The sequence below is a fragment of the Kitasatospora sp. NPDC023385 genome (genome assembly GCF_055664045.1).
In genome coordinates this window covers 112,864-168,751 of record NZ_JBVOOL010000011.1, presented here as the reverse complement: position 1 = coordinate 168,751, position 55,888 = coordinate 112,864, and the positions used below count along the sequence as shown (strand labels likewise).

Sequence of the window (55,888 nt, the reverse complement as noted above, 5' to 3'; positions counted from 1 at the left end):
GGTGCCCGGCGATCAGCGTGTCCAGCTGGTCGGGGCCCATCCCGAGGTTGGCGGAGAAGCCCGGCTTGAGCTCCAGCTTGATCACCAGCGGCCCGGCGGCTGGGTGTGCGGCGAGCCAGACTCGGACGTCGTCCAGGCAGTTCTCCAGGTTCTTGTTGGTGCCGCCGCTGTACAGCTGGGCGGGGGTGCTCGCCGCCGTGCAGTTGTTGGCGTTGCCGAGCGGGTTGGAGTGGCTGACCTTCCACTCCTCGGTCACGATGTCCGGCCAGAGGTCCAGCTCGATCATGCCGGTGCCGGTGTCCAGCCCCTGGGCGAGGTACGGGAAGGCGGCCGGGTCGTAGGTGTTGTGCAGGCCGACGGTGGTGGCCGAGCCGAACGGCAGGTCGCCCGTCCCGCTCGGGGCGGCGTCCGCCGGGACGGTCGCGAGCAGCGCCGCCGTGCCGGCGAGCAGGCCGGCGGTGAGGAATCCGGTCAGGGCGCGGCGTATCTTCATGGGAACCCCCCGAGGGTCGGAACGTGGCGGCCGCCCGGCTCCGGGCAACCTGACGAAGCATCGCCGCCCAGGGCGTGCTCCGTGTGAAGAAGGCACGACAATAGCGTGACAGTTGCACTGCTTCTCCACCGTTCCCTGCCTCTCCCTGTTCCCTGCCTCTCCCCGTCCTCCCTTGCCCCCCGCCGCCACGCCAGCGCCGATGACGGAGCGTCAGAGTGTCAGTGCCGCGGGTTAGCGTGGCCCGCGAAAGGGGTGCGGTCCGGCCGCACCGAGGCGCCGAACGGCGGAGGAAGCCCATGTCCCTGGTCCGGGTCCACAATTTCTCGATCTCCCTCGACGGCTACGGCACCGGCGAGGGGCAGAGCCTCGACGCGCCGTTCGGCCACGCCGCCGACCGGCTGCACCGCTGGTTCTTCGCCACCCGGACGTTCCGGCGGATGCACGGCGAGGACGGCGGGGACACCGGCGTGGACGACGCGATGGCCCGCACCTGGGGCGACGGCATCGGGGCCGAGATCATGGGCCGCAACAAGTTCGGCCCGCAGCGCGGCCCCTGGCAGGACGAGCAGTGGAAGGGCTGGTGGGGGTCGAACCCGCCGTTCCACACCCCGGTGTTCGTGCTCACCCACCACCCGCGCCCGGCCGTGCAGATGGAGGGCGGCACGACCTTCCACTTCCTCGACGCGGCCCCCGAGGAGGCGTTGCGCAGGGCCCGGGAGGCGGCCGGCGGCCAGGACGTACGGATCGGCGGCGGCCCGAGCACCGTCCGGGCCTTCCTGGCGGCCGACCTGATCGACCACCTGCACGTGGTCGTCGTGCCGATCGTCCTCGGCCGGGGTGAGCCGCTCTGGGCGGGGCTCGAAGGGCTGGAGCAGCGCTTCCACACGGAGGTGGTGACCAGCCCGAGCGGCGTCACGCACCTCACCTTCACCCGGCGGTAGGGCGTCCCGGTACCGGACAGGCGTCCCGGTGCCGGACGGACGGCGGCGGCCTCCTCGCGGGTGCGAGGAGGCCGCCGCTTCACACCGCCGCCGGATCAGACCCGGTCGGCCGCGATCAGCACGTACTGGAACGAGCCGTCCTTGTAGGACTCGATGAACGCCTCCTCGATGCCGGTGACCAGCGAGGTGGTGTTCCGCAGCTCCCAGTAGGGCAGGGTGTCCGGGGTCAGGTCGATGACGGCCTGCGGCACCAGGCGGTTGTCAGCCATCGCCCGCAGGTACTCGCGGCGGGAGTGGATGTTGCACTCGAAGTGGGCGTTGATCTGCGAGACCCACTTCGAGGGCTGGCCGTACCGCGGGTTCCAGCAGCCGGTGATGGTCACGTACCGGCCGCCGACGCTCAGCACCCGGGAGTGCTCGGCGAACAGGTCCTGCAGGTCGACGTACATGCTGGACTCGTTGTTCCAGGAGCCCGCGACCGAACCGGTCTCCACGGGCATGTCCAGCATGTTGGCGACCCGGGAGCGGACGAACGCGCCGATGCCGAGCTCGGCGGCGCGCTTGTTGCCGAACTCGGCCTGCTGGGTGGAGAGGGTCATGCCCTCGACCCGGCAGCCGAAGCGCTGGTGGGCCATCACCATCGAGCCGCCGCGACCGCAGCCGGCGTCGACCAGGGTGCCGTCGGACGGGATGTCGCCGAGGTGGTCGAGCAGCACGTCGGCCTGGGCGGACTCCAGGCGGTGCAGCTCGGCGATGACCTTCTTCTCGCGCTCGCTGTCGGTCGGGTCGCCGATGGCGGCCTGGTCGATCTCGCCGATGCCGTAGTGGTGGTGGTAGAGGCCGTCGACGTCGCCCAGGCGAAGGTTGACCGGGCGAGCCTCGTGGTCCCAGTACCGTGCGATGTCGCCCTGGTAGGGAGTCGCCGGGCCGGGGATGGCGTTGCCGGAGGTGGTGAGGTCGTCGGTCAGGGACATGGTTCAACTCCAAAGTTCTTACGAAGGGTTACCGTGAGCGGGTGTCGCAGCCGAGGGCGGGTGTCCTCGCCGGGAGCGGGTGTCGCAGCCGAGGGCGGGTGTCCTCGCCGGGGACGGGTGTCGCCGCCGGGGGCGGTCACCAGAAGTCGGGCAGGGTGTAGCGGTAGGTGTTGGTCTGGTGCCAGTAGTGGTTGCCGTCGACCCACGCGGCCACGCCGCGCAGGAACCGTACGAGCGTCGGCACCGGGCAGGCCACGGCCAGCGCGGCCGCCTCCGCCTCGAAGGCGTGCATCAGGTCGTTGTGGACCCCGACCGCCTTCAGGTAGCCCTCCTTGCGCGAGACGCCCTCGCGTTCGGAGATCACCACGGGCAGGTTCAGGTGCAGTCCGGGGCTGGACAGCTCCTTGGTGTACGAGTACAGGTCGTTGACGATCGTGGTGGCGTTGCCGGCCAGTGCGATCACCCGCTGCATCGCGGGCAGCGCGTGCAGCTCGACGGGCAGCTCGTAACCGCCGACGGTGTCGGTGATCGTCGGGCAGGGTCGGAAGTTGTTGAACTGGCGCATGGCCAGGTACTCCCAGACCTCCGGCACGTGGTCCACCTCGTCCCAGGCGGCCTCGGCCAGGTACCCCAGGTGCAGCCGCGCCATGTCGTGCCGGAAGCGGTCGGCCTGCGAGGGCGTGGCGGCGCGGGTGAAGTACTGCATCGCCGAGTGGTACGCCCGGCGCGGCGGGTCCTCGGACAGCGAGGCCTCCCAGTCCGGTTGGTACTCCGGAGTGGTGTGCAGCGGGTCGAGCGCGGTGTGCGCGAGCAGCAGGCGGCTGCCCAGGCCGACCGGCGATCCGCCGAGGTCCTCGCAGTAGTAGTCGTCCACCGCGTTCTCGGCCACCATCAGGCGGGCCGCGAGCATCAGGTGGTCGAGGCTCGGCGCGTCGGGGTGGCAGGCCACCATGTAGCGCCCGGTGGAGAATCCGTCGAAGTCCTTCTCCCACTCCGGCGGGTAGAGCTCGATCTCGTCGATCGCCCAGGCCTTGATCTTCAGGCTGAGCGCCTCCACCCGGGCCGGGTCGGGCTCGGCGATCGGGTGGTGGTACAGACCGGGGATGGGGTCGCCGGTCCTGGGCTTGCCGCTGCTCGGCGCCTCGGCCGCCGGAGCCACCCCGAGCACGCCCGCGCCGGGCAGCACGGGTGGCGCGGATGGCGCGTGGACCAGATGCGGTTGAACGGGCGGCGCCTGGACGGGATTCGCTTGGACGGGCGGCGCCTGGACGTCGGGGACCAGGGCCTCGGGCGCCGGGGCCTGCGGCCTCAACTGCAGCCCGGCGGTGCCCAGTCCGGTGGGCCCGCCCAGGATCCGCTCGACCGCCGAGGAGCTCACGGGCCCGCCGCCGGGGCGGCCGCTGGTCCGGGTGGTGAGTCCGGACTGACACGCAGGGGCATGAAGCCTCCTCTGAGAAGGATCGGACGATATGACGGCTCGTCATCGTGGCCGCCGGGAAGGGGAGTCGGGGCGTCGTGGCCCCGCCTCGCTCGTCCCAACCGTAGGCGCGCAGGGCGGTTCCGGAACGCAACGAACGATCTTCTACACCCGATAGGGTGAACGTTCATGCTGACGGCGTTTGGGGGCGTCCCTGTCATGCATCGAACCGCCCTCCAGGGCGCGCTTCTCCGCTCGACGGCCCCGCGCCTCGCGTCAACCCTGCGCACCCGGCCCGTGTCCCGATCCGGCCGCCTCCGCCCGGACCGGTGCACGACCGGCGCCCGGACCGGCGCCCGACCGGTGCACGACCGGCCGCGTAAGGGGGAGAAGAATGGGCTCGGCGCCGAGCGAGGATCGGGGCCAGGAAGGAAGACCAGCGCATGGAGAGCCAGCCCCGCAGCCGCACCGCACTCGTCGAGGACCTCATGGAGCGCTATTCCGACGTCCCCCGGGAGGCGGTGATCAAGGAGGACCTGCTGCGCGGCGGCATGGCCTTCGACGAGTCCGCGCTCAGCGGCGGCGCCGGGGCCGGTGCCGGAGGCGGCGAGGTCAAGCCGAAGTCGTACTTCATCTTCTCCTTCGACCACCGCACCCTGCCCGAGCTGGGCGCCGCCGCGCTCAACCGGCCGCCGGAGGAGATCGTGCTGACCGGCGGCCCGTACGGGCTGCGCCGCACCGTGGTTTCAGTACGGGTGAACCCGGACTCGCCCTACCGGGTCGGCGCCGGGGAGGACGGCACCCTCGGCCTCTACCTGGACGGTGCCCGGATCGCCGACGTCGGTCTGCCCCCGATGCCGGACTACTACCGGCACACGCTGGCCAACGGGAAGTCTGTGATGGAGGTCGCCCCGACCATCCAGTGGGGCTACCTGATCTACCTCACGGTGTTCCGGGTCTGCCAGTACTTCGGCGCCAAGGAGGAGTGCCAGTACTGCGACATCAACCACAACTGGCGCCAGCACAAGGCCGCCGGCCGCCCGTACACCGGGGTCAAGCCGGTCGAGGAGGTGCTGGAGGCACTCGCGCTGATCGACGAGCACGACACCGCCCGCACCTCCCAGGCGTACACCCTCACCGGCGGCGCGATCACCTCGCACATCGGCGGCCGGGACGAGGCCGACTTCTACGGCCAGTACGCCAAGGCCATCGAGGAGCGCTTCCCCGGGCGCTGGATCGGCAAGGTGGTGGCGCAGGCACTGCCCCGCGACGACGTCCAGCGCTTCCACGACTACGGCGTACGGATCTACCATCCCAACTTCGAGGTGTGGGACAGGCGGCTCTTCGAGCTCTACTGCCCGGGCAAGGAACGCTACGTCGGCCGCGACGAGTGGCACCGCCGGATCCTGGACTCCACCGAGGTGTTCGGACCGGAGAACGTGATCCCCAACTTCGTCGCTGGCGTGGAGATGGCCGAGCCCTTCGGCTTCGCCACGGTCGACGAGGCGATCGCCTCCACCGAGGAGGGCCTGCGCTTCTTCATGTCCCACGGCGTGGTCCCGCGCTTCACCACCTGGTGCCCCGAACCCACCACGCCCCTCGGCAAGGCCAACCCGCACGGCGCCCCGCTGGAGTACCACATCCGGCTGCTGCGGACCTACCGCGCCACCCTGGAGGAGTTCGGCCTCTCCTCCCCGCCCGGCTACGGGCCGCCCGGCCCGGGCAAGGCGGTCTTCTCGGTCAGCTCCTTCATGGACTCGCTGCCCGGCTGACGCACCGGGCCCCGACGCCGCCGCCACCGCGGCCGGCGGCGTCGGGGCCCGTCATGCGCTGAGGACGGTGCCGTCTCGCGCCGGTTCGGTCAACGTGCGGGCTGCGGGCGGACGGTGAGGATCTGCTCGGCACGGCCGAGGGGGCCGTGCTCGTCGTGCAGGACGGTGCTGGTGACGCCGTGGCCGGCCGGGCCGAAGCTGACGCGGGTGTCCAGGCCGGTCCAGCGGCCCTCCGGGCGGCGGTGGAAGTGGATCGTCAGATCGGTGTTGGGGAACATCCACTCGGCGGGACTCTGCCGGGCGGCGATGCCGTTGGCGGTGTCCACGAGCGCGATGAAGGAGGCGTGCGGGCTGCTGGGCTCTCCGGCGACCAGCTCGGCCCGGGAGGAGATCCAGGCCGCGGCACGCCCGGGGGCCGTCTCGCGGCGGCGGACGTCGATCGAGGCGATGTAGCCGCCGCCCCACTCGCCGTCCATCGCCCAGGGCTCGAACTCCTCGGGCCCCGGGATCCGCTCGTCGTGGGTGCCGGCGACGGCGGCGGTGTCGAGCTCGGCGAGGAACCAGGCGCGGGCCCGGACGACGGCGCGTTCCCCGACCACCACGGTGGCCTCGACCAGCTCGATGGTGCGCCCGGGCCGGACGGTCTCCACCGTGATCTCGAACTCCTCCAGGGCGATCAGGCCGAGTATGTCGAAGCTGATCCGGGCCAGCGCCAGGCCCTCACCGGGGCGGCCGACCCCCTGGTGGCCGACTCGCTGACGGTCGGCCCGCTGACGGTCGATCGCGTGGACGATGAGGCCGCCCAGCGGGCTGAAGTGCTGCTCGTCGGGGTGCCAGGCGCCCTGGGCCTGCAGGGTGGGCTTGTAGCTGTGCTCGCCGGTGCGCTGGTAGTAGCTGTCGGGCGCGGTGGTGGGGGTGGTCACGTGCGCTTCTCCTCGGGCGGATCGCTGGGCACCGGGTGGGGCACCGCCGTGGTACGGCGGCGCCCCACTTCGGCGTTCAGGATCGTAAGGGGCCGAACCGCCTCCGGGGGGTGACGGGTGACGCATTCCACACCCGCTGCCGCCCCGGCGGTCAGTGCTCGGCGAGCGGGTCGTGGTCGCCCGCGGGGATCCGGCACCCGCCCTACCGGGCGTCGGGGGCTGGGGGCACACTGGCGCAAGCACGACGACGCACCACCGGACGGGGACGCCATGGCAGGCCGCAAGAAGCAGAAGAGACCGCTCGCGAACGGAGTGGTACGGCCGCCGAAACGGGTCCGGCGGCGGCCGGAGCCGCAGCTGTCGCCACGGACGGTCCGCCGGACGGCCTGGCTGGTCGGGCTGCTCACCCCGGTGCTGATGGTCGGTCTGCTGGCGATCGCCACCAACCCGGACTACCAGGCGCTCTGCACGATCCCCGCGTTCCTGGTGCTCTCGGCGGGCGTGATCGGGCTGGGGTTCGTCCGGGCCCGCGGCTGGGTGATCTGGCCGGCCGTCCTGGTCGGCGTGCTGCTGCTGGTGATCCCGACGACCAGCATCCGCGCGCAGATCCTGGCTCATCGCGCGGTCAAGACCGCGGTGGTGGTCACCGCCGCCCACAGCGCCAAGGACAAGAGCGGAAAGGTGAGCTGGACCTGCGACCTCCGCCGCGCCGACGGGCAGCCGCTGCCCCACCCCCAGGTCGGCGGCTTCGGCTGCTCGGGCACGTACGACGTCGGCCAGACCATGAACGTACTGGTCGACCCGGCGGGCTGGGTGCCGCCGGCCTCGCTGGACGACGACCTGTCGTTCCGCGGCGGCGGCGTCTACGCCACCGCCGTGCTCGCCGCCCTGTGGGGCCTGCTGACCCTGGGTGCGGCCCGGCGCACCCTCCGGGAGTCGCAGCGGACGGCGGGCGGGAAGGACGGCGGGAAGGGCGGTCCGAAGGGCGGCAGGTAGCACGGGAAACCCCTGTTCCGGCCCGGGGGCGCGGGCGTAGGGTGCGCCGTGTGAACGAACTGATCTTCCGGGGGAAAGACCTGTTCCGGCCCTCGTGGTCGAATATCCTCCCGCTGCTCCTCGTCGTCGCGGCCCAACTGTTCCTCGGCGTCCGGAGGTTGGGCACCGTGGGCACCGTCTGGCTGGTCCTCGGCACGCTCGTGGCCGGCGCGCTGGCCTTCACCCTGAGCTGGCGGTCCTGGAGCCGGGTCGGCGCCGACGGCGTCACCGTCTGCTGGGGCCTCGGGGCCGGCCGCACCTACCCCTGGCACGACGTCCGGTGGGTCGACGTGCGGGAGACCAAGGCCAACGGCTCGACGTCGTACGCCGCGCGGGTCTTCCTCACCGACGGGCGGCGCCGCTCGCTGCCTGGCCTGCAGACCAGCCCGATCTACCCGGCCGCCGATTTCGAGGTGAACGTCCAGCGGGTGGTGAACTGGTGGGAGTACAGCACGCACCCCACGCAGCGGGTGAAGCCGCCGAAGCAGTTCCGGGACCGGCTGACGCCCACGGTGGTCGGCGTGCTCGCCGTGGTCGTCATCAGCGCCGTGGCCTTCGTCGTCATCGTCCTGTAGTCGCGGGGACCGCCCGGCACCGCGCAGAACCGCCGGCCCCGGCTCCCTGGATGGGAGCCGGGGCCGGCGTGCGTTCAGCCCGGCTGCGGGCAGGTCACCCCTGGCCCGGGTGGCCCGGCCGGCCGCCGTACGGCTGCTGCGGCGGGTAGGGCTGCGCCGGCGGGGCGGGGTACGCCTGCTGCGGCGGGTACGGCATGGGCTGCTGGCCCGGGTACGGCTGCGGCTGCTGCGGGTACGGCTGCGCCTGCGCCTGCGGGGCGGCGTACGGCTGCGCCGGCGGGTAGGCCTGCTGGGGCGGGTAGGGCTGCGCCTGCTGCGGCAGGGGCTGCCCCTGCGGCGGGTAGGGCTGGCCCGGGTGCGGGTAGGGCTGGACCTGCTGCGGCGGGTAGGGCTGGCCGGCCGGCGCGAGCTCGAACGGCTGCGAGGTCGGGTCGATCGACCCGGGCGGGAAGGCCGCGCTGAGCTGGTCCAGCTCGGTCCGCCAGTAGCGGTGGACGTTCAGCCGGGTCGGCTTGGCGCTGGTGGGCAGTTGCAGGTACATCGAGCTCCAGACGGTGGCCCGCTTGACCCGGCTGACCGGGAACGCCTGCCGCGGGAACACCGCGACCACGTCTCCGGGGCGGTTGGTCCAGCGGCTGGCCGAGTTGACCACCACCGAGCTGTTGGTGAGCGTCAGGAAGTAGAACCGACGGGTCAGTGCGACGATCAGGCCGAGCAGCGGCACCTCGTCGAAGACCGCGTTGAGCCACGGGCTCGGACCGGTCTCGACGTGCACGCACGCGATGAAGGTCTCTCCCGGCGGTGCCACCTGCGACAGCTTCTCGACGACCTGCGCCTTCTGTGTGGCCCGGCGTATTGCCATGCTTTCGGTACCTCTTACCCCGTCGTGTCCGCCGACCTTGCTCGGCGGGAAATCGGCTGAGGCTAGCAGCTGGCGATGAGGCCGGTGGGCCCCGAACGGCCTTCGCCGGCAAAGCTTTCGCCATGTTCCACCGGGCCGGTCGGCGCGCTTCCGACGGAGACGAACAGTCATGGATCAGGTCATTACGGGATGTTTCCGGCCAGATCGATTAAAGCCTGCGGCAAATAATGGCGCACCACCTTGCCGATAATGTGATCACATGTGTATGCGCTGTGGCGCTGCTCGCCACAGGGGAGGGAAGACCCGGTCGACCGATCGGGCCCAGTCACACAGGAGTTGCACCATCAACACCGCTATCCGCCGGGCCGCCCGCGGTGCGATGCCCATCGCCGTCACCGCCTCCGTCCTGGCCACCGGTCTCGCCGCCTGCGGCACCGTCGAACAGCTTTCGGCCGCCCAGAAGGTGTCCAAGGCCTTCGACAAGGTCGGTGACGGCAAGTCGGCCGGCTTCAAGCTCTCCATCGACGCCACCCCCGAGCAGATCGTCGCCTTCGCGAAGGCCACCGGGGACAAGGGCACCGACGGCGGCATGAACGAGAAGAACGCCAAGGCGATGTCCGGACTCGCGGTCTCCGTCGCGATCTCCGCCGACAAGCCGCTCAAGGAGGTCGAGGCCTTCAAGAGCGCCGCGGGCAAGGGCGGCAGCAACGACCTGACGCTCGACAAGTCGGTGCGCGTCTCCTACGTGATCTCCGACCGCAACGGCACCGCGCTGCTGGAGTACCGCCAGGTCGACGCCAAGGGCTACCTGCACGTCGACGCCAAGGGCTTCGTGAAGCTGGTCGGCGAGGACCCGTCCCAGGTGGACGGCGTCAGCCGGGACCTGCCCGCCGACATGGGCGCCGTCAAGGACGTACTGGCCGGCAAGTGGGTCGCGCTCGACCTCCAGGAACTCGCCGACGAGGCGAAGAAGAACGAGGGCCGGAAGGCCTCCCCGAGTGCCGCGCCGACCCCTGCCCCGGAGGCCGCCAAGCAGCTGCTCAACTCCCTCAAGGACGTGCTCGGCCGCACCGTCACGTACGAGGACAAGGGCACGAAGGACGGCACCGAGCACATCTGGATGAGCGCCCCGGCCCGTCAGTTGGCGGACGAGCTGTTCAAGGCCGTCAAGCCGGTCGCGGACAAGTTCCCGCAGCAGTTCGGGAAGTTCCCGACCCAGGCTCCGAGCGACGTTCCGGACCGCAAGGTCGGTGTCGACCTCTACCTGAAGAAGGGTGCGCTCGCCTCGGCCACCTTCGACGTCGCCCAGCTGTCGGACAAGGTCGAGCCGGGCGTCAACTTCCCGGTGAAGCTCGCCTTCGACCAGTCGGCCCCGGCCGTCCAGGCCCCGGCCGACGCGACGAAGCTGACCAGCCAGGACCTGACGAAGGCGGTGCTCGGCCTCACCGCCGGCCCCGGCGGCCTCGCCCCCGCGCACGGCGGCGGCGTCCCGCCGGTCACGACCGCGGCGCCGCTCACCGATGCCCAGCTCAAGGAACTCGCCAAGCTCGGCGTGCCGGAGCAGCAGGCCCGCGCCTTCAACTCGCTCGGCATGAGCTTCGAAGACATCAAGGAGATGACGCAGGAGGGCTGATCCCGCCCCCCTGCCCGACTCCGCCACGACCGGCCGGCCGCCTCAGCGGTCGGCCGGTCGTGTTCAGTGAGCCGGTCGCGTTCGGTCAGTAGGTCAGGCCGGGCAGGCCCCTCAGGCGTGGGCGGCGGCGCACTCCGGGTGGCCCCAACTGCCGCCGACCTTGGTGATCTTGTCGCCCTTGGCGTACGGGCGGCTGCACGGGCAGGTGCCCGGGAAACGGGCGGCCAGGGTGCGGGAGCCGCCCGAGGAGGTGCGCTTCGCGGCGCCGACGGCGCCGGAGCCGGTCCGGGTGCTGCGCGCCTTCGGGACGGCGGCCGGGTCGGGCACGGGCAGGTCCGCCGCGGTGCCCGAGGCGTCCTGCTGGGTACGGGCTGCGTCGCTGGCGGCCTTGTCGGCGATGGCGTTCAGCGGGTCGCCGTCGACCTGGTGGGCCGGTACGTAGACGAAAACGACGTCCCGGCCCTCCAGCAGCGCGTCGATCGCCTGGATCAACTCCTGGTTGGCGACCGGCTTCCCGGCCGCCGTCTTCCAGCCGTTGCGCTTCCAGCCCTTCAGCCACTTGGTCACCGAGTCGCGGGTGTAGGTGCTGTCCAGCCGCACCTCCAGCGGCACCGCCGGGTCCGTCGCCGCCAACAACCGCTGCAGCGCCGTCAGTTCGCCGACGTTGTTGGTGCTGTGCCCCAGCGCACCGGACTGCCAGCGCTGCGGCACCCCGGCGGAATCCGCCACCACGTAGGCCCAACCCGCCGGACCGGGGTTGCCCTTGGCTGCTCCGTCACACGCTGCAATGACTCGTTCGACCATGCCCCGATCATGCCTGGTCGGGCGGCCGGGAGCCAAAGTCCCATACGAGGTCGACGGGGTGGGCGAGGCGGAGGGAGGGCGTCGGATGGCGTCAGGCTGCCCAGCGCAGCAGGGCGCCGAGGCCGCCGGGCGGGCCGGGGACGGCGTCCGGGACGAGGAGTGCCTCGGCGCCGGAGGCCGCGGCGGTGCGCAGCAGAGCGTCGGCGGCGGGGGCTTGGGTCGGGTGGGCGACGCCCATGCCGCGCAGGTCGGCGCGGTGGATGCCGATGTGGTCGGGTTCGGGGCCGGTCCAGACCGGGCGCTCGGGGTCGTGGCCGCTCGGTTGGAGGAGCAGCGCGGCGACCTGGTGCTGCCGGGCGGCGCTGACGACGGCGGGGATGCCCTGGGCGGCCGGGCCTGGGGCGGTCCGGGTGCCGGCGGCGTCGGTGCCGTGGCCGCCGGGGCGGCCGACGGCGGTGTGGAAGGCGTCCAGGACTTCGGCCAGGTGGCGGCCGCGGTGGTCGTCCCAGGCTTCGGCGAGGCGCCGGTCGAAGGCGTCGCCGACGGTCCCGTCGGCCCGGCCGCCGCCGTCGAGTTCGACGGTGAGAGCTTGCAGCGGTCGGGGCAGCCGGTCGTGGACGGCCCGGCGTTCGCGGGTGTCGCCGGTGAGGACGAGCAGCCGGGCGCCGCTCTGCGGCCAGACCCGGGCGAGGTGGTCGGCGATGACGGCGGCGGTGCGGTCCCAGGTGTCCTCGACCCGGTGCCGGTAGTGCCATTCGTAGCGGTCGGCGGGTGGGGCGCGGTGGCCGCGGCCCTGCCACTGCGGGCTGTCGATCGTGCCGGCGGGCGCGTGGCGGCCGAGTTCGTAGCGTTCGAGTGCGGCCCCGGTGCGGTCGATGGCGGCGACGAGGCAGGCGGGCGTGCTGTCGTCGACCAGGCCGACCAGGGGGCCGGTGTGCGGCAGCGGCGCCCAGGTGGCGGCGACGTCGGGCGGGGAGACGGCGAGCGGGACGTCCAGGGCCACCTCGCCGTCGGCCGCGAACAGGGCCCGACCGGGCGGGGAACCGGAGGCGGGTTCGTGGGCGAGGTGGTCGCGGACGGCTGCCAGGGTGGCTTCGTCGGCCCCGGCTTCGGCCAGCCGGTGCACGGCGGCGCGGTCGATCAGGGCCCGGCGCCGTACGGCGTCCTCGGTGGCGCGGGAGGTGTCGAGGTAGACGGTGGCCCAGGGGCCGGGCCGGTCGAGCAGTGGGGTGAGGAACGCGAGGTCCATGGTGGCCTCCCGTGGGTCGGTGGGCTTGCCGTGTGCGGTTCGCTGGGGCGTCTACCCGGCTGAGCACCGGGGACACCGGGGACACCGGGGACACCGGGGACACCGGGAGCCCCGGCAAGGGCCACGCGGAGCGGCGGCTGCGACCTACCGGCGCGCTCATTCGGCGGGCAGCCGCAGCTCGCACCAGACCGCCTTGCCCGGCCCGTCCCGGCGCCAGCCCCAGGACCGGCTGAGCCGGTTCACCAGGAACAGCCCGAGGCCCCCCGGTGCGCTCGACTCGTACGGCACCCGGGGCACCGGCGGGCGGGGGCTGGCGTCGGTGACCTCGATCCGCAGCGCCTCGGTACCCCGGACGAGCAGCAGCGCGCCGGGGCCGGCGGTGTGGCGCTGCGCGTTGCCGACGAGTTCCGAGACCAGCAGGACGGCGTCGGACGCCACGCCGCGGTCCGTCACGTCGGCCAGGAAACGGGCGGTGACGGCGCGCGCCTCGCCCGCCGCGCCGGGCCGGTCCGCGAGCGGCAGGCGCAGGGTCTGCGGCACCCGCTGTCCGGCCCGCGCCCCGGCCCCGGCCATGTGATCATTCCTCCTCCGTCGCGTGTCCACGGGTGGTGGTCAGTGTCCGAACCGGTGGCGGATGCGGCCTCCCTGCCGGGTCGGCGCTTCCCGGTCGTTCGGGTCGGCGGCCCGGTCCTCGGGCCGTACGCGCGCCTCATCGGAGAGCGGGGCACCGGACCCGGTCGCGTCGTAGGCCCGCTCGTCGTACGCCCGCTCGTCGTACGTCCGTTGGCCGGGGCCCCCGTCGGGGTGGCCCGGCGCGGCGCGATCCGTCGGCGCGGACCGCCGTACGGGCTCCACCGGCTCGACGGCCTCAGCCTCCCGGTAACCCGCCCGGTGCCGCGCCGGACGTGCCGGTCCGGCCTCGCGGGAGAGCCGTCCGGACCGCCGGAACGGCCGCATCAGGGCGAGTCCGAGGCAGAAGAGCAGCGCGAGGGCCACCCCGGACAGGAAGACGCCCAGACTGTTCAGCGTCACGAGGTCGTGGCCGAGGACCGTCGCCTGGTAGTCGGGTCCGCCGGAGAGGTTGTCCGCGATCAGCAGCCCGACGAACGTACCGGACGCCGCCATCAGCAGTAGTCCTAGCAGCACCATGGGAATCCCTTCCGTCCTGTTCGAGGCCCCCCTGTTCCAGGCCCCCCGACGGGTCGCGCCTACCCGGGCCCGGCGGTCCGTAACGGCCCGTGGTGCTACCCGGTCTGGACGGCGATCAGGCAGGTGTCGTCGCCGGTGTCGGCGGGGCTGAGTTCGAGCAGCCGGTCCAGGTACCGCTCCAGGTCCGGGCCGGGGGCGCCGGCGGCGCGGATCAGCTGGTCCACCGACTCCTCGACCGGACGGTCCCGGCGTTCGACCAGCCCGTCCGTGTAGAGCAGCAGGACGTCCCCGGGGTCGAGCCGGGCGGTGTACTCCTCGTACCGGGCGCCGTCCAGGGCGCCGAGCAGCATGCCGTGCGGCAGCGGCAGCACGTGGGCGCCGTCCGGGCCGAGCCGGATCGGCGGCAGGTGGCCGGCCCGGGCCCAGCACAGCTCACCGCTGACGGGGTCGAGCAGCACGCAGACGGCGGTGGCGGTGACCTGCCCGGGCTCGCGCAGGGCGACGGTGTTGGCCCACCCGAGCAGCCGGGCCGGGCCGGCGCCGGTCACCGCGAGGCCGCGCAGGGCGTGCCGCAGCGCGACCATCCCGGTGGCGGCGCCCACGCCGTGCCCGGCCACGTCGCCGACCGCGAGCAGGACCCGCTTGTCGGGCAGCGGCAGCACGTCGTACCAGTCGCCGCCGACCCGGTCGCGCTGGGCGGCGGGGCGGTAGCGGACGGCGGCGTGCAGGCCGGTGACGCCGACCGGGGGCGGCGCCGCCGGGAGGATGGCCTGCTGGAGCCGCAGCGTCAGCTGCGCGTGTTCGGCGGACTCCTGCTCGCTGTCGGCCAGGCGCTCCCGGGTGGCGCCGAGCGCGACCTCCGTCCAGTGCTGGACGGACACGTCGTGGTAGGCGCCGCGGATCGCGGTCAGCCGTCCGGCGTCGTCCACGACGGGCTCGGCGATCACCCGGGTGAAGCGGTGGGTGCCGTCCGGCCGGTCCAGCCGGACGACCGCGGAGGCGGTGCGGTGGCGGCGCCGGACGGTCTCCAGCAGGCGCCGGATCGCGGGCCGGTCGTCCGGGTGGGTGTGCCGCGCGAGCCGGTTCAGCGGGACCGGCGCCGCGCCCGGCGGTAGCCCGAAGAGCTCGCGCAGCCCGTCGCTCCAGCGGATCAGGCCCTCGGCGGGGCGCTCCTCGAACCCGGCCACCCGGGCGAGGCGCTGGGCCTGGTGCAGCAGCACGGTGCGAACGTCCTCCTCGGCCCGTTCGTCGTCCGGCTGCCAGCACAACAGCAGCCGGCCACCGAGCGGGGCGACGGCGAGCAGCGCGTCCGCGGGGGGCGTGGCGGGCCCGTCGTCCCGCTGGGCGAGCCGCACCCGCGCGGCGGGCGACGGCGCGCCGGTCTCGTAGGCGCGGGCCAGGCGGTCGAGCAGACCGGCGGCGCAGGCCATCGGGTAGGTCTCCACCAGTGAGGCGCCCTCCAGGGCGTCCCGGGGGCGGCCGAGCGGATCCCGGAAGCGGTCGTTGACCCGCCGGATCGTGAAGTCGACGGCCTGGTCGTCCCGGACGACGGGATCGAGGAGGAGGGCGGGAGTGGGCAGCACCGCCAGGAGGCCGGCGGTCTCCTCGGGCACCGACGGGGGCGCCGCCGCGAGCTCCGCCGGGTCTGCTGCCGGATCCGCCACGGGGTTCGAGGGCGGGGCTGGGGACGGGTCCGGGGGCGGGCCGAGCAGGGTCGTGCAGAGGTCGGCGAGCGCGTACAGCCGACGGCGCTGGGGCGGGCCGAGCTCCGGGCCGGGGGCGGGCCAGATCAGCTCCAGCGCGCCGCGGCGCCGCCCGTGGTCCAGCAGCAGGAGGACGGCCCGGGCCGCGCCGGACCCCACCGAGGGGCCGTCGGTCCCGGGCTCGCCGGGCCACAGCTCCACCCCGCCGCCGACCACCCGCTGCGCCGGGGTGGGCACGCCGGGTGGCACCCGGGCCCAGGCGGCGGCCTCGTCGGCGGGCAGCCCGGCATGCGCGGCGAGGGCGAGCGCGCCGCCGGGCAGCCGCTGCCAGACGGCGACGGCTCGGGCGCCGAGCGCCGCACCGGTCTGGTCCAGTACGGCTTCGGCGGCGCGCTGCAGGTCGGACACGGCGGCGAGCGCGGGCGCGACGGGCGGCGCGGCGGCCCCGGACCCGGCAGGCCCGGCGGCCCCGGCGGCGCCGGCCGCCCCGTCCCCGGAGGACCCGACCGCGAACGCCCCCTCGTCCGGTTCCGGCAGCCCCGCGACGTCCGCCGCCAGCACCGCCACCGGCACACCCGCCTCCCGCGCCAGCCGGGCCAGGTACGCGGCGGCCTCGACGGGCCGCAGGCCGAGCCGCTCAGCCAGGATGCCGGTGGCGAGGTCGACGGCGGCTCTGGTCCGCACCTCGGCGTGTGCCCGGGCAACGGCCTCCTGCAGCCGTCGGACGGTCTCGGCCAGGGCCCGGGCCGCGCGGTCGGCGGGCTCCTGCGCGGCGGTCACGGCAGCCCCGGCAACCGGGGCGCGGCCCTCACGAACCGGCTCCCGGTCATGGCAGGCATCGCGGTCATGAGGGGCCCGGCCAGGTCCGCATCCGGCCGGACAGGCGGCCGGTGTCGACGGGCTCGGTGACGTGGTCGTCGGCGCCGACGGCCAGGCTGCGACCACCGTCACCGGGCATGGACGCCGCCAACTCAGCTCTGGAGCACCGGAGTTGTTCGGCGGCGAGCCGCCGGAATCCGCCGAGCAGCTCGTCGGCGCGGGCGTCGGCGAACAGGGTGCCGCCTGCCGGGCCAACCGCCGCGGCGCCGGGTACGGGGTGCTCGCCCATCCGTCCACCGTCCGGGTCGCTCAGACGGCCGGGGTGCGCCGTCCGGCCACCTCGGTTCCGCGGGCGGCGGGTCCGTCGCCCTGCTCCCACTGTGCCACCGCCGCCCCCGGGGCGGCAGGCGGGAGCAGCGCCGCCCGTTCGGTCCGGCAAGTCCGGCAAGTCCGGCAGGTCAGTCCGGCGGGCTCACTCCGGCACGGTCTCGCGGATCAGGAAGGCGTCGGTGGCACCGGTGAGTTCGAGCATGCGCAGGATCAGCGGCCGGGGGCGGGCCAGCTCGATCCGGCTGCCGTCGACCTCGGCCCGCACCTTGGCCCGGAGCAGGGCGCTGAGCCCGGTGGAGTCGCAGAACGCCAGCCCGGCGCAGTCGATCACGATCACTGCGGGCGGGCCCGCGAGCGCCTCCTCGATGGCAGCCTGCAGGTCGATGACCGAGTCCAGGTCCAGTTCGCCGAACAGGGCCAGCGTGGTGCCCAGCCTCCAGGGCCGGGTCTCGACGGTGAGGCCCTCGGTCCGGTCGGCGGCCGAAGCCCCGGGCCTCGGCGGGCGCTTCGTCATGGTGGCGGGTTTCCTCTCGCTCCGTCCGGGGCCTCACGGCGGCGGGAACCCGGTGCTCCCCCACCCGTCGACGCCTCCGCCAGCACGACTTTCCCGTACGGGCAGCCGGAAACGCCCGGTGGAAGGCAAAAGTCGAAGGCAGCGGCGGAGTCTCAGGCGACGACGGGCAACGACGGGCGACGACGGGCGACGACGCGCGAGGAGCCGGGGAACGAGGGAGAGAGGGGAGGAGGCCGCCGTCAGCCCCGGCTGGAGCTCGCCGTCCCGCCGGACCGGCCCCGGTGGCCGTCGGCGGACGCGCGAACCGGCGGAGCCGGGACTTCCAGCCAGACGAGCTTCCCGCCGTCGTCGGGCTGCGAGCCCCAGACGCGGGCGAGCCGGTCCACCACGCGCAGGCCGTGCCCGCCCGGCTGCCCCGGGTCGGCGTACGGGCGCAGCCGCGGCGGCACGGGGCTGGCGTCGGCGACCTCGACCCGCAGCCGGGCGCCGTCCCAGCGCAGCCGCAGCTCGCGCGGCCCGCCGGGGGCGTGCAGGCAGGCGTTGGTGACCAGCTCGGAGACCATCAGCAGGACGTCCTCGACGACCGCCCGCCCGGCCTCGTCCAGCGCCGGGAGCCAGTGCCAGGACAGCAGCGCCTGACGGCTGAACTCGCGGCTGCGCTGCACCGCGCCGGCGCTGCCCGCGAGCATGAGCCGTCTGGTCTGCTCCCGTCCTGGTAGGGCACCGCTCCCGGCACTGTCCACGGCCGCCCTCCTCACGCCGGCTCGGGCGGGGCGGCGGGCCCGAGGGGGCCGGCGGGGCCCTCGGATGCCTTCAGTGCCGAGCCGAGGTCGGGGTGGATCCGCAGCACGGCGTCCGCACCGGTGATCGCCAGCAGTCGCGCCAGGGTGGGGCTCGGGCCCGCCAGTTCCAGCCGCAGTCCGGCGGCCTCCGTGTCCAGGTGGGCGCGGAGCAGGATGTTCAGCCCGGTCGAGTCGCAGAACCGCAGGCCGGCGAGGTCGACGACGATCCGCCGGACGCCGCCTTCCAGCGGTCGGGCGAGTGCGGTGCGCAGACCGTCCGCCGAGTCGTGGTCGAGTTCCCCGGCCACGGTGACGACCCGCACCGGCCCCTCCTCGTCCACCACGACGTGGTCCACCGCGACGTGCAGGGTGTCCGCCCGTTCCCGCGTGGGCTCGCAAGGCTCCTCGGCTGGCCATGGCATGGCTCGCTCCCGGTCCGGTCGGGACGGCGGGGCGCCGTCGTGACCATGATCGCGCGCACCCGGCCGGGTCGCGCGGACGGCCGTATCCGGGCCGACCCGCCCGGGTACGGCCGGAAGCACCGTGCGCCGGTCGTCCATGCCCGACGTCTGCCCCGACTCCGGGGATGGAATCCGCAGGCGCCGGGGACGTTGCGGCCCGGCGCGGCGGGGCCGCCGGGCGGGATCCGGGTGCACAGACCAGAGGGGGCTTCGCCGCCACCGGGGCGGCCTGGCAGGATCCTTCGCCATGACATCCAGCCAGACACCTGCGCCCGGCCCCCGGCACCGGCGCGGCCAGGAGGGGAAGGGCCGGAGGACCCGCTGGACGACCGGCCGGGCCACGCTGCGCCGGGGAACGACTCGTCCCGGAACGACCCGTCCAGGGACGACCGCCGGGGGCCGGACGGACGACTTGCCCTGGCCCCGGCGTCCGCTGCTGACGGCCCTGTGGATCCCGGCCGCCGCCGTCCTGCTGCCGCTCGGCGGGGCGCTCGGCGCCTTCGGGCTGTGGCTGCTGGTGCCCTCGCTGGCGGTGGTCATCACCGGATTCGTCGGCCTGGCCTACGCCCTGTTCAGCCTCTGCCAGACGCGCCCGCTGCGGCTGGTGGCCATGGCGCTGGTGCTGGCCCCGGTGATCGGCGTACCGCTGCTGAGCATGAACACCGCGCAGGCGACGGTGCTCGGCATGCGCGGGGTCACCCACCCGGGCACCGTCACCGGCGTACGGGTCATCCACGGCAAGACGACCACCTACCGCTGCGCCGTGCGCTACGAGGACGCCCCGGGGCACGGCGGCTCGGTGGACTGCGGCGCCTGGGACGCCGTGGGCGAGCGGGTCAGCGTCACCGAGGACCCGGGCGGCCTGGTCGACCCCGAGTTCACCGCGGCCGCCACCAGTGGTCTCTTCGACCTCTCCATGGTCGGCCTCTTCGACGCCGCCCTCATCGTCATCGCCACCTCGGCGGCCGGTCTCGGCGCCGCGCTCCACGTCGCCCGCACCCGCGCTCCGCGCCGCCCGCCCTGGCCCCCGCAGCCCACCCAACCCCCGCAGCCCCCGAATTCGCTTGCCCGGTGAGCCGGGTACGGACGATCCTCTCCGGATGGAACCCCTGGAACCTCTGGAAGCGCCGGAACAGCCAGAACAGCCAGAACAGCCGACGTGCCCCCAAGCCGTCATCGCCCTGGACGGTCTGACCCTGCGCCGCTTCGCCGGGGAGGCGGACCTGCCCGAGCTGTTCACGGTCATCGAGGAGTCGCAGGAGCACCTGCGGCCGTGGATGCCCTGGGTCGCCGAGCACAGCCACGCCACGACCGCCGAGTACCTGGCCACCCGGGCGGAGCGCTGGGCGAGCGGCCGGGACTTCGCCTTCGCGGTGGTGCTGGACGGCGCCATCGTCGGCGCGTGCGGGCTGTACCGGCGCGACGACAGCCCGGACGACGTCCTGGAGATCGGCTACTGGCTCCACCCCGCCGCGACCGGGCGCGGTCTGGCCACCCGGGCCGCCCGGGCGCTGGTCGACCAGGCCTTCCGGCTCCCCCGGGTGCGCCACGTGGAGATCGTCCACGACCCGGCCAACCACGCCAGCGGCGCCGTCCCGGCCCGTCTGGGCTTCACCGAGCACCTGCGCCGCCCCTCCGAGGCGCTCGCCCCGGCGGAGACCGGCGAGGAGCTGGTGTGGCGGCTCACCCGTCCGCAGGCCGCAGGGTCGGGGGACGCCGGACGGTGACCCCGGCGGTCCGCGGTCGTGGGGGAGACGCGCGGACCGCCGGGTGCGCCGGCCGGACGGGACGATCCGGCGGCGCCGGGGAACGGACGCGGCGGAGGCCTCGCCTCCACGCGGAGCGCCCCATCCCGGACTCCGCAGCCCCGCCGTGGACCTCACCCACGGCGTCGTGCGCCCGTTCCCACCCCTCGGAGACCCGACCCGGCCGCGCCGATAACACTTTTCTCCCCTCACGCTGCCGAACGGGTGGCTTGACGAGCAGTCACCTCGCGGCCGAAGCAGCAGGAACGACGGACCGATGCTCGGGCCTGGCCCCACTCCCCCGGCCGACGCCGTACGCCCCCGCGGTGCCCCGTGCGCTCGCCCAACGGCGCGAGGGCCAGCCGACACCCGGTCAGGAAGCTTGTCCCGAACGGTCCGTTTCCTCATACTTCCGCACAGCGCCTGTCAGGGGCAGATCATCCGGCGTGCTTCCGGACAGCACCGGCCGGAGTCCGCCCATCACCTGACCGCGCCTCACGGCCCCCCAACCCCCGGGGCCTCGCACTCCCAGGAGGAGATCGGTGAGGACCAAGCGCAGGACCCCCCGCGCCGGCACCACTCGACGTCGCACCCGCCTGCTCGCCGTCGCCCTCGGCCTGCTGACCGCCACCGCGGTCGGCGTGCCGGGCGCGGCGGCCGCCCCCACCCGCACCGCCGAACCCGAACAGCTCGCGGCCGTCAGCGACGCCGTCCTCAAGGCCGAGGTCAACGGCACCGCCTGGTACGTCGACGAGGCCGCCGGACGCGTCGTGGTGACCGCCGACAGCACCGTGTCCCCGGCCGGGCTCGCCAAGATCATGCGCGCCGCCGGCACCGACTCGGGCACCCTCACCGTCCAACGCGTCCCCGGGGCGTTCACCCCGCTGCTCGCCGCCGGTGACGCCATCTACGGCGGCAAGTACCGCTGCTCGCTCGGCTTCAACGTGGTGGGCGGCTCGACCCACTACTTCCTCACCGCCGGGCACTGCGGCAACGTCGCCCCCGACTGGTACACGGACGCCGCCCACAGCACCCGGATCGGGCCCACCGTCAACTCCACCTTCCCGGGCCACGACTACGCGCTGGTCCGCTACGACAACAGCGCCCTCACCCACCCCGGCGGCTTCACCTCCGCCCCGAACGCCGTCATCGGCGAGTCCGTCAAGCGCACCGGCTCCACCACCGGCACGCACGGCGGCCAGGTCACCGGGCTCAACGCCACGGTGCGCTACACCGACGGCGGCACCGTGCGCGGCCTGATCCAGACCAACGTCTGCGCCGAGCCCGGCGACTCCGGCGGACCGCTCTACGACGGCACCAAGGCACTCGGCCTCACCTCCGGCGGCAGCGGTGACTGCACCTCGGGCGGGACGACCTTCTTCCAGCCGGTGAACGCGGCGCTCGCCGCGTACGGGGTGAGCGTCTACTGAGCCCTCAACCCCTGAACCCCTGAGCCCCTGAGCCCCTGAGCTCTGCCTACTGAGCCCTGGCGCCGTCGCACCGCCGGCCCCGCTGCGCGCAGCAGCGGGGCCGGCGGCCGTCCCGGGCCCGGCGTCAGCCCGCGTACACGTCCTCGACGTACCGGCCGGCCTCGATCAGCCCCTGCAGCCAGGCCTGCGCCCGCTGCTCGTCGGCCCCGGGCGTCCGCTGCCGGTACAGCTCCCGGAACGCGGCCCGGACGCCCGGCGCCATCCGCGCGCCGTCGCCGCACACGTACACCTCGGCGCCCGCCGCGAGCAGGTCCCAGACCTCCGCCGCCTCGGCCGCGAGGCGGTCCTGCACGAAGCGTCGCCCGTCCTGCGGCCGCTCGCTGAAGGCGGGCCGTACCGAGACCGCGCCGGCCCGGTCGGCCGCCTCCAGCTCGGCCCGGTGCAGGTAGTCCGCCGCCGGGTCGTCGCAGCCGAAGTACAGGAGCGCCGGGGCGAGTTCGGCCCCCTCCGCGAGCAGGGCGCGGCGGTCGGCGACGGCGCCGCGGAAGGGCGCGACGCCGGTACCGGCCGCGATCATGACCACCGGGGTGTGGTGCCCGATCCGGAACGCCTCCCGGCAGGGCTGGACCCGGGCCAGGACGGTGTCGCCGACGGCCAGCCGGGCCAGCTGGCCGGAGCCGGTGCCCCGGAAGGTGCCGCGGCCGGAGCGGGCCGGGGCGCTGAGCACGGAGACCATCAGGTCCACCTCGCCCGGCCCGCCGGTGGGCGAGGAGGAGATCGAGTAGTGCCGGGGGCGGATCGGCGGCAGCAGCTCCAGCAGCACCGGCCAGCTCAGGGCGCCCTGCAGGGCCGGGTGGTCCTCGATCAGCTCCAGCAGGGTGCGCGGGTCGTCCTCGGGGAGCGCGCGCAGCGCGGCCTGCTCGGGCGGGCAGGGGTTGTGCGCGGCCAGCGCGGCCCGCTGCTCGGCGCTCGGCCGGTCCTGCAACTCGACGTGGTGGCTGAGCAGTTCGCGGACGGTCAGCGGACGGTCGACGGCCAGGCCGGAGCGCCGGTGGGCCACGATGTTGAGCACCGTCTCCGGATCGGCGCCGAGCAGTTTGGCCGCCCGCTCGACCAGAGCCGGGTCGTTGGCCGGGAGGACGGTGAGGTGGTCGGCGGTCCGGTAGCCGGTGCCCTCGGGCAGGGCGAGGCGGACCAGGCGCTTCACCCGGGGGTAGCCGGGGTCGGTCAGGCTGCCGACGGCGGTGACGGTCAGCGCGGTCATGCCGTGCCGGGCGGCCAGCGCGTCCAGCGGGCCGCCGGCCACCTCGGTCACCGTGTACGCGGCGTCCGGCTGCGTCGCGGCGGGGGCGTCGGCGTCCCCGTACCGTTCCAGCAGGGCGACGCGCAGCGCCTCGGTGAACTGCCGCACGGTGCCGGACAGGTCGCCGGCGGCGTCGGCCTCGGCACGGGCGAGCAGCCGGGTGCCGCCGAGGGCGGCGAGCCGGTCGTCGATCAGGGCGGGGATCCGCTGGTAGGTGGCGGCGTAGGTGCGGTCGCCGATCCCGAGCACGGCGTACTCGACGCCGTCCGCAGAGCCGTCGCCCGAGCCCTTCCCCGCGCCCGCCTCCTGCAGTCGGCGGACGAACGCGGCCGCGTCGTCCGTCGGTTGGCCGTTGTACGAGGCGGCGGTGATCACCACCGGCCGGTCGGTGGGCAGCCCGTCCGCGTACGCGTCGAGCGGGGCGATCGTGGTGTCGCAGCCCAGGTCGGCGGCGGCCTCCGCGAGCTGCCGGCTGAACTCGCGGCAGGCGCCGTAGTTGGAGCCGTGCAGGAGCAGCAGCCCGGTGCCCTGGCGGACCCGGCCGGGGCGTTCGGCGACGGCGCCGGCCTGCGCGGCCGAAGCGGCCGCCGGGCCGACGGGCACCGGTGCGGGCGTGCGCCGGGCGAGGGCGAGGGTGAAGTCGTCGGGCTTGATGGTGAGCGTCTGCTTGATGGTCAGCCGGTAGTCGGCGTGGTCGATCAGCCGGTAGCGGTGGACCAGCATGCCGAGCAGCATGACGGCCTCGTGCAGCGCGAACTGCCGCCCGATGCAGGCGCGTTCGCCGGTGCCGAAGGGCTTGAAGGCGTGCGGGGAGCGGGCCGCCTCGGGCTCGGCGTCGAACCGGGAGGGGTCGAACAGCTCGGGGTTGTCGCCCCACGCGGGGTCGCGGTGCAGCATCGGGGTCGACACGAACACCGTCTCCCCGGCGCGCAGCGGGATCCGGCCGCCGAGCAGGGTGTCCTCCCGGGCCGCGCGGCTGAAGGCGGGCGCCGTCGGCCACAGCCGCAGGGCCTCGTTGAGCACCTGCCGGGTGTACCGCAGCCGTCCGACGTCCTCGTACGAGGGCTCCGGGTCGCCCTGGTGCCCCCAGAGCTCGTCCACCTCCCGCTGGACCTGCCGCAGCACGGCGGGGTGCTTGACCAGGTAGTACATCGCGAAGGAGAGCGCGCCCGAGGTGGTCTCGTGGCCGGCGATCAGGAAGGTGATCACCTGGTTGCGGATGTTCTCGGCGTCCAGCCGGGTGCCGTCGGAGGGGCGTCGAGCGCCGAGCATCAGGCCGAGCAGGTCCTCGGCCGGACCGTCGTCGTCCTGGCCGGCCCGGGAGGCGATCACCTCGTCGACCACGTCGGCCAGGTAGTCGGCGTCGGCCCGGAAGGCCGCGTCGCGCTCGGCGTGGTCCAGCGCCGGGTCGCGGATGAGCTTGGTCATCGCCCACTCCAGGCAGCGGACCATCGCCTCGACGAACGGGTGCGGCTCGTCCCGTTCGAAGGAGCCGAAGTCGAAGCCGAAGCCGGCCAGTCCGATGGTGTCGAGCGTCATCCGGGTCATGTCGCCGGGCACGTCCACCGGCAGCCCGGCGGCCGAACGGCGGTCCCAGGAGTCGATCAGCCGGCGGGCCACCCGCAGCATCACCGGGTGGTAGGTGCGCATCGAGCCGAGGGCGAAGGCGGGCATCAGGATGTCGTGCGCCCGGGCCCAGTTGGGCTCCTCGTTGTACGCGGTGAAGAGGCCGTCGCCGGTGAACTGGCGGACGTTCTCCAGCCCCGGGCCGACGGACTTGGTGAAGCGGGTCTCGTCGGCCAGTTCCTCCACCAGCTCCAGACCGCTGACGATCAGGGTGTCCCGGCCGTGCAGCCGCTGGACGAAGGCCGGGCCGTGCTCTCTGGCCAGGTCCATGGTCCGCAGCACCGGGGCGGCGACGGGCGGCGCCGCCGAGATGTCCGCGAGGGGGACGGTCCGGGCCTCGCTCGCGGCCCCCGTCACCGCCTCGGTCACGGTCACCGCCTCGGCCCCCGTCACCGCCTCGGTCGTGGTCGCGGTCTCGGTCTCGACCCCGGTCTCGGTCTCGGTCTCGGTCATGGTTGGTCCCTCCCGCAGCAGAAAAAACTCGGCTTCCTCCACTCTGAGCCCACCGGGCGGGAGACCCGGCCCTGATCACTACATGATTGTGTAGTACCCGGAACGGCCGCGGACTTGCCCACGAAGCGTCAGCTCTGGTGCGCGCGGCCGCCACGGGGAGGAGGACCCGAGATGTGGTCGACCGAGGACTGCGGTCCGGTGCCGGAGAACTGGCAGGACGCCGCGGTGATCTGGCGCAACCGGGCGCTGCGGCTGCTGGACCACATGCCGCTGCCCATCGCCGTGGTCGAGTTCGGCGGCCGGGTGCTGATCGTCAACCGGGCGATGGCGGCCGAGTTCGGCATGCTGCCGGGGCAGTGGCGCGACCGGAAGATCCTGGAGTTCTTCACCCTCCAGGACAGCGACACCCTGCAGGCGCTCGCCGAGGCCGTCCGGATGCACCGCCGCTCGCAGTATCCGGCCCGGGTCTCCTGGACGCCCGCGGCCGGCCGTGAACGGTGCGGCGAGATGACCGTCGACCTGGTCAGCGACACTCCGGAGCAGACCCCGAACCTGCTGCTGTCCCTGCGGGCCGTGGAGGCCGCGGAGGCCGTGGTGGTGCCACCGCCGGGCCCGCGGGCCGACGTCAGCCCGGTCGAGGCGCGGATCCTCGCCGCGGCGGCCCGGGGCGCCACCACGGCGCAGATCGCCCGGGAGATCGGCCTCACCGCGGACGGGGTCAACTACCACCTCGCCCGGCTCTCCCGGCGCTGGCGGGTGCCCAACCGCACCGCCCTGGTCGCCCGCGCCTACGCCACCGGCGTGCTGGCCGCCGACACCTGGCCCCCGGAGCCGACCGGCCGCTGACGCCTCGCGGCAGGCAGGTCGGACGGCATGGACGCCGATGGCGCCGGTCGCCGCGCCGAAATGCGCGCTCGCGGGCGTCAAGCGGGCCTCACGCAGGCGGCATGCGGGCGTCACGCGGGGGCGCAGCGCAGCGCCGCCCACAGGTCGAGCCGGTCCTCCAGCTTCAGCAGGCTCCGGCCGGTCAGCTCCTCGATCCGCTTGATCCGGTAGTGCACCGTGTTGACGTGGAGGTGGAGTGCCTCGGCCGTCCGCGACCAGGAGGCACTGTGGCGCAGGAAGGCGTCCAGGGTGTCCAGCAGGGAGACGGTGTTGGCCCGGTCGTGCTCGATCAGCGGCGCGAGGACCCGGCGGCGGAAGTCGGTGGTGATCTCGGCGGGCACGCCCCGGAGCAGGGTGTCCAGGGTGGTGATCCGCGAGCAGCGGCCGATCGCGCCGGGCGGTTCGGTGTGGAGCGCGTAGCGGGCCTGGACGAGTGCGGTCCGGAGGGCGTCGGCGGCCGGTTCGGCGGTGGCGCCGATGCCCAGGCGCAGGCGCCGGCGGCTGGTCAGTCGGGTTTCCAGGCGTGGGAGCGCGCGTTGCAGGGTCTCCGCGATCCGTTCCTCGGGGGCCGGGGACAGCGCCATCGCGCCGCCCTGGCCGTCGGGGGCGGCGACGAAGGGGGCGGCGAGTTCGTGGAGGCCTTCGGCGAGTGCGGCGGCCGTCCAGGTCCCGGGGGTGCCGTCGATCCGCGCGGCGATCGGGGTGAGCGGTGTGCGCGGGGGGAGCCCGGAGAGGGCGAGGGCGTTGTCGGCTTCGGTGTCGGCGCCGGAGTCCAGCAGTTCGATCAGCCGGGTGCCGGTCTGCCGCTGGGCGGCGGCGGTGGCCCGGGCGCGGGTGGCGAGGGGGGTGAGGAGTTCGGCCAGGCCGTGCAGCATGGTGGTCGCGGCGGGGTCCGGTTCGGTGTGGGGCCGCAGCAGCCAGCCGTCGAAGGGCGATTCGCCGGGCGGTCCGACGGGGACGGGCGTCGCCTCGGCGCGCGTGCCGGGCGCCGAGGAGGCCAGCACGCGGCCGGCGCCGGTGGTCAGTGCGCAGTCGGGCAGGCCGAGGTCGGCGACGGCCCGTTCCAGGACCTCGTCCAGGGGGACTTCGGCGCGGATGAGCTGGGTGAGGGTGCGGCGGGCGGCGGCCGGGAGGGCTGCCTTTCCTTCGGCGTGGGACTGGAGGTCTCCCCACAGGCGCAGGTAGATGCGGTCGGTGACGGAGCGGAAGCTGGTGCCGGCCGGGACGGACAGCAGGGGGATGCCGTGGCGGCGGCAGGCCTGGACCAGCTCCGGCGGGACGGTGCCGTGGGTGCCCTCGCCGGCGAGGAGCGCGGCGACCTCGGCGATGCGCAGCGCGTTGGCGAAGCGCATCGCGGCCTGGCCCTCGTCCGGGCGCCACCAGACGAGGCCGGAGAGGACCAGTTCGCCGCGTTGCAGGTAGCGTGCCGGGTCCTGGAGGTCGGTGGAGGTCACGCCGGTCACCGCGCGGTCGAGCAGGTGGGGGCTCGCCCAGGCGATCTCGATGTGGAGGTCGTCCAGCTCCAGGAGGTCTCCGACGATCATGCTGTGCTCCTTGTGCGCCATGCGCGAGTGTGGGTCTCGCACATGCGATGGCTGACGCGTGCCAGGCATCGTAGACACAAGGAGGATCATGTGGTTTGCCTCTTGTGGGATCACCTGACGGCGGGCGGCGCGAGGGGGGCGTGGTCCGGTGGTCCCGACAGTGGACCGCCCCCGGTCACGGTGCCGAGCGCCCCCGGCGGTGCGCGTCGAGGGCCTGCCAGACCCTGTCCCGCAGGAACGGCGCCTCGGTGAAGCGGATGCCGGTGGCGTCCCGCAGGGCGTTGGCGAAGGCCGGCGGCACCGGGTTGAACGGGCTCTCGGACATCGACTTGGCGCCCAGCGGCCCGATGGCGTCCGAGGTCTGCGTGAAGTGCACCTCGGTGCGCGGCACGTCCGCGAACGCGGGCAGCCGGTAGCGGCGGAACGTGGCCGTGGTGACCTCGCCGCGGTCGTCGACCAGCACCTGCTCGAACAGCGTCGCGCCGAGCGCCTGGGCCACCCCGCCCTCGACCTGGCCGCGGCACTGCAGCGGGTTCATCACCCTGCCCGCGTCGGCGCCGTGGACGCTGCGCAGGATCCGGATCTCGCCGGTGTCCGGGTCCACGGCGATCCGGAACCACTGGGAGTTGAACGCCACCGAGCGCGGCGAGCCGCCGAAGTGGCCGTCGGCGCCGAGTGCCACGCCCCGGGCTCGGGCGGCCTCGAAGACCTCCTTGAGCGGGACGGCCCGCCCGTCGCAGTCCACCGCCTCGGCGGTGAGCCGCAGCAGGCTCCGCGGGGCGCCGGCGTACTCGGCGGTGAAGGAGAGGATCCGCTCGGCGAGCGCGTCGGCGGCCGTCATCACCGCCTTGCCGGCGACCACGGTGCCGGCCGAGCCGAACGCGCCGGTGTCGTGGCGCACCAGGTCGGTGTCGGACTGCCGGACGGCGATCCGGTCGACGGTGGTGCCGAGCGCCCCTGCGGCGATCTGCTGGTGGACGGTGGTGGTGCCGTTGCCGAACTCGGCGGTGCCGACGGCGACGTCGTACCTGCCGTCCTCCAGCAGCGTGACCGTGGCGTCGGCGAAGTGGCCGCCGGGCGGACCGCAGGCGATGGCCGCCATGGCGAAGCCCTGGCCCACCAGCCAGCCCTCGGAGGCGAGTTCGGCGCTGGTGTCGTCGGCGAGGGCGTCGCGGACCACCTGCAGGCACTGGTCGAGGCCGTAGGACGCGACGTGCAGGTCCTCCTCCTCGCCGAGCGGACCCGCCATGGGCTCGCCGGGGCCGATGACGTTCCGCTCCCGCAGGACCAGCGGGTCGATGCCCAGCCGCCGGGCGAGTTCGTCCATCGCGGACTCCAGGGCGAAGGTGACCTGGCCGAGGCCGTAGCCGCGGAAGGCGCCGGCGGGCACGGCGTTGGTGTAGACGGAGTGGGCGTCGACCTTCTTGTGCGGCGCCCGGTAGACGCCCATCGACTCGCCGATGCTGTGGAACATCACCGCCGGGCCGTGGTTGCCGTACGCGCCGGTGTTGGCGACCACCCGGAACTGCAGGGCCGTCAGGGTGCCGTCGCTCCTGGCGCCGAGCTTGACGGTGACCGTGAAGGGGTGCCGGGTGGTGGCGCCGTAGAACTGCTCGGCGCGGGTGAACTCCAGCTTGACCGGCCGGTGCAGCCGCAGCGCCGCCAGGACGGCGATGTCCTCGGTGAGCATCTCCTGCTTGCCGCCGAACCCGCCGCCGACCCGGCCCGCCACCACGCGGACCTGCTCCATCGGCAGGTCGTAGAGGTCGCACAGGGCGCGCCGGGTGAGGAAGGGCACCTGGGTGGAGGAGCGCACCACGATCCGCTCCCGCCCGGTCTCCCCGGTCCCCCCGTGCTCCCCGGTCTCCCCGCTCTGCTCGAAGTACACGACGCAGCCGTGCGTCTCCAGGCTGGCGTGCTGCACCCGCTGGGTGCGGAAGGTCTCCTCGTAGACCACCGCGGCCTCCGCGAAGCCCCGTTCGACGTCGCCCAGTTCGCCGTGCGCCTCGCCGCAGACGTTGTCCAGCGGGCGGGCGATCCGGGCTTGCGGGCCCTTCGGGTGGATCACCGGCGCGCCCGGGGCCATCGCCTCCTCCGGGTCCAGCACGTACGGGAGTTGCTCGTACGCCACGACGATCCGCCGGCAGCCCTCCTCGGCGGCGCCCTCGCTCTCGGCGACCACGGCGGCCACCCGCTGGCCGACGAAGCGGACCACGTCGTCCAGCACCCGGGTGTCGTCGGGGTCCTCGGTCGGGTGTTCGTGGCGGGCCGAGGAGTACAGCTTGTCCGGCGCGTCCTCGTGGGTGAACACGGCGACCACACCCGGGACGCGCAACGCGTCCGAGGTGTCGATGGAGACGATCCGGGCGTGCGGGTGGGGCGAGCGCAGCAGCTTCATGTGCAGCAGCCCGTCCACCGCCAGGTCGAACGTGTAGCGGGCGGTGCCGGTCACCACCCGCGGCCCGGCGGGCGCGCCGGGGCTGCGGCCGACCGCCTGGCCGGCGCAGGGCCGTTCGGTGTGCCGGACGCCGCGGACGGCGTCCTCGATCGCCCGGTAGCCGGTGCACCGGCACAGGTTGCCCTTCAGCGCCCTCGGCAGGTCGGCGAGGTGCTCCTCGTCGAAGGCGGTCGCCGTCATCAGCATGCCGGCCGTGCAGAAGCCGCACTGGAAGCCCTGGGCGTCCAGGAACCTGCGCTGCATCGGGTGGAGTTTGCCGCCGTCTCCGGCCAGCCCCTCCACGGTGGTGACCGCCCGGCCCTCGGCGCGCAGCGCCGGGTAGAGGCAGCTGTGCACCGGTTCGCCGTCGACCTGCACGGTGCAGGCGCCGCAGTCGCCCGCGTCGCAGCCCTTCTTCACCCCGAACCAGCCGCGGTCGCGCAGGTAGGTCCGCAGGCACTGGCCGGCGCGCGGCTCGGCGTCGACGTCCTCGCCGTTGACGCGGATGGAGAAGCTCACCGGCCGTCCTCCTCGGTGCGGGAGTGGCCTTCGGCCAGTTCGCGGCGGAGCTCCTCGGCGAGGCGGAAGGTCAGGTGCCGCCGCCAGGCCGGGTGTCCGTGGATGTCGTCGAAGTACTCCTCGGGTGCGATCCCGTACGCGATCGCCTCGTGCAGCGCCTCGGCGTTGGGCGGCAGCGGGAAGCGCAGCCGGATCGGGCGCACGGTCGAGGCGGTGACCGTCAGCGCCAGTTCGCCGTCGTGCGGGTCGCGGGTGGCGATGAGCAGCGCCCCCGAGCGGCCGAGCCCGTAGAGGGACGCCTGGCGGAAGGCCGTGCGCCGTTCCAGGGCCCGGGCGGGCAGGACCACCGAGCGGAGCAGGTCCCCGGGCCGCAGGTCCTTCACGCCGGCGCCGGTGACGAACTCATCGACCGGCACCCGGCGCACGGCACCGTCCTGGGAGAGCACGGTGCAGACGCCGTCCAGGGCGGCGGTCAGCGAGATCATCGGGCCGGCCGGCAGCCCGTTGCACAGGTTGCCGCCGACGGTGGCCATGTTCCAGATCTTCCAGGAGGCCAGGAAGGCCCGGCAGCACTGCTCGAACAGCGGGGCGGCCGGCCGCTCCAGGCCGCGGGCGAACCGGGACAGCTGGGCGATCGTGCAGGTGGCCGCGATCTCCAGGTCGCCGGCGGCCGTCAGCCGCACCGGATCCCAGTCCATCCGGCTCAGGTCGATCAGCCGGCGCAGGTGGGGCTGCGGCTCCGAGAAGAGGTAGGTCCCGCCACCGAGCCAGGCGTCCCCCGGGCGCCAGGTCCCGCGCTGCCGCGCGTCGCGCAGCTCCGTCACCGTGTTCAGGTCCACGTACCGTCACCGTCCTCGATTGATCGACACGGTGATTGAAGCAACGCGCCGCCGGGCGGAACGAGTGGGCGCGCGCACCAGCCCCCGGCGCCCGGACTGGGCGATCGACCAGCGCATGGACATGACGCGGGGGAGGCCGACGCCGCCGGGCCGGTGGGGGACGGTCCGGGCGCGGCGGCGCCGGCCGGGTGCGCTCAGCCGTCCGTGTGCCGGACCGCCTCGATGAAGCCCGCCGTGGTGGGGCCCGCGAGCGGGCGGCCGTACGACTCCGCGAGCCGGTCCAGATCGGTGAGCTCGGTGGTCCAGCCGTGCCGGTCGAGCCAGGTGTGGGTCTCGGGGCCGAGGCCGCCGCGCCACAGCCGGGTGATGTGGGCGAGCGAGGGGTCGGGCGGCGTGGCGGCCACGTCCCGGCCCTTCTCCAGCAGCAGGCGGCTGCCCGGGGCGGCCAGGCCGGTGACGGCCGTGAGCAGTCCGGCCGCCTCCTCGGGCGCGAAGTAGGCCAGCAGCCCCTCCGCCAGCCAGACCGAGCGCCGCGCCGGGTCGAACCCGGCCTCGACCAGGCGGCCGGGCCAGTGCGGGTCCAGCAGGTCGGCGGGCAGGGTGGTGCGCCCGCTCCTCGGCTCGGCGCCGAGCCCGTCGAGGACCTGCTCCTTGAAGGCCAGGACCGGGGGCAGGTCGAGTTCGAACACCCGGGTGCCGGCCGGCCAGTCCAGCCGGTAGGCGCGGGTGTCGAGGCCCGCCGCGAGCAGCACGACCTGGTCGTCCCCGGTGGCGAGGAGGCGGTCGTCGTAGAACCGGGTGCGCAGGATGCCGTGCGCGACGAGGGCCTTCGCGAGGTCGCTGGGGCCGGCGGCGGGCGCCGGCACGTCGGCGGCCGTGACGAACGCGGCGGCGTACGGGTCGACGAAGAGCGGATCGGGGCGGGCGCTCTCGTAGGCCCGCACCCGGGCGACGGACAGGGCGGTGCGCGACACGGGGCTCAGCGGTTCGGAGGTCGTCATGCCCGGCAATCTACGCCCCCGCCCGACGGCGCCTCCGTCGCCCCGACGGCTCGTCATACCACGCCGGCGGGCGCCGCCCGGCACCCGCCGAATTCCACAACTCCGTGACAAGAAGACCGGGTTACTCCCCCCGGCGGCCGCACTCCTGGGATCATCATCCCGCCGGGTACCGGGGAGGTGGCCGGGGACGTCACCGATGGGGGTGCGATGAACGCGCGGATCGAGGACGCAAGGCCGCCCGGCGGGCCCGGGCGGATCGTCGGAGCGGCCGCCCTCGGGCTGGCCCGGCTCCTGATCCTGGTGGCGGGCCTGGCCACCACCGCCCTGGGCTTCCAGTGGTTCGTCGGCGCCTACGACGCCGTGGGCGCCCACCGCACCGCCCCGGTCTGCGGCACCGCGGCACCCGGTACGGACTGCGTGCGCCACGAGACGGGCAAGGTGACGGCGAGGACGGTCGACAACAGCGGCGACGCCACCGCCTACGAGCTGAAGGTGTCGCGCGAATCGGCGCCCGCCGGCACCTACGCCGTCGGCGAGGCCTTCTACGACGACGTGGAGACCGGCACGTACGTGGACCTGAAGCTCTGGCACGGCCGGGTGGCGGAGGTCTCCTACCACGGGCACCGCGCCGAGGTCCCGAGCACGCCCTGGCTGACCTCCTTCGAACTGGCCCTCCTGGTCGGCCTGGGAACGGCCCTGACCGCGCAGGGCCTGGCCTGGCCGCGCAGAAGCTCGGTCGGGATACCCGCCCTCGTCGTCCCCTGGGTCGCCCTGTTCTCCTTCATCGGCAGCGTCGCCCTGGTCTCGTTGCAGTGGCCGTTCGCCATCGCGCTGGGCATCCCCGTCCTCGGCTGGCTCCTCGCGACCGCCGGCACCACGGCGGCCTGCCGGCACGACTGACGCCGCCGGACGGGCGCCCGCTCCGACGGTTCGGCGGTCCGCGACGGACGCCCCGCAGGTGCTCGGCCGGGCCGCGGAGGACACTGGTGCCGTCGCGCGACCGCGGCGCGACGCCGCCGCACGTCCTCGACCTCGCCCTCGCCCTCGTCCTCGACGGGCCGGCCCGGCCCTGGGGCCACGCACTCGGGAGGCAGCAGATGACCGATGCCGTCGTCGTCGGCTCCGGGCCCAACGGCCTGGCCGCGGCCGTCACGCTCGCCGGGCACGGGCTCGCGGTCACCGTGCTGGAGGCCGCCGGGGAGCTCGGCGGCGGCGCCCGCAGCGGCGAGGCCACCCTGCCGGGCCTCCTGCACGACCACTGCTCGGCGGTGCACCCCTTCGGCGTGGCCTCCGCCCTGCTGCGCTCCCCGGACCTCGCCCGGCACGGACTCGCGTGGTCCTGGCCGGAGGTCGACCTGGCACATCCGCTGGACGGCGGGGACGGGGCCGCCGCGGTGCGCTCGGTGCGGGCGAGCGCCCGCGCGCTCGGGCCCGACGCCGACGCCTGGCTCCGGGTGTTCGCCGTGCCGAGCCGGCACTTCGACGCCCTGGCGCAGGACGCGCTGCGCCCGCTCCTGCGGGTGCCCCGACACCCGCTGCTGCTCGCCCGCTTCGGCCTCGACGCCGCCCGGCCCGCCACCCTGCTCGCCCGCCGCTGGCGCACCGACCGGGCCCGGGCCCTGTTCGCCGGGGCGGCCGCGCACGCCTTCCAGCCACTGGAATGTCCGCTCACCTCCGCCGTCGGCCTGCTGCTGCTCGCGGCCGCGCACCACCGCGGCTGGCCGGTCGCCCGAGGCGGCTCCGGCCGGATCGCGGACGCCCTCGCGGCGCGGCTCGCCGAACTCGGCGGCCGTGTCGAGACCGGCCGCCCGGTGCGCTCGCTGGCCGAGCTCCGGCCGTGCCCGCTGATCCTGCTCGACGTCGCCCCCGGCGCCGCGGCGGACCTCTGCGGCGAGGACCTGCCCCCGCGGGTGCGGCGCGCGTACCGGCGCTGGCGGTACGGCCCGGCGGCGTTCCGGATGGACTTCGCCGTCCAGGGCGGCGTGCCGTGGCGTCACGAGGACTGCCGCCGGGCCGGCACCGTCCACCTCGGGGGCACCCTGGAGGAGGTCGCCCACGCCGAACGGGAGACCGCCCGGGGCCGGATGCCCGACCGCCCCTTCGTCCTGGTGGCCCAGCAGTACCTCGCCGACCCGGGCCGCTCGCGCGGCGACATCCACCCCGTGTACGCCTACGCGCACGTGCCGCACGGCTACGACGGGGACGCCTCCGGGGCGATCCTCGCCCAGCTCGAACGCTTCGCCCCCGGCGTCCGGGACCGGGTGCTCGCCACCGCCACCGTCCCGACGCCCGACCTGGCGCGCCACAACGCCAACCTCGTCGGCGGCGACATCAGCACCGGGGCCAACACCCCGCTGCAGACCGTCCTGCGCCCGCGCGCCGCCCTCGACCCGTACGCCACCGGCATCCCCGGCGTCTACCTCTGCTCGGCCGCCACCCCGCCCGGCGCCGGCGTCCACGGCCTGTGCGGCGTCCACGCCGCCCGCTCGGCGCTGCGCCACCTGGGGATCGCGTCGGCCACCTGACCAGCCCCGGTCAGCCGACCCGGTGGCCGGCCGCCCGGAGCGCCGCTTCGGCCCCCGGGATCTGCCCCACTGGCACCAGCACGAGGTCGGCGTGGAAGGCGGAGGCCACGAAGACCGGGATGCCGGCTGCCGCCAGCGGCGCGAGCAGCGCGGCGAGCATGCCCGGCACGTCGACGCCATGGGCCGTGTCGCCGCCGTACAGCGCGGCCCACTGCTCCGCCGCCTCCTCCCCCGGCCGGAGCGGACGGATGACGGTGAGCCCTTCCGGCGCCCGGACCACGGCGAGCCAGTCGCCGCCCGGCAGCGGGGCCGAATCGCCCGCCAGATGCTCGACGACGAACCGGCCGGGGAGCAGGCGCAGGTGCTGGGCGGCGGTGGAGGCGGTCATCGCGCCAGCGTAGGAGCCGCCCCCGGCGGTCATCAAGGGGCGGTCGTCACGGTGCGGCCCGTCGCCCGCCCGGTCAGACCGGCGGGTGCGGGCGGGTCAGGCCGCGGTCGTAGGCGAAGATCACCGCCTGGACGCGGTCCCGGGCGCCGACCTTCGCCAGCACCCGGCTGACGTGCGTCTTGACAGTCGACTCCGCGAGCACCAGGCGCTGGGCGATCTCGCCGTTGGTCCAGCCGCGCGCGATCGCGAGCAGGATCTCCCGCTCGCGCTCGGTCAGGGCGTCCAGCCGGGCGTCGGCGACCGGCGCCGCGCCCGGCGGGCGCAGGGGCAGCCGGTGGGCGTACGCGTCGAGGAGGCGGCGGGTGACGGCGGGCGCCACCACGGCGTCGCCCTCGGCGACCGAGCGGATCCCGGACAGCAGCTCCTCGGGGCGGGCGTCCTTGAGCAGGAAGCCGCTGGCTCCGGCGCGCAGCGCGGCGTGGGCGTACTCGTCGAGGTCGAAGGTGGTCAGGACGAGGATGCGGGAGCGGCCGCCGCAGGCGACGATCTGCCGGGTGGCCTCGATGCCGTCCATCCCGGGCATCCGGATGTCCATCAGGACGACGTCGGGCCGCAGGTCGGCGGTGAGCCGGACCGCCTCGCCGCCGTGCGCCGCCTCGCCCACGACCTCGGTGTCGGGCTGGCTCTCCAGCAGCATGCGGAAGCCGTAGCGCTGCAGTGGCTGGTCGTCCACGATGAGGACGGTGGTCACGTCGGGCCGCCTGTCGGTTCGGGAGTGAGGTCGAGTACCGCCTCCACGGTCCATCCTGCACCGGGGCCGGGGCCCGCCGTGACGGAGCCGCCGAACAACGCCGCGCGTTCGCGGATGCCCGCGAGGCCGTGCCCCTCCCCGGCCGGCTGCGCGGGCGTCCGGGCGCCGACGGGCGGGCCGCTGTCGTGGACGTGCACCCGCAGCCGGTCGACGTCGGCGCTCAGGGTGACCTGGGCGCGGGTGTCGGGGCCGGCGTGCTTCAGGGCGTTGGTCAGCGACTCCTGGACGATGCGGTAGGCCATCAGCTGTACGCCGCGGTCCAGCCGGTCGAGGTCGCCGGAGGCCGTGTACACCACCTGCGGTCCGGCGGCGCGGATCCGGCCGCACAGCCCGTCGAGGTCGGCGAGCCCCGGCTGCGGGGTGAACTCGGCGCCCTCGTCGACCCGGTCGCGCAGCACGCCGAGCATGCGCCGCAGCTCGCCGAGCGCCTGGCGGCCCGTCTCGCCGATCAGCTGCAGGGCCTCCCGGCCGCGCTCGGGGGAGGTCTGCGCCGCGTACGCGCCGCCGTCGGCGAGGGTGACGATGACGGACAGGTTGTGCCCGATGATGTCGTGCATCTCGCGGGCCACCCGGGTGCGCTCGGTGACGGCGGCCAGCCGGCTGCGCTGGTCCCGCTCGATCTCCAGCCGCGCCGCCCGTTCGCGCAGGCCGGCGAGCTGGGCGCGGCGGATGCGCACCGCGATGCCCAGGGCGACGGCCGCCGTCGCCGCGCTGAACAGGAAGAACAGCGCGTCGCCGACCGGCAGCCCGCCGCCGGAGACCGCCACCGCGACCAGGGCGACGGCGCCGGCCACGGCCGCGCAGGACCAGGCCAGGTGCCGCAGCCGGCCGTGCAGCGCCAGGCTGTAGAGGGCCAGCAGCAGGGCGGCGTCGGCGCGCAGCCCGACGCCCAGCGACCACTGCAGCACGAACACCGCCATGATCGCGGCGAAGGCCAGCGTGGGCCGGCGCCGCCGCCACAGCAGCGGGAACAGCAGCCCCGCCTGCAGGGCCAGGGTCGCCGGCAGCGGCAGCCGGGTGAGGACGATGCGGTGCTCGCGCGGGCCGCCGTCGCCGGGTCCGGGGACGAGGTCGGGCAGGCAGAACACCAGGAAGGCGGCGGCGACCACCGCGGCGTCGAACACCCAGGGGTGGTCGCGGTCCGCCTGCCGCACGCGCTGGCCGATCCGGGCCAGCCGCGTGAACAGCGGATGGCCGGACAGGGTCTCGGCTCCCGTGAACGGGCCGGTGGAGGCGTGGTCGCTCACCGGTGGCACCTCCTGGGTCGGCCGGGCTGGTCGCGATCGTGGCTGCGGCGCCGGGCTGGCCCGGCGCCGCACTCCGAGTGTCTCAGGCGTCGGTGCGGACCAGTCGCACGGCGGCACCGGCGAGGGCGAGCACCGTCCAGCCGAGGAAGACGGCCAGTCCGGCCGTCGGCGAGAGCGTCGTCGCGTCGTGGTGCAGCGCGAACATCGCCTCCCCCGCGTGGCTGGGCAGGTACGGGCTGATGTGGCCCTGCCAGGAGCTGGGCAGCAGCGAGATCAGCCCGGGGATCAGCATCAGTGAGGCCACCAGGACGGCGATGCCGCCGGCCACCGAGCGCAGCAGCGCACCCAGGGCGACGCCGATCACCCCGACCAGGGCCAGGTACAGGCCGGCGCCGAGCAGGCCGCGCACCACCCCGGCGTCCGAGAGGGTCATCGCCGCGCGGGTGTCGGAGAGGATCCGACTGTCGGCGAGGAACGTGGCGAACACCCCGGCGGTGCCGAGCACCAGCGCGATCACGCCGAACACGGCGGCCTTGGACCACAGCACCGGCAGGCGGCGCGGCACGGCGGCCAGCGTGGACCGGATCATGCCGGTCGAGTACTCGCCGGCGGCGACCAGGACGCCGAGGACACCGAGCGCCAGCTGGGCGAAGTTGGTGCCGAACAGGGACAGGCTCAACGCGCTCGCGTCCGCGAAGTCCCGGTCCATCGGGCGGCCCTCGCTGATCCGGGACCTGAACTGGAACGCGGCGATCAGGCCGAAGGCCACCAGGAAGAGCAGGGCCAGGCCCAGGGTGATCCAGGTGGAGCGCAGCGACCACAGCTTGGCCCACTCGGAGCGCACCACCCGGGCCGCGGTCACCTTGTAGGCGGGACGGGCGGGCCGGGAGCCGGCGGGCGTGGACGTCGGGCTCGGTGCGATAGTGCTCATGCCGCGCTCCTCGGGCTCTCGGTGCCGGCGGCGGCGCCGACGGCGGTGGGCGTGGTGATGCCGTGGTACTCGACGGCGTCCCGGGTCAGCTCCATGAACGCCTCCTCCAGGGAGACCGTCCGGGGCGTGAGCTCGAAGAGGGCGATGCCGTGCTCGGCGGCGGCGAGGCCGATCTCGCGGGCCGTGCGGCCGGTGACCAGCAGCTCCTCCGTACCGGCCCGGCCGGTGATCTCCACGTCCGGTCCGGCCAGTGCGGACCGCAGCGCGGCCGGGTCGGCGCTGACGACCTTGACCGCGTCGCCGCCGGCCTGGCGGACCAGGTCCTGCACGGTGGTGTCGGCCAGCAGCCGGCCCCGTCCGACGACGATCAGGTGGTCGGCGACCAGGGCCATCTCGCTCATCAGGTGCGAGGACACGAAGACGGTGCGGCCCTCGCCGGCGAGCGAGGTCAGCAGGTTGCGGATCCACAGGACGCCCTCGGGGTCGAGGCCGTTGACCGGCTCGTCCAGCATCACCGTGGCCGGGTCGCCCAGCAGGGCCGAGGCGATGCCGAGCCGCTGGCCCATGCCGAGCGAGAACGCCCCGGCGCGCTTGCGGGCCACCGACTGCAGCCCGGTCATCTCGATGACCTCCTCCACCCGGCGGCGCGGGATGCCGTGGGTGTGGGCCTGCGCCATCAGGTGGTTGAAGGCCGAGCGGCCCGGGTGGATCGACTTGGCCTCCAGCAGCGCGCCGACCTCCTGCAGCGGAGCCGCGTGCTCGGCGTAGTGGCGGCCGTTGACCCGCACCGTTCCGCCGGTGGGGGCGTCGAGGCCCACGATCATCCGCATGGTGGTGGACTTGCCCGCGCCGTTGGGCCCCAGGAAGCCCGTCACCGTACCCGGGCGGACGGTGAAGTCCAGCCGGTCCACGGCGGTCTTCTCGCCGTAGCGCTTCGTCAACTGGTGCGCCTCGATCATCGGTCACCCCTGTGCTCCGGGGCCGGACCGTCCCGGCCACCCTCGCGTTCCACGCTACGGGCGGCCGCGGGCCGAACCGTGGTACCCCGGGCCGATCATCGACCTGCGCGTAGTACCCCGGTACCACCGGCCGCTGCGACCGGCGGGCAGCCCCAGGTCAGCGGGCACCGGGGGGCGCGCGGAGGGTGAGAGGGCCGCGAAGGAACGCGCGGCCCCGCCGGACGGGTCGGACCGCCCGTCCGGCGGGGCCGCGTGGCCCGTAGGGATGCCGGTCAGAGTCGCTCGGCCAGGGCCGCGTGGACGCGCCGCCAGGCGTCGGCCGTCGCGGCGGCGTCGTGGTCCTCCGGGCGGTCGGCCGCGAAGCCGTGGCGGGCCCCCGGGTAGGTGACCAGCTCGTGCCCGACCTCGGCCTGCGCCAGTCGGCGCCCGGCCTCCTGCCACTCCTCCTGCGGGAGGATGTGGTCCAGCTCGCCGCAGAAGCCCAGCAGGTACACGCCGTTGGCGGCGATCCGCTCGGCCGTCTCCAGCGGCGGCACCGGGCCGACCAGCGGGAAGCCGGAGTTCAGCAGCCACCCCGGGTAGAACACGGCGGCCAGCTCGAAGCGCAGCTCGGTGGCCGCGCGCACGGCGATGTGCCCGCCCATGCTCGTTCCGACGAAGGCCACCCCGTGCCCGTCCGCCAGGTTCCGGGCCGCCGTCAGCGCCTCGGCGGCGTCGGCGACCAGTTCGTCGCGGTCCAGGGCGCGCATCAGCACCAGGCCCGCCTCGCGCTCCTCGGCGCTGTACCCGAGCTCGGTGCGGCGGGCGTTGCGCCAGTAGAAGTCCGGCGCCACCGCCACGTACCCGAGGCCCGCCAGCTCGGCGCAGACGCCGCGGAGGTACGCGTTGACGCCGTACAGCTCGGAGCAGACCACCACGGCGCCGCGCACCTCGCCCTCCGGGCGGTGCACGTACGCCTCGATGCCGCCGGGCGTACCCAGCTCCTGCCACTGACCCGTCATCAGATCCCCCGTCGAACCGGCCGGAAAATGTCGCTGCGCATCGTAGTGCCTTCCGCCGGGACCAACCGACTCGGGCTCCGGCTCAACCTCGTGGACAAGGGCTTGGTATGAGCACGGCAAAGGGTTCCGCCGCCGCGGCCGCACGCCTGGACCGGTCCGCCGGCGGGCTGATGTGGTGTCGGGGCTCAACGGCACGTACGAACCTCCCACACCCTCACACCCGGGAGCAGACGCATGCGCACACCGTTCAAGGCCGCCGCCCACACCCTCACCGCGCTGGCCCTGGCCGCCTTCGGCACCACCGCGATGGCCGGCGGAGCCGAGGCGCAACCCGCCCCGGCGCCCGCCCACTTCGGCGCCAAGCAGCTCCACCCCGGCACCGCCCAGCGGTCCGCCGCGAGCGCGGCCGGCAACACCCTCTCGGTCGGCTCCAGCGCCACCCAGGGCGTGGTGTCCCCCACCCCGAAGGTGTACCTGGTCTTCTGGGGCTCGCAGTGGTCCTCCGACCCGGCCAAGGTGGCACCCGACCTGCAGAACATGTTCAAGGGCCTCTACGGCAGCCAGGACACCTGGGGCACCATCCTCAGCCAGTACTGCGAGGGCGTCCCGAAGGGCACCACCACCTGCGGCACCAAGGGCACCCACGTCCAGCACCCGGCCGCCACCCCGCTGGCCGGCGCGTGGTTCGACAACTCCGCCGCCGCGCCCACCAACGCGACCGCCGCTCAGATCGCCGCCGAAGCGGGGAAGGCCGCCGCCCACTTCGGCAACACCACCCAGGCGCCCAACCTGAACGCCCAGTACGTGGTCGTCTCCGCCACCGGCACGCACCCGGACGGCTTCCCCAACTCCGGCTTCTGCGCCTGGCACGACAAGACCAGCAGCGCGTACGGCACCCTGGCCTACACCAACCTGCCGTACATCCCGGACAACGGCGCCGGCGCCTGCACCACGTTCACGGACGGCCGCCTGCTCTCCGGCATCGAGTCCACCGAGACCCACGAGTACGCCGAGACCGTCACCGACTTCTGGCCCAGCATCGGCTGGAACGGCGGCGGCGGCGAGATCGGCGACGCGTGCGTCAATCTCGACGCCTACGTCACCCTGAGCACCGGCACCTTCGACCTCCAGGGGCTGTGGTCCAACAGTGCCAACAAGTGCGTGACGCACGGCTAGTGACACCCCGCTGAGGCGCGGAACGCCAGCCGCGCCTGCGGACGCCCGGGTCCGCACAGGCTGGTCGGCGGCGACGGCGCCGCCGACCAGCCCGTCACCCGACGGCGCCCCACCGGCCCTCCGTCCGGCGGGAGTTCCCTGGCGCCGCGTCAACCTCAGGTACCAGCGGTGATCCACTGAACGTCCCCCCGCAGGCGGATGCCCCGCGAGACGACGACTGGATAGCGTGCGCATACGATCCAGCGAGACGAACAACCGGGGTACGTATGCGGCTTGGGTACGGAAAGCTGACCGGAGCGGCGCTCGCCGCCCTCACCGCCCTCGCGGTGCTGACACCGCCGGCGCAAGCCGCCGACGGGGGCGGCACGGGAGCGGGCGGCGCGCCGCCCCGGACACTGGTCTGGAACGAGTGCGGCGCGGCCGGCGGGAAGCCTGACGGCGTCCGGTGCGGGCGGCTCTCGGTGCCGCTCGACTGGTCCCGTCCGGCAGGCCCGGCCCGGACCGACGTCGCGGTCGCCCTGCTCCCGGCCGCCGATCCCGGGCACCGGGTGGGCACGCTCTTCTTCAACCCCGGCGGCCCGGGGGACGGTGCGGTCGGCTACCTGCTCGACCCGCAGACCCGGGAGCGGTTCTTCCCGGCCGCGCTGCGCGAACGCTTCGACATCGTCGCCGTGGAGCCGCGCGGCACCGGCCTCAACCCGCCGCTCGCCTGCCCGCCGCCGATCGACCCCACGGTGAGCCGGTTCCCCGCCGACCGGGCCTCCGCCGCCGACCTGGTGCGCAGCAACCGCCGGCTCGGCACGGCCTGCGCCCGGGGCAGCGGCGCCCTGTTCGAGCACCTCGACACCGGAGCCGTCGCCCGGGACGTGGACGCCGTGCGGGCGGCCCTGGGCGAGCGTCAGATCAGCTTCCTCGGGGTGTCCTACGGCTCGATGGTGGCTCAGAGCTACGCCGAGCTGTTCCCGCGGCGGGTGCGCGCGATGGTGGTGGACGGCGTGGTGGACCGCTCGCTGTCCTGGCGCCGACTGGCCGAGGTCGACGCCGCGGCTGCGGAGGACGGCCTCCAGCGGTTCGCCCGGTGGTCCGCGGCGCAGCCGGAGAGCGCGCTGCACGACCGGGACGTCCCCGGCTTCCTGACCGCGCTGCTGCACCGCGCGGACCAGGGAGCGGTCCTGGACGGCGAACGCCCGGTGCGCGCCGAGGAGATCGCCCAGGCGGTGAACGCCGGGCTCCAGGCGCCGGCCCTCTACCCGGGCCTCGCGACCGCGCTGGCCCGGGCCGACGCCACCGGGAGCCTCGAACCGCTCGCCCCCTACACCTCGGCGCACAACCCCGAGTACCCGGCGTACCGTTCGATCATCTGCCAGGACGTTCCCGTTCCCGCAGACGCCGACGCCGCGGCCGAACTGCCGGACGCGGCACGGCGGGTGCGGGCCATCGCGCCGACCCTGCGCGGCTACTCCGAGTTCTGGGACATCGCGAGCGGCTGCGCGGGCTGGCCGGTGCGCTCCGACCGGGCACCGCACACCTGGCAGGTCCCGGCGGGCTTCCCGCCGGTGCTGCTGCTCTCCGGCGCGCACGACGTGGCCACTCCCCGGGCCTTCGCCGAGAACGTCCGGCGCACCCTGCCCGGCAGCCGGCTGCTGCGCTGGGACGGCGACGGGCACACCGCCTGGTTCAACAGCCCGGCCACGGTCCAGGCGGCGGCGCACTACCTCACCGACCTGGCCATGCCTGCGGACGCCGGCTGACCCCTCCCCGCGGCGTCCGCCGACAGTGGCACCTGGCACAGTTCGCTGCATGAACGTCACGGCGGCACCGCACGGTCAGGACGAGGCGGTGGCCCTCGTCGAGCGCCGCCGCCCGCCGGGCGTGGGGAGCGCGACCGTGCGGGCGCCGAGAGCGCGGGCACCGCTCTTGCGACCGCCGCTCTTACGGGCACCGCTCTCAGGGGCACCGATATGTGCGGACACCGATATTGCGGGCGGTCGGCGGCCTTCGTGGCGCAGACTCGAGCCGAACACTTTTCACACCGGAGGATGGTTTTCATGGCCGACCGGCCCTTGACGATGATGGCAGTGCACGCCCACCCCGACGACGAGGCCACCGGAACGGGCGGCGTCCTCGCGCGGTACGCGGCGGAGGGCATCCGTACGGTCCTCGTCACGTGTACCGACGGCGGTTGCGGTGACGGACCGGGCGGCGTCAAGCCGGGCGAGCGGGGGCACGACCCGGCGGCCGTCGCCGCGATGCGCCGACGGGAACTGGAGGCGAGCTGCGAGATCCTGAACGTCGCCCACCTGGAACTGCTGGAGTACGCCGACTCCGGGATGATGGGCTGGGCCGCCAACGACGCGCCCGGCTCGTTCTGGCGCACCCCGGTGGAGGAGGGCGCCGCGCGCCTCGCCGAACTGATGCGCCGCTACGAGCCCGACGTGGTGGTGACCTACGACGAGAACGGGTTCTACGGCCACCCCGACCACATCCAGGCGAACCGCATCACGATGGCGGCGCTGGAGCTGACCGGGATGACGCCGAAGGTGTACTGGACGACGGCGCCGCGCTCCGCGATGCAGCGGTTCGGCGAGGTCATGCGGGAGTTCGGCGGGGACTGGGAGGAGCCGGATCCGGCGGAGGCCGTCGAGATGCCCGAGATCGGCCTGCCCGACGAGGAGATCAGCACCTGGGTGGACACCACCGACTTCGGCGGGCAGAAGTTCGACGCGCTGGCCGCGCACGCCAGCCAGGGCGAGAACATCTTCTTCCTGAAGATGGGCAAGGCCAGGTTCACCGAGCTGATGGGCGTGGAGACCTTCGTCCGGGTCAAGGACGGCACGGGCGCGGCCCTGCCCGAGGACGACCTGTTCGCCGGTCTGCGCTGAGCCCCGCCGACGGCCCGAGCCCGGTCACGTCTCCGGGCCCGGGCCGTCGGCGTGCCCGGCCACCCCGGGCGGCCGCCCTCGGGCGACGGCGAGGTTTCGCGGCGGCCGGGGCGGAAAGCCGCTGTCGGGAGGGCCCCCGACGAAACGAGGCTGCCATGACCGCGTTCGGCTACTTCCTGTCCTGCGAGGAGTTCACCCCCGCCCAGCTGGTCGACCAGGCCCGCCGGGCGGAGCAGGCCGGCTTCACCCGGCTCGCGATCTCCGACCACTACCACCCGTGGAACGACGCCCAGGGCAGCAGCCCGTTCGTCTGGGGTGTGATCGGCGCGCTGTCGCAGGTCACCCGGCTCCCGGTGACCACCCTGGTCACCTGCCCGACCGTCCGGCTGCACCCCGCCGTGACCGCGCAGGCGGCGGCCACGGCGGACGTGCAGCTCGACGGCGGGCTGCGGCTCGGCGTGGGGACGGGCGAGGCGCTGAACGAGCACGTGCTGGGCGACCGCTGGCCGCCGTTCGACGTGCGGGCGGACATGCTGGAGGAGGCCGTCGAGGTGATGCGCAAGCTGTTCACCGGCGACCTGGTCTCCCATCGCGGCGCGCACTACACCGTCGAGAACGCCCGGCTGTACACCCCGCCCAAGGAGGGCCGGCTGCCGGTGTACGCGTCGGCCTTCGGCCCCAAGGCGGCCGAGCGGGCGGCGCGGTACGCGGACGGACTGGTGACGATGACCCCGGACACCGAACTGGTCGGCCGCTACCGCGCGGCCGGCGGCACCGGCCCGGTGGTCGGCGGGGCGAAGGTGTGCTGGGCGCAGGACCGCGAGCGGGCCGTCAAGACCGTGCACCGGCTCTGGCCGAGCGAGCTGCTGCCGGGCGAACTCGCCCAGGTGCTGCCCACGCCACGCCACTTCGAGCAGGCCACCGAACTGGTCACCGAGGACATGGTGGCCCAGGCGGTCACCTGCGGTGACGACCCGCAGGCGCACGCCGACCGGCTGCGCTCGTACGTCGGGGCCGGCTTCGACGAGGTGTACGTCGGCCAGATCGGCGACGAACAGGAAGGGTTCTTCGACTTCTACCGGGACCGGATCCTGCCGCAGGTGGCCTGAGCGCAGGGAGCGCCCCGTGAAGCCCTTCCCGCCCTGGAGCCTGCGCGAGTACGCCCTCCTCGCCGACGGTGAACGCGGCGCGCTGGTGGGCCCGTTCGGCGAGATCACCTGGCTCTGCGCGCCGCGCTGGGACTCCGACCCGCTGTTCGCCGGCCTGATCGGCGGCAGCGGCGTGTACGCGGTGACGCCGGTGGGCCGGTTCGTGCCCGGCGGCTACTACGAGGAGGGCGGGCTGATCCGACGCAGCCGCTGGATCACCCAGGACGGCGTGCTGGAGTGCCGGGAGGGGCTGGCCCTGCCCGCGGATCCGCACCGGCTGGTGCTGTTGCGCCGGGTGACGGCCGAGTCCGCGCCGGCGCGGGTCCGCGTGGTCCTGGAGCCGGGCACGGGCTTCGGCACCCGCCACTGCCGGGATCCCCGGCGCACGGAGGACGGCTGGTCGCTGCGCACCGGCCCGCTGCGGCTGCGCTGGACGGGCGCCGCGGCGGCCCGCCCCGAACGGGACGGGGGGCTCACCGCCGAGCTGGTGCTCCGTCCGGGCGAGCGGCTGGACCTCGTCCTGGAGGTCGCCGACCGCCCCCTCGACGGGCCGGCGCCCGAGCCGGACCGCTGCTGGCGGGCCACCGAGCGCGCCTGGCGCGCCGTCGTCCCCGACCTCTCCCACACCCTCGACGACCGCGACGCCCGGTTCTCCTACGCCGTCCTGCACGGCCTCACCTCGCCCGGCAGCGGGGGCATGGTCGCCGCGGCGACGACCAGCCTGCCCGAGCGGGCCGAGGCCGGCCGCAACTACGACTACCGCTACGTCTGGATCCGCGACCAGTGCCTGGCGGGCCAGGCGGTGGCCGCCTGCGGCCCGTACCCGCTCCTGGACGACGCCGTGCGGTTCACCACCGCGCGGCTCGACGAGGACGGCCCGGACCTCGCCCCGGCCTACACGGTGACCGGCGGGCGGGTGCCGGCCGAGCGGACCGTCGACCTGCCGGGCTACCCCGGCGGCCACGACCGGGCGGGCAACCGGATCACCCGGCAGTTCCAGCTGGACGTGTTCGGCGAGGCCCTGCTGCTCTACGCGGCGGCCGCCCGGCACGGACGGCTGGCCCCGGACGCGCGGGCGGCGGTGCACACCGCCGCCCGCGCGATCGCCGCCAAGTGGCGCCGACCGGACGCCGGCGTCTGGGAGTTGGAGGACCGGGCGTGGACCCACAGCCGGCTGATCTGCGCCGCGGGGCTGCGCGCGATCGCCCGCCCGGAGGCGGCCGGGCCGGCCGGCGTGTCGGACGGACTCGCCGCGCGGTGGAGCGCGCTGGCGGACCGGCTGCTCGCCCACACCTCGCGCCACGCCCTGCACCCCTCCGGCCGGTGGCAGCGCTCCCCCGGCGACCCGGCGCCCGACCTCGCGCTGCTGCTCCCGTCGGTGCGCGGCACCCCGGCGCCCGGCGACCCGCGGACGGTCGCGACCCTGCGCGCCTGCCGCCGCGAACTCACCGACGGGCACTACGCCTACCGGTTCCGGCACGACGAGCGGCCGCTGGCCGAGGCCGAGGGAGCGTTCGTGCTGTGCGGCTTCGTGATGGCTCTCGCCGAGCACCGGCACGGCGACGCCGTCGAGGCGGCGCGCTGGTTCGAGACCACCCGCGGGCTGTGCGGCTCGGCGGGCCTGTTCGCGGAGGAGTACGACATCGCGCAGCGCCAGCAACGGGGCAATCTGCCGCAGGCGTTCGTGCACGCGATGATGCTGGAGTGCGCGGCGCGCCTGGCCCGGCCGGCCGCTGACCGGCCAAGGTGAAGAGGGCCGGGCTCAGGCCGCCGCGTAGCGGGCGGCCCGGTCGGCCGCCAGGCGCAGCCCGTGGCCCGGCGCGCCGTCGGCGCCCGGGGTGACGGTCCCGCCGGCGGGGTCGAGGGCGCCGTCGAAGAGCAGCCCCTCGATCCGGACGTGGTCGTGGAACCACTCCAGGTGGCGGCAGTTGGGGACGGCGGTGGCGGCGTGGGCGTGCAGGTGGGGGGCGCAGTGCGCGGAGATGTCGAGGCCGTGCGCCTCGGCGAGGGCGGCGGTGCGCAGCCAGCCGGTGAGGCCGCCGCAGCGGGTGGCGTCGGCCTGCAGGCAGTCGACGACGGGCACCATCCGGGCGAAGTAGGCGAGGTCGTAGCCGTACTCGCCCGCCGTGACGTCGGGGGTGACGGTCTCGCGGATGGCGCGCAGTCCGGTCAGGTCGTCGGAGGAGACCGGCTCCTCGAACCAGGTGACGCCCTGGTCGGCGAGGGCGGCGCCGACCCGTACGGCCTGTTTGCGCCGGTAGCCGCCGTTGGCGTCGGTGTACAGCTCGACCCGGTCGCCGACGGTGGTGCGGGCGGCGCGGACCCGTTCGAGGTCGCGCCGTTCGCGGGTGCCGCGGGACTCGCCGATCTTGATCTTGACCCGGGGGATGCCCTGGTCCTCGGTCCAGTGCCGCAGTTGGCGTTCCTGCTGCCCGGCCGAGTAGGTGGTGAAGCCGCCGCTGCCGTAGACCGCGACGGGCCGGGCGGCGCCGCCGAGCAGCCGGGCGAGCGGCAGGCCGAGGAGGTGCCCGCGCAGGTCCCACAGGGCGAGGTCGACGGCGGAGATCGCGCCCGCGACCAGGCCGGGTCGGCCGGTGTTGCGCACCGCCCGGTTCATCGCCTCGTACGCGCCGCTGGTGTCGTGCGGGTCGCGGCCGGTGACGAGCGGGGCGAGTTCGCCGGTGATCACGGCGGCGGCCGCGGGCGCGCCGTACGTCCAGCCGAGGCCGCTGTGCGGTCCGCTGACGGCTTCGGCGAGGACGAGGGTGGTGTGGTCCCAGGCGAGCGTGCCGTCCGCCTCCGGGGCGTCGGTGGGGACGGTGTAGACGCGGGCGCTGATCCGCTCGATCCCGCTCATGCCGGTGCTCGCAGTCCGCCGCGTTCGCCCGCCGCGAGCAGACCGGCGGCGCGGTCGACCAGGGCCATGATGGTCAGCGCCGGGTTGGCGCTGCCCTGGGTGGGCAGCACGCTGCCGTCGGTGATCAGCAGGTTGGGCACGGCGAAGGTGCGCAGCCGGTGGTCGACCACGCCGCTGAGGTGGTCGGCTGCCATCCGGCAGCCGCCGACCAGGTGGGCGTAACGGTCGATGGTGATCACCTCGCTGGCCCCGGCGGCGCGCAGGATGGACTCCATCACCTCGCGGGCGGCCCGGATCAGCATCCGGTCGTTGTCGCACTGGGAGAAGGCGAATTCGGCGACGGGCAGGCCGTGCCGGTCGGTCTCGTCGGCGAGGGTGATCCGGTTGTCCGGCTGGGGCAGCAGTTCGGCCATCGCCCCGAGGGTGGCCCAGTGGACGTAGTCGGAGAGGTAGGCGCGCAGGTCGGCGCCCCAGTGGCCCTGGGCGACGACGTGCTCGGCCCAGGTGATGGGGAGCGGCGAGATGTTCTGGATGGTGAAGCCGCGCCGGTAGGGCTTGCCGGGGTCGGTCTCGTAGTACTGCTCGGTGGTGACCTCGGGCGGCGGTGCCTTGTAGGCGCGGATCTCCTCGTCGAAGCGGCCGGAGGTCTGCGGGGCGCCCTGGACCATGACGTACCGGCCGACCAGGTCGTGGTCGTTGCACAGCCCCTCGGGGAAGCGCGGGCAGGCGGAGTTGAGCAGCAGGCGCGGCGTCTCGATGGCGTACCCGGCGACGGCGACGGTGCGGGCGCGCTGGAGGTGTTCGCGGCCGTGGTGGAAGTAGCGGACGCCGCGGGCGAGTCCGTCGCGGTCGAGTTCGACGGCGGCGGCCATGCAGTCGGCGCGGATCTCGGCGCCGTGGGCGAGGGCGTCGGGGACGTGGGTGATCAGCGGGGACGCCTTGGCGTTGACCTTGCAGCCCTGGAGGCAGAAGCCGCGGTAGACGCAGTGCGGGCGGCGCCCGAAGCGGCCGTTGGTGATGGCGACCGGGCCGACCCGGGCCTGGATGCCGAGGGCGGCGGCGCCGCGCAGGAAGACTTCGCCGTTGCCGCCGACGGGGTGCGGCGGGTACGGGTAGGCGTGCGGCTCGCCCCAGGGCCAGTACTGGCCGGCCACGGGGAGTTCGTACTCCACGCGCCGGTAGGAGTCGCGCAGGTCGCCGTAGTCGACCGGCCAGTCCGCGCCGACGCCGTCGAGGCTGTGGGTGCGGAAGTCGGAGGGGTGGAAGCGCGGCGTGTAGCCGGCGAAGTGGACCATCGAACCGCCCACGCCGCGGCCGGAGTTGTTGGAGCCGAGCGGCACCGGGTCGGTGCCGGAGACGACCCGCGGCTCGGTCCAGTACAGGTGGTGGGAGGCGGCCTCGTCGCTGACCCAGTCGGCGAGCGGATCCCAGAACGGCCCGGCTTCCAGGACGACGACGCTCCAGCCCCGGCGGGCCATCCGCTGGGCGAGGGTGGCGCCCCCGGCGCCGCAGCCGACGATCAGCAGGTCGACCTCGTCGGAGTCCTGGTAGCGGCGCATGTCGCGCAGCAGGGTGTGGTCGAAGCCCTGGCCGTCGCGGGGCAGCAGCCAGGCGGACTCGTTGCCCCGGCGGGTCTCGCGTTCGGCGGCGGCGTTGGCCCGTACGGTCTCGGCGGCGGCGCGCAGCCGGGAGTGGCGTCCGGGGTCGGTGGCGGGCGGGGCGGGGTGCGGCGGTTGGTGGTCGGGCGGGCGCGGCGGCCGGGGGTGGGCGTCGGCGACCTCCCAGGGTTCGCGCACGCCGACGCCCAGGCGCAGGTAGCCGCGCGGGTGGGCGGGGCCGCCGAAGCCGATCTCGTTCCACGCGGTGGGGGTGGAGTAGTAGGCGGTGCAGGCGTAGCGGGTCCACAGGCTCCAGACGTGCTGGGCGGGCAGGCCGTGCCAGTGCTCGCCGTGCATGTCCTGGACCCGGCCGAGCAGCGCCCGCTGCTGGACCTCGGTGAGCGAGCAGAACGGGGCGTCCGCGTCCTCGTCCAGGGCGCGCAGGGTGCGCCGCCAGGCCTCGTCGTCCTCCGGCATGTCGGCGAAGCGCCAGCCGTCGGTCTGCCGTTCGGAGAGCCGGGCGTCGATCATCGGGAGCAGGTCGACGTCGGGGTGGTCGAGCAGCAGGTCGAGCAGGGCGCGGGCGGTGGACTCCTCGGCGGGGGTGAAGAACCGCAGGGCCGGCTGCGGGCCGGTGCGGGCGAACACCACCGCGGCCGTCTCCCGGTCCCAGTGCCGGGACTGGCCGAGCACGTCGTAGCCGGGGAAGCGGGGCTCAGGCATCCCGGGACTCCCGGCGCAGGACGGCGGCGACCAGGCCCATCCCGCCGACCATGCTCATCAGCAGCGGCGCGAACAGCGGCGGGCCCATCTCCACGTTGTAGCGGGCCATCGCCCAGCCGCCGGGCTTCTCCGCGATGCCCCGCAGGTGCAGGTAGGTGCCCTGGAGGCCGTTGGCGGTGATCGCCGCGGCGGCGACCGGGAGCATGGTGTGCGCCGCGCGCGGGCTGAGTGCCCCGGCGACCCCGGCCGCCGCGCCGACCGGGCCCAGCCAGACCGGCCACCACATGACCCGGTTGCCGAAGCCGGCCCGGTCGTGCTCCAGGTAGATCTCGGCGGCGGTGACCACCGAGCCGGCCGCGGTCGCCAGCGCGAGCGAGCGCTGGAAGCGGCCGGTGCGCACGTTGCGCAGCGCGAGGCCGATGCCGCGCCGGGGCAGGTCAGTGATGGCCATGCCGGCCTCCGAACGAGGGCAGCAGTTCCTGGAGCTTGGCCCGCAGCCCCTGGCGGACCATCGCGGCGCGGTCGCTGTCGCCGCGCAGGACGGACTCGGTCGCGGCCTGGATCTGGTCCCAGGTGGCGTGCGGCGGGATGGGCGGGACGGCGGGGTCGGTGCGCAGCTCCAGGACGAACGGGCGGTCGGCGGCCAGGGCGTGCTGCCAGCCGTCGGAGACCTGGCCCGGCTCGACGGCGCTCTCGGCGGCCAGGCCGAGGGACCGGGCGAAGCCGGCGTAGTCGACGTCCGGCAGTTCCTGCGAGGGCAGGAAGGCGGGTGCGCCCTGCATCGCCCGCATCTCCCAGGTGACCTGATTGAGGTCGCGGTTGTTGAGCACCGCGACGACCAGGCGCGGGTCGTCCCACCGGCGCCAGTACTTGGCGATGGTGATCAGCTCGGCGAGCCCGTTCATCTGCATGGCGCCGTCGCCGACGATCGCGATCGCGGGCCGGTCGGGGTGGGCGAACTTGGCGCCGATCGCGTACGGCACGCCGGGGCCCATGGTGGCCAGGGTGCCGGACAGCGAGCCGCGCATGGCGCCGCGGAAGCGCAGGTGGCGGGCGTACCAGTTGGCGGCCGAGCCGGAGTCCGCGGTGACCATGGCGTTGTCGGGCAGCAGGTGGTCGAGCGCGTGGACGGCGTACTCGGGGTTGATCGGGTCGGCCTCGACGGCGGCCCGCCGCTCCATCACCTCGCGCCAGCGTTCGACGTTGTCGCACACGGTGCGCTGCCAGCTGCGGTCCTCCTTGCGGGCCAGCAGCGGCAGCAGGGCGTCCAGCGTGCGGGCGGCGTCGCCGACGAGGTTGACCTCGTACGGGTAGCGCAGCCCGACCATGAACGGGTCGAGGTCGATCTGCACGCCCCTGGCCTGCCCGAAGTCGGGCAGGAACTGGGTGTACGGGAAGCTGGATCCGATGGTCAGCAGGGTGTCGCAGTCGCGCATCAGCTCGTACGAGGGGCGGGTGCCGAGCAGGCCGATCGACCCGGTGACGTACGGCAGGGTGTCCGGCAGCGCGTCCTTGCCGAGCAGCGCCTTGGCGACTCCGGCGCCGAGCAGTTCGGCGACCTGCTCGACCTGCCGGCGGGCGTGCCGGGCGCCCTGGCCGACGAGCATGGCGACCTTGCCGCCCGCGTTGATCACCTCGGCGGCCCGGCGCAGCTCGCCCTCCTCGGGCGTCACGGTCCACTGCGGTGCGCCCAGGCTGGAGGGCACCATCTTGAAGGCGTGCTCCGGAGGGCTGTAGTCGAGCTCCTGGACGTCGGCGGGCACGATGACGGCGGTCACGGTGCGGCGGGCGGTCGCGGTGCGCATCGCCCGGTCCAGGACGTTCGGCAGCTGCTCGGGCACCGTCACCATCTGGCAGTACTCGGCGGCGACGTCCTTGTAGAGGCTGAGGAGGTCGACTTCCTGCTGGTAGGAGCCGCCCATGGCGCTGCGGTCGGTCTGGCCGACGATCGCCACGACGGGGACGTGGTCGAGCTTGGCGTCGTACAGCCCGTTGAGCAGGTGGATCGCGCCCGGTCCCGAGGTCGCCGCGCACACCCCGGTGCGGCCGGAGAACTTGGCGTAGCCGACGGCCTCGAACGCGGCCATCTCCTCGTGCCGCGCCTGGACGAAGACCGGGTGGTTGTCGGCTCGGCCCCAGGCCGCGAGCAGCCCGTTGATGCCGTCGCCGGGGTAGCCGAAGACGTACTCGACCTCCCAGGCACGCAGCCGTTCCAGGATGTGGTCGGAAACCTTCGGTGACACGGTGCTCCTCCTTCACGCCCACGGACCCCCGCAGCGCGGCTAACCGCTCCGCGGGGCCGGAAACCACCCGGCGGAGGGGAAAGTTCCCGGGGCCCCTGGCGGCGCGGCCCGGGTTGCCTGGGCGGCGCGGCCGGGATCGCCGGGGCGGTCGCGCCGGGACGTTTCATCGCCCGCCGCCCGGCAAGACGTCCGCCATGACGCCTGCCATGAGGTTCCGCACCCGTTCGAAGCCCCGCACCGTGGTCATCACCGGTGCCACCGCCGGCGTCGGCCGCGCCTGCGTCCGCGCCTTCGCCACCGGCGGCGACCGGCTCGTGCTGGTCGCCCGCGGCACCGCCGGGCTGCGCGCGGCCTCCGCCGAGGCCGAGATGGCGGGCTCGCCGGTCCGCACGATCCAGGCGGACGTGTCCGACCCGGCGGCCTGCGAGGCGGCCGCCGCCCGCGCCGAGGAGGAGTTCGGGCCGATCGACGTCTGGGTGAACGACGCCTTCGCCTCGGTGTTCGCGCCCTTCACCGAGATCGACCCGGAGGAGTTCCGCAGGGTCACCGAGGTCACCTACCTGGGGTACGTCAACGCCACCCGGGCCGCGCTGCGCCGGATGCTGCCGCGCGACCGGGGCACCATCGTCCAGGTCGGCTCGGCCATCGCCTACCGGGGCATTCCGCTGCAGACGGCCTACAGCGGCGCCAAGCACGCCATCCAGGGCTGGCACGAGGCGCTGCGCTGCGAACTGCTCGCCTCCGGATCGGGCGTCCGGGTGACCATGGTGCAGCTGCCGGCGGTCAACACCCCGCAGTTCGACTGGGTGCTCAACCGGCTGCGCGGCCGCGCCCGGCCCGTCCCGCCCGTCCACCAGCCCGAGCTGGCGGCCCGCGCCGTCCGCTACGCCGCCGACCACCCCGGGCGCCGCGAGTACTGGGTGGGCAGCAGCACCGCCGCCACGCTGATCGCCAACGCGATCGCGCCCGGCCTGCTCGACCGATACCTCGCCCGCAACGGCATCGCCGCCCAGCAGGAGGACGGGCCGCGGTCGGCCGACGAACGGTCCAACCTCTGGGCCCCCCGCGACGCCACCGAGGACCACGGCGCCCACGGCCGCTTCGACGCGGAGGCCCGCGAGCGCAGCGCCCAGCTGTGGGCCTCCCAGCACCACGGCCTGCTCGCCGCGGGCGGGGCGGTGCTGCTCGGCGCCGCCGCCGGTGCGCTCGGGCGGCGGCGGTGACGGCCGGCGCCGGGTCCTGGTGTCCGACGTTTCCGATGCTTCCGGCGTTTCCGAGGTTTCCGACGACCGGAGGGGCCGAGACGACCGGGCCGATGATCTGAGGGTTGCGCCCCACGCTCACGCGAACGGGTGGTCCCCCGAACGGATCGCGGCCACACCGGCGTTGCGTGTGCGACGCCTCCGCCGATCGGACGGTACACCTGGGGCCGCCCTCCGCAGTGGGGGGCTCCTTGTGGCCGACCCGGGAGTGGTGCGATGCGAACGGCGGGCGAACTCCTGCTCTGGTGGGGGCTGTTGCTCCTACTGAACACCGTGCTGATCAGCTCGGTGACGCCGCTGGAGGTGGCGGTCGGCGGTGGCGTCGCGGCCCTCGGCGCGGCGGGCGCCCTCACCGTCCGGCGCGCCTCCGGCGCCGCGTTCGGCGGTCCGGCCCGACTGGCCCGGGCGCTGTGGGCGTTCCCGTGGACGCTGCTCGCCGACACCGGCCGGCTGGTGCTCGCCGTGTGCTCGCCCGGCCGCCGCCGGGCCGCCGGCTTCCGCACCGTGCGCCTGGCGCCCGGCACCGGCCCGGCCTGGGCCGCGGCGCTGCTGTCCGCGACCCCCGGCGCGTACGCCGTGGCGGACGCCGACGGCGTTCTGACCGTGCACACGCTCGGCCGTGAAGCCTCCTCACTGGAACGGACGTTGACGGGGTCCGGGCGGTGAACGCCTGGCTGCTGGCCGCCGCGCTGCTCGCCGCCGGCGGGCTCTGCCCCTGCCTGCTGCTCGCCCTGCGCGGCGAACCGCAGTACCGGCTGGCCGGGTTGAACCTCGCCGCGACCGTGACCTCCGTCGTCCTGCTGCTGCTCGCCCAGGGGTTCAGCCGCACCTCGTACACCGACCTGGCGCTCGACCTCACCGTCCTCGCGCCCGCCGGGACGCTGGTGTTCACCCGCTTCCTGGCCGGAGAGGAACGCTGATGGGGCGTCACACCGTGGCCCTGGCCCTGCTGTGCGCGGGAACGGCGGCCCTGCTGCTCGCCGCCGTCGCGCTCGCCGTCCTGCCCGGCCCCTATCTGCGGCTGCACGCCCTGTCCCCCGCCGCCGCGCTCGGTGCGCCACTGGTGGCGCTTGCCCTCGCCGTGGACACCGGGCCCGGCCGGGCCGCCGTCAAGCTGCTGGTGATCGGTCTGCTGCTGGCGGCCGGCGGCACCGTCACCACGATGGCCGTGGCCCGCGCCACTGTCCGCGTCGACGCCGCACGGGAGGCCGACCGGTGACCGACGCCCTGATCGTCATCGCCCTGCTGCTCACCGGGATCACCGCGACCACCGCCGCGCTCACCCGCGACCCGGTCCGGCAGGCCGCCGTCCTCGCGGTGCTCGGGCTCTGCCTCGCCCTGCTCTTCACCGTGCTCCAGGCACCCGACGTCGCGCTCTCCCAACTCGGCGTCGGCAGCGCGCTCACCCCGCTGCTCATCCTCTTGACCGTCCGCCGGGTGCGCCGCGACGAGCACTCCGACGACCGCCCGGACCGCCCCGAGTGAGCCGGACCGCCCGCCTCGGCCTCTTCCTGACCGCCGCCACCGTCCTCGCCGCCGCCCTGATCGCCGCCGCGGACCAGCTGCCCGGCTTCGGCGGCGGCCGGCACCCGTACGGCGACCGGGCGGTGGCCGCCGGCCTGGCCCGACGCACCGCCAACATCGTCTCGTCCGTCAACTTCGACCAGCGGGCCTTCGACACCCTCGGCGAGGAGTCGATCCTGTTCGCCTCCGTCCTCGGCGCGGGCATGCTGCTGCGCCTGGCCCGGGACGAGCACAAGCGCCGCCCCGCCGCCGAGCCCGTGCTGCCCACCACCCGGCTGTTCGGCGCCACCCTGCTGCCCGTCACCCTGCTGACCGGCGGATACCTCGTCGCGCACGGCGCGTTGAGCCCCGGCGGCGGCTTCCAGGGCGGCGTGGTGCTGGCGACCGCGCTGCAC

The 55,888-nt window shown here is 74.7% G+C and carries 51 protein-coding genes (2 of these 51 running past the window's edge); 22 read left to right on the top strand and 29 right to left on the bottom strand.

Annotated elements, in window-relative coordinates; all coding sequences use genetic code 11:
* Positions 1 to 493 carry the start of a phosphatidylinositol-specific phospholipase C domain-containing protein gene (locus AC0B61_RS19315; RefSeq protein ID WP_471741908.1) on the bottom strand. Its footprint begins 578 nt before the window's first position, so only the first 493 of its 1,071 coding nucleotides appear in the window; it begins with the start codon at positions 491 to 493; its stop codon lies beyond the left edge, outside the window.
* A 296-nt stretch (positions 494 to 789) separates the two neighbouring features.
* Between AC0B61_RS19315 and AC0B61_RS19310 the strand changes: the two genes are divergently transcribed.
* Complete coding sequence (locus AC0B61_RS19310) at positions 790 to 1,434, top strand: dihydrofolate reductase family protein (protein WP_471741907.1); 645 nt, start codon at positions 790 to 792, stop codon at positions 1,432 to 1,434.
* Between the two features lie 95 nt (positions 1,435 to 1,529).
* Here the strand turns inward: AC0B61_RS19310 and AC0B61_RS19305 are convergent, their stop codons facing one another.
* A complete protein-coding gene (locus tag AC0B61_RS19305; protein ID WP_471741906.1) occupies positions 1,530 to 2,408 on the bottom strand; it encodes a geranyl diphosphate 2-C-methyltransferase in 879 nt (292 codons plus the stop codon).
* Between the two features lie 136 nt (positions 2,409 to 2,544).
* Positions 2,545 to 3,786: a family 2 encapsulin nanocompartment cargo protein terpene cyclase gene (locus tag AC0B61_RS19300; protein WP_471741905.1), complete on the bottom strand. Its 1,242-nt coding sequence runs from the start codon at positions 3,784 to 3,786 to the stop codon at positions 2,545 to 2,547.
* A 482-nt stretch (positions 3,787 to 4,268) separates the two neighbouring features.
* On the opposite strand from AC0B61_RS19300, the gene AC0B61_RS19295 reads away from it, so the two are divergent.
* Positions 4,269 to 5,597, top strand: a complete 1,329-nt coding sequence (locus AC0B61_RS19295) for a radical SAM protein (protein WP_471741904.1) — start codon at positions 4,269 to 4,271, stop codon at positions 5,595 to 5,597.
* Positions 5,598 to 5,686: 89 nt separating this feature from the next.
* Here the strand turns inward: AC0B61_RS19295 and AC0B61_RS19290 are convergent, their stop codons facing one another.
* Complete coding sequence (locus AC0B61_RS19290) at positions 5,687 to 6,520, bottom strand: thioesterase family protein (protein ID WP_471741903.1); 834 nt, start codon at positions 6,518 to 6,520, stop codon at positions 5,687 to 5,689.
* Between the two features lie 270 nt (positions 6,521 to 6,790).
* Between AC0B61_RS19290 and AC0B61_RS19285 the strand changes: the two genes are divergently transcribed.
* On the top strand, positions 6,791 to 7,516 hold the full coding sequence (locus tag AC0B61_RS19285) for a hypothetical protein (RefSeq protein WP_471741902.1): 726 nt from the start codon (positions 6,791 to 6,793) through the stop codon (positions 7,514 to 7,516).
* Between the two features lie 50 nt (positions 7,517 to 7,566).
* Positions 7,567 to 8,130 carry a hypothetical protein gene (locus AC0B61_RS19280; protein ID WP_471741901.1) on the top strand — a complete coding sequence of 188 codons (564 nt, stop codon included), beginning with the start codon at positions 7,567 to 7,569 and terminating at the stop codon, positions 8,128 to 8,130.
* Between the two features lie 94 nt (positions 8,131 to 8,224).
* On the opposite strand, the gene AC0B61_RS19275 is transcribed toward AC0B61_RS19280, so the two are convergent.
* Positions 8,225 to 8,992 (bottom strand): hypothetical protein, encoded by a 768-nt coding sequence (locus AC0B61_RS19275; RefSeq protein ID WP_471741900.1) that lies wholly within the window; start codon positions 8,990 to 8,992, stop codon positions 8,225 to 8,227.
* 379 nt (positions 8,993 to 9,371) lie between these two features.
* On the opposite strand from AC0B61_RS19275, the gene AC0B61_RS19270 reads away from it, so the two are divergent.
* A complete protein-coding gene (locus AC0B61_RS19270) occupies positions 9,372 to 10,625 on the top strand; it encodes a hypothetical protein (protein ID WP_471741899.1) in 1,254 nt (417 codons plus the stop codon).
* Between the two features lie 111 nt (positions 10,626 to 10,736).
* On the opposite strand, the gene AC0B61_RS19265 is transcribed toward AC0B61_RS19270, so the two are convergent.
* The 9 genes from AC0B61_RS19265 to AC0B61_RS19225 form a co-directional block, all read right to left on the bottom strand.
* On the bottom strand, positions 10,737 to 11,429 hold the full coding sequence (locus AC0B61_RS19265) for a ribonuclease H family protein (RefSeq protein WP_471741898.1): 693 nt from the start codon (positions 11,427 to 11,429) through the stop codon (positions 10,737 to 10,739).
* A 91-nt stretch (positions 11,430 to 11,520) separates the two neighbouring features.
* Positions 11,521 to 12,678, bottom strand: coding sequence for a baeRF2 domain-containing protein (locus AC0B61_RS19260; RefSeq protein WP_471741897.1), 1,158 nt, complete (start codon positions 12,676 to 12,678; stop codon positions 11,521 to 11,523).
* A 156-nt stretch (positions 12,679 to 12,834) separates the two neighbouring features.
* Entirely contained in the window at positions 12,835 to 13,251 is a 417-nt protein-coding gene (locus AC0B61_RS19255) for an ATP-binding protein (protein WP_471741896.1), read from the bottom strand.
* Positions 13,252 to 13,290: 39 nt separating this feature from the next.
* Positions 13,291 to 13,827, bottom strand: a complete 537-nt coding sequence (locus AC0B61_RS19250) for a hypothetical protein (RefSeq protein ID WP_471741895.1) — start codon at positions 13,825 to 13,827, stop codon at positions 13,291 to 13,293.
* 95 nt (positions 13,828 to 13,922) lie between these two features.
* Positions 13,923 to 16,310, bottom strand: a complete 2,388-nt coding sequence (locus AC0B61_RS19245; RefSeq protein ID WP_471741894.1) for a PP2C family protein-serine/threonine phosphatase — start codon at positions 16,308 to 16,310, stop codon at positions 13,923 to 13,925.
* A 64-nt stretch (positions 16,311 to 16,374) separates the two neighbouring features.
* Complete coding sequence (locus tag AC0B61_RS19240) at positions 16,375 to 16,638, bottom strand: hypothetical protein (protein ID WP_471741893.1); 264 nt, start codon at positions 16,636 to 16,638, stop codon at positions 16,375 to 16,377.
* A 183-nt stretch (positions 16,639 to 16,821) separates the two neighbouring features.
* On the bottom strand, positions 16,822 to 17,193 hold the full coding sequence (locus AC0B61_RS19235) for an STAS domain-containing protein (protein WP_471741892.1): 372 nt from the start codon (positions 17,191 to 17,193) through the stop codon (positions 16,822 to 16,824).
* A 239-nt stretch (positions 17,194 to 17,432) separates the two neighbouring features.
* On the bottom strand, positions 17,433 to 17,882 hold the full coding sequence (locus AC0B61_RS19230) for an ATP-binding protein (protein WP_471741891.1): 450 nt from the start codon (positions 17,880 to 17,882) through the stop codon (positions 17,433 to 17,435).
* Between the two features lie 65 nt (positions 17,883 to 17,947).
* Positions 17,948 to 18,397, bottom strand: a complete 450-nt coding sequence (locus AC0B61_RS19225; protein WP_471741890.1) for an STAS domain-containing protein — start codon at positions 18,395 to 18,397, stop codon at positions 17,948 to 17,950.
* A 451-nt stretch (positions 18,398 to 18,848) separates the two neighbouring features.
* On the opposite strand from AC0B61_RS19225, the gene AC0B61_RS19220 reads away from it, so the two are divergent.
* From AC0B61_RS19220 to AC0B61_RS19210, 3 genes are all read left to right on the top strand, one after another.
* On the top strand, positions 18,849 to 19,511 hold the full coding sequence (locus tag AC0B61_RS19220) for a hypothetical protein (protein ID WP_471741889.1): 663 nt from the start codon (positions 18,849 to 18,851) through the stop codon (positions 19,509 to 19,511).
* A 25-nt stretch (positions 19,512 to 19,536) separates the two neighbouring features.
* A complete protein-coding gene (locus AC0B61_RS19215) occupies positions 19,537 to 20,163 on the top strand; it encodes a GNAT family N-acetyltransferase (RefSeq protein WP_471741888.1) in 627 nt (208 codons plus the stop codon).
* A gap of 560 nt (positions 20,164 to 20,723) precedes the next feature.
* Positions 20,724 to 21,611: a S1 family peptidase gene (locus AC0B61_RS19210; RefSeq protein ID WP_471741887.1), complete on the top strand. Its 888-nt coding sequence runs from the start codon at positions 20,724 to 20,726 to the stop codon at positions 21,609 to 21,611.
* A 124-nt stretch (positions 21,612 to 21,735) separates the two neighbouring features.
* On the opposite strand, the gene AC0B61_RS19205 is transcribed toward AC0B61_RS19210, so the two are convergent.
* Entirely contained in the window at positions 21,736 to 24,993 is a 3,258-nt protein-coding gene (locus AC0B61_RS19205) for a bifunctional cytochrome P450/NADPH--P450 reductase (RefSeq protein ID WP_471741886.1), read from the bottom strand.
* Positions 24,994 to 25,164: 171 nt separating this feature from the next.
* On the opposite strand from AC0B61_RS19205, the gene AC0B61_RS19200 reads away from it, so the two are divergent.
* Positions 25,165 to 25,839, top strand: a complete 675-nt coding sequence (locus tag AC0B61_RS19200) for a LuxR C-terminal-related transcriptional regulator (protein WP_471741885.1) — start codon at positions 25,165 to 25,167, stop codon at positions 25,837 to 25,839.
* Positions 25,840 to 25,949: 110 nt separating this feature from the next.
* On the opposite strand, the gene AC0B61_RS19195 is transcribed toward AC0B61_RS19200, so the two are convergent.
* From AC0B61_RS19195 to AC0B61_RS19180, 4 genes are all read right to left on the bottom strand, one after another.
* Positions 25,950 to 27,422: a PucR family transcriptional regulator gene (locus AC0B61_RS19195; protein ID WP_471741884.1), complete on the bottom strand. Its 1,473-nt coding sequence runs from the start codon at positions 27,420 to 27,422 to the stop codon at positions 25,950 to 25,952.
* A 175-nt stretch (positions 27,423 to 27,597) separates the two neighbouring features.
* A complete protein-coding gene (locus AC0B61_RS19190; protein ID WP_471741883.1) occupies positions 27,598 to 30,378 on the bottom strand; it encodes a molybdopterin-dependent oxidoreductase in 2,781 nt (926 codons plus the stop codon).
* A complete protein-coding gene (locus AC0B61_RS19185; protein WP_471741882.1) occupies positions 30,375 to 31,217 on the bottom strand; it encodes an FAD binding domain-containing protein in 843 nt (280 codons plus the stop codon). Before AC0B61_RS19185 ends, AC0B61_RS19190 begins: the two co-directional genes overlap by 4 nt.
* A 194-nt stretch (positions 31,218 to 31,411) precedes the next feature.
* Positions 31,412 to 32,218, bottom strand: coding sequence for an SAM-dependent methyltransferase (locus AC0B61_RS19180; protein ID WP_471741881.1), 807 nt, complete (start codon positions 32,216 to 32,218; stop codon positions 31,412 to 31,414).
* Positions 32,219 to 32,425: 207 nt separating this feature from the next.
* Between AC0B61_RS19180 and AC0B61_RS19175 the strand changes: the two genes are divergently transcribed.
* Positions 32,426 to 33,118 carry a hypothetical protein gene (locus AC0B61_RS19175; protein WP_471741880.1) on the top strand — a complete coding sequence of 231 codons (693 nt, stop codon included), beginning with the start codon at positions 32,426 to 32,428 and terminating at the stop codon, positions 33,116 to 33,118.
* A 197-nt stretch (positions 33,119 to 33,315) separates the two neighbouring features.
* On the top strand, positions 33,316 to 34,743 hold the full coding sequence (locus AC0B61_RS19170) for a phytoene desaturase family protein (RefSeq protein ID WP_471741978.1): 1,428 nt from the start codon (positions 33,316 to 33,318) through the stop codon (positions 34,741 to 34,743).
* Positions 34,744 to 34,753: 10 nt separating this feature from the next.
* Here the strand turns inward: AC0B61_RS19170 and AC0B61_RS19165 are convergent, their stop codons facing one another.
* From AC0B61_RS19165 to AC0B61_RS19140, 6 genes are all read right to left on the bottom strand, one after another.
* Positions 34,754 to 35,131, bottom strand: coding sequence for an ACT domain-containing protein (locus AC0B61_RS19165; RefSeq protein WP_471741879.1), 378 nt, complete (start codon positions 35,129 to 35,131; stop codon positions 34,754 to 34,756).
* Positions 35,132 to 35,204: 73 nt separating this feature from the next.
* Positions 35,205 to 35,882 carry a response regulator gene (locus AC0B61_RS19160; RefSeq protein WP_471741878.1) on the bottom strand — a complete coding sequence of 226 codons (678 nt, stop codon included), beginning with the start codon at positions 35,880 to 35,882 and terminating at the stop codon, positions 35,205 to 35,207.
* Positions 35,879 to 37,189, bottom strand: a complete 1,311-nt coding sequence (locus tag AC0B61_RS19155) for a sensor histidine kinase (RefSeq protein WP_471741877.1) — start codon at positions 37,187 to 37,189, stop codon at positions 35,879 to 35,881. The genes AC0B61_RS19160 and AC0B61_RS19155 overlap by 4 nt, the downstream gene beginning before the upstream one ends.
* Before the next feature lie 82 nt (positions 37,190 to 37,271).
* Positions 37,272 to 38,120 carry an ABC transporter permease gene (locus AC0B61_RS19150; RefSeq protein WP_471741876.1) on the bottom strand — a complete coding sequence of 283 codons (849 nt, stop codon included), beginning with the start codon at positions 38,118 to 38,120 and terminating at the stop codon, positions 37,272 to 37,274.
* Positions 38,117 to 39,079, bottom strand: a complete 963-nt coding sequence (locus AC0B61_RS19145) for an ABC transporter ATP-binding protein (RefSeq protein WP_471741875.1) — start codon at positions 39,077 to 39,079, stop codon at positions 38,117 to 38,119. The genes AC0B61_RS19150 and AC0B61_RS19145 overlap by 4 nt, the downstream gene beginning before the upstream one ends.
* A gap of 272 nt (positions 39,080 to 39,351) precedes the next feature.
* Entirely contained in the window at positions 39,352 to 40,080 is a 729-nt protein-coding gene (locus AC0B61_RS19140; RefSeq protein WP_471741874.1) for a dienelactone hydrolase family protein, read from the bottom strand.
* A 234-nt stretch (positions 40,081 to 40,314) separates the two neighbouring features.
* Between AC0B61_RS19140 and AC0B61_RS19135 the strand changes: the two genes are divergently transcribed.
* The 5 genes from AC0B61_RS19135 to AC0B61_RS19115 all read left to right on the top strand — a co-directional run bounded on the left by AC0B61_RS19135 (position 40,315) and on the right by AC0B61_RS19115 (position 47,036).
* The gene (locus tag AC0B61_RS19135; RefSeq protein ID WP_471741873.1) at positions 40,315 to 41,256 is read left to right on the top strand and encodes a hypothetical protein; all 942 of its coding nucleotides are present in this window, start codon (positions 40,315 to 40,317) and stop codon (positions 41,254 to 41,256) included.
* Positions 41,257 to 41,522: 266 nt separating this feature from the next.
* The gene (locus tag AC0B61_RS19130; RefSeq protein WP_471741872.1) at positions 41,523 to 43,007 is read left to right on the top strand and encodes an alpha/beta hydrolase; all 1,485 of its coding nucleotides are present in this window, start codon (positions 41,523 to 41,525) and stop codon (positions 43,005 to 43,007) included.
* Positions 43,008 to 43,304: 297 nt separating this feature from the next.
* A complete protein-coding gene (locus tag AC0B61_RS19125) occupies positions 43,305 to 44,138 on the top strand; it encodes a PIG-L family deacetylase (protein ID WP_471741871.1) in 834 nt (277 codons plus the stop codon).
* Between the two features lie 155 nt (positions 44,139 to 44,293).
* Positions 44,294 to 45,247 (top strand): TIGR03557 family F420-dependent LLM class oxidoreductase, encoded by a 954-nt coding sequence (locus AC0B61_RS19120; protein ID WP_471741870.1) that lies wholly within the window; start codon positions 44,294 to 44,296, stop codon positions 45,245 to 45,247.
* A 16-nt stretch (positions 45,248 to 45,263) separates the two neighbouring features.
* A complete protein-coding gene (locus AC0B61_RS19115; protein ID WP_471741869.1) occupies positions 45,264 to 47,036 on the top strand; it encodes a glycoside hydrolase family 15 protein in 1,773 nt (590 codons plus the stop codon).
* A 12-nt stretch (positions 47,037 to 47,048) separates the two neighbouring features.
* Here AC0B61_RS19115 and AC0B61_RS19110 read toward each other — a convergent pair whose 3' ends face one another.
* From AC0B61_RS19110 to AC0B61_RS19095, 4 genes are read right to left on the bottom strand one after another with little or no spacing between them, the layout of a single operon-like run.
* Positions 47,049 to 48,143 (bottom strand): enolase C-terminal domain-like protein, encoded by a 1,095-nt coding sequence (locus AC0B61_RS19110; protein ID WP_471741868.1) that lies wholly within the window; start codon positions 48,141 to 48,143, stop codon positions 47,049 to 47,051.
* Positions 48,140 to 50,464: a GMC family oxidoreductase gene (locus AC0B61_RS19105; RefSeq protein WP_471741867.1), complete on the bottom strand. Its 2,325-nt coding sequence runs from the start codon at positions 50,462 to 50,464 to the stop codon at positions 48,140 to 48,142. Before AC0B61_RS19105 ends, AC0B61_RS19110 begins: the two co-directional genes overlap by 4 nt.
* Positions 50,457 to 50,915, bottom strand: a complete 459-nt coding sequence (locus AC0B61_RS19100) for a hypothetical protein (protein WP_471741866.1) — start codon at positions 50,913 to 50,915, stop codon at positions 50,457 to 50,459. The genes AC0B61_RS19105 and AC0B61_RS19100 overlap by 8 nt, the downstream gene beginning before the upstream one ends.
* A complete protein-coding gene (locus AC0B61_RS19095) occupies positions 50,902 to 52,707 on the bottom strand; it encodes a thiamine pyrophosphate-requiring protein (protein WP_471741865.1) in 1,806 nt (601 codons plus the stop codon). Before AC0B61_RS19095 ends, AC0B61_RS19100 begins: the two co-directional genes overlap by 14 nt.
* 206 nt (positions 52,708 to 52,913) lie before the next feature.
* Here AC0B61_RS19095 and AC0B61_RS19090 point away from each other — a divergent pair, with 206 nt between their 5' ends.
* From AC0B61_RS19090 to AC0B61_RS19065, 6 genes are all read left to right on the top strand, one after another.
* Entirely contained in the window at positions 52,914 to 53,930 is a 1,017-nt protein-coding gene (locus AC0B61_RS19090; protein ID WP_471741864.1) for an SDR family oxidoreductase, read from the top strand.
* Between the two features lie 255 nt (positions 53,931 to 54,185).
* On the top strand, positions 54,186 to 54,635 hold the full coding sequence (locus AC0B61_RS19085; RefSeq protein WP_471741863.1) for a hypothetical protein: 450 nt from the start codon (positions 54,186 to 54,188) through the stop codon (positions 54,633 to 54,635).
* Positions 54,632 to 54,889, top strand: coding sequence for a monovalent cation/H+ antiporter complex subunit F (locus AC0B61_RS19080; protein WP_471741862.1), 258 nt, complete (start codon positions 54,632 to 54,634; stop codon positions 54,887 to 54,889). Before AC0B61_RS19085 ends, AC0B61_RS19080 begins: the two co-directional genes overlap by 4 nt.
* Positions 54,889 to 55,188 (top strand): monovalent cation/H(+) antiporter subunit G, encoded by a 300-nt coding sequence (locus tag AC0B61_RS19075; RefSeq protein WP_471741861.1) that lies wholly within the window; start codon positions 54,889 to 54,891, stop codon positions 55,186 to 55,188. The genes AC0B61_RS19080 and AC0B61_RS19075 overlap by 1 nt, the downstream gene beginning before the upstream one ends.
* Positions 55,185 to 55,454 carry a Na(+)/H(+) antiporter subunit B gene (locus AC0B61_RS19070; RefSeq protein ID WP_471741860.1) on the top strand — a complete coding sequence of 90 codons (270 nt, stop codon included), beginning with the start codon at positions 55,185 to 55,187 and terminating at the stop codon, positions 55,452 to 55,454. Before AC0B61_RS19075 ends, AC0B61_RS19070 begins: the two co-directional genes overlap by 4 nt.
* On the top strand, positions 55,451 to 55,888 hold the 5' portion of the coding sequence (locus tag AC0B61_RS19065) for an MnhB domain-containing protein (RefSeq protein WP_471741859.1). Its footprint extends 303 nt past the window's final position; 438 of the gene's 741 nt are visible here — the first part of the coding sequence; its start codon is at positions 55,451 to 55,453; its stop codon lies off the right edge, out of view. The genes AC0B61_RS19070 and AC0B61_RS19065 overlap by 4 nt, the downstream gene beginning before the upstream one ends.

Bases quoted from the DNA above. Each gene is read 5' to 3' on its own strand.
- AC0B61_RS19305 (WP_471741906.1), bottom strand. From the start codon at position 2,408: ATGTCCCTGACCGACGACCTCACCACCTCCGGCAACGCCATCCCCGGC.
- AC0B61_RS19075 (WP_471741861.1), top strand. From the start codon at position 54,889: ATGGGGCGTCACACCGTGGCCCTGGCCCTGCTGTGCGCGGGAACGGCG.
- AC0B61_RS19265 (WP_471741898.1), bottom strand. From the start codon at position 11,429: ATGGTCGAACGAGTCATTGCAGCGTGTGACGGAGCAGCCAAGGGCAAC.
- AC0B61_RS19090 (WP_471741864.1), top strand. From the start codon at position 52,914: ATGAGGTTCCGCACCCGTTCGAAGCCCCGCACCGTGGTCATCACCGGT.
- AC0B61_RS19215 (WP_471741888.1), top strand. From the start codon at position 19,537: ATGGAACCCCTGGAACCTCTGGAAGCGCCGGAACAGCCAGAACAGCCA.
- AC0B61_RS19165 (WP_471741879.1), bottom strand. From the start codon at position 35,131: ATGACCGCCTCCACCGCCGCCCAGCACCTGCGCCTGCTCCCCGGCCGG.
- AC0B61_RS19205 (WP_471741886.1), bottom strand. From the start codon at position 24,993: ATGACCGAGACCGAGACCGAGACCGGGGTCGAGACCGAGACCGCGACC.
- AC0B61_RS19130 (WP_471741872.1), top strand. From the start codon at position 41,523: ATGCGGCTTGGGTACGGAAAGCTGACCGGAGCGGCGCTCGCCGCCCTC.
- AC0B61_RS19180 (WP_471741881.1), bottom strand. From the start codon at position 32,218: ATGACGACCTCCGAACCGCTGAGCCCCGTGTCGCGCACCGCCCTGTCC.
- AC0B61_RS19125 (WP_471741871.1), top strand. From the start codon at position 43,305: ATGGCCGACCGGCCCTTGACGATGATGGCAGTGCACGCCCACCCCGAC.
- AC0B61_RS19100 (WP_471741866.1), bottom strand. From the start codon at position 50,915: ATGGCCATCACTGACCTGCCCCGGCGCGGCATCGGCCTCGCGCTGCGC.
- AC0B61_RS19200 (WP_471741885.1), top strand. From the start codon at position 25,165: ATGTGGTCGACCGAGGACTGCGGTCCGGTGCCGGAGAACTGGCAGGAC.
- AC0B61_RS19310 (WP_471741907.1), top strand. From the start codon at position 790: ATGTCCCTGGTCCGGGTCCACAATTTCTCGATCTCCCTCGACGGCTAC.
- AC0B61_RS19250 (WP_471741895.1), bottom strand. From the start codon at position 13,827: ATGGTGCTGCTAGGACTACTGCTGATGGCGGCGTCCGGTACGTTCGTC.
- AC0B61_RS19195 (WP_471741884.1), bottom strand. From the start codon at position 27,422: ATGATCGTCGGAGACCTCCTGGAGCTGGACGACCTCCACATCGAGATC.
- AC0B61_RS19285 (WP_471741902.1), top strand. From the start codon at position 6,791: ATGGCAGGCCGCAAGAAGCAGAAGAGACCGCTCGCGAACGGAGTGGTA.
- AC0B61_RS19105 (WP_471741867.1), bottom strand. From the start codon at position 50,464: ATGCCTGAGCCCCGCTTCCCCGGCTACGACGTGCTCGGCCAGTCCCGG.
- AC0B61_RS19295 (WP_471741904.1), top strand. From the start codon at position 4,269: ATGGAGAGCCAGCCCCGCAGCCGCACCGCACTCGTCGAGGACCTCATG.
- AC0B61_RS19175 (WP_471741880.1), top strand. From the start codon at position 32,426: ATGAACGCGCGGATCGAGGACGCAAGGCCGCCCGGCGGGCCCGGGCGG.
- AC0B61_RS19230 (WP_471741891.1), bottom strand. From the start codon at position 17,882: ATGCTCGCGGGCAGCGCCGGCGCGGTGCAGCGCAGCCGCGAGTTCAGC.
- AC0B61_RS19120 (WP_471741870.1), top strand. From the start codon at position 44,294: ATGACCGCGTTCGGCTACTTCCTGTCCTGCGAGGAGTTCACCCCCGCC.
- AC0B61_RS19145 (WP_471741875.1), bottom strand. From the start codon at position 39,079: ATGATCGAGGCGCACCAGTTGACGAAGCGCTACGGCGAGAAGACCGCC.
- AC0B61_RS19110 (WP_471741868.1), bottom strand. From the start codon at position 48,143: ATGAGCGGGATCGAGCGGATCAGCGCCCGCGTCTACACCGTCCCCACC.
- AC0B61_RS19240 (WP_471741893.1), bottom strand. From the start codon at position 16,638: ATGGGCGAGCACCCCGTACCCGGCGCCGCGGCGGTTGGCCCGGCAGGC.
- AC0B61_RS19275 (WP_471741900.1), bottom strand. From the start codon at position 8,992: ATGGCAATACGCCGGGCCACACAGAAGGCGCAGGTCGTCGAGAAGCTG.
- AC0B61_RS19135 (WP_471741873.1), top strand. From the start codon at position 40,315: ATGCGCACACCGTTCAAGGCCGCCGCCCACACCCTCACCGCGCTGGCC.
- AC0B61_RS19260 (WP_471741897.1), bottom strand. From the start codon at position 12,678: ATGGACCTCGCGTTCCTCACCCCACTGCTCGACCGGCCCGGCCCCTGG.
- AC0B61_RS19270 (WP_471741899.1), top strand. From the start codon at position 9,372: ATGCCCATCGCCGTCACCGCCTCCGTCCTGGCCACCGGTCTCGCCGCC.
- AC0B61_RS19255 (WP_471741896.1), bottom strand. From the start codon at position 13,251: ATGGCCGGGGCCGGGGCGCGGGCCGGACAGCGGGTGCCGCAGACCCTG.
- AC0B61_RS19235 (WP_471741892.1), bottom strand. From the start codon at position 17,193: ATGACGAAGCGCCCGCCGAGGCCCGGGGCTTCGGCCGCCGACCGGACC.
- AC0B61_RS19140 (WP_471741874.1), bottom strand. From the start codon at position 40,080: ATGACGGGTCAGTGGCAGGAGCTGGGTACGCCCGGCGGCATCGAGGCG.
- AC0B61_RS19150 (WP_471741876.1), bottom strand. From the start codon at position 38,120: ATGAGCACTATCGCACCGAGCCCGACGTCCACGCCCGCCGGCTCCCGG.
- AC0B61_RS19085 (WP_471741863.1), top strand. From the start codon at position 54,186: ATGCGAACGGCGGGCGAACTCCTGCTCTGGTGGGGGCTGTTGCTCCTA.
- AC0B61_RS19170 (WP_471741978.1), top strand. From the start codon at position 33,316: ATGACCGATGCCGTCGTCGTCGGCTCCGGGCCCAACGGCCTGGCCGCG.
- AC0B61_RS19225 (WP_471741890.1), bottom strand. From the start codon at position 18,397: ATGCCATGGCCAGCCGAGGAGCCTTGCGAGCCCACGCGGGAACGGGCG.